Source organism: Microcoleus sp. w1-18aA5, from assembly GCF_036701705.1.
Lineage (GTDB): Bacteria > Cyanobacteriota > Cyanobacteriia > Cyanobacteriales > Microcoleaceae > Microcoleus.
Window position 1 is genome coordinate 1 of the sequence record NZ_JAUPTE010000038.1, and the last position, 57,671, is coordinate 57,671.

36 protein-coding genes and 1 CRISPR repeat array (1 of these 37 running past the window's edge) are annotated in these 57,671 nt (G+C 45.9%); of the genes, 11 read left to right on the plus strand and 25 right to left on the minus strand.

The features are described from left to right. Positions 1-69: 69 nt before the first annotated feature. A CRISPR array of direct repeats spans positions 70-8,927; the repeat unit is 37 nt; unit sequence GTTTCAATCCCTGATAGGGAGTTTGGTTAATTGCGGC. Between the two features lie 279 nt (positions 8,928-9,206). The 5 genes from Q5691_RS15395 to Q5691_RS15415 all read right to left on the minus strand — a co-directional run bounded on the left by Q5691_RS15395 (position 9,207) and on the right by Q5691_RS15415 (position 16,263). Beyond that, positions 9,207-11,324, minus strand: coding sequence for a DNA-binding protein (locus Q5691_RS15395; protein ID WP_333345508.1), 2,118 nt, complete (start codon positions 11,322-11,324; stop codon positions 9,207-9,209). Between the two features lie 264 nt (positions 11,325-11,588). Further along, complete coding sequence (locus Q5691_RS15400) at positions 11,589-13,358, minus strand: NACHT C-terminal helical domain 2-containing protein (protein ID WP_333209345.1); 1,770 nt, start codon at positions 13,356-13,358, stop codon at positions 11,589-11,591. A 349-nt stretch (positions 13,359-13,707) separates the two neighbouring features. After that, positions 13,708-14,400: a hypothetical protein gene (locus Q5691_RS15405; protein ID WP_333345510.1), complete on the minus strand. Its 693-nt coding sequence runs from the start codon at positions 14,398-14,400 to the stop codon at positions 13,708-13,710. Positions 14,401-14,603: 203 nt separating this feature from the next. Continuing rightward, positions 14,604-15,389 carry a PP2C family serine/threonine-protein phosphatase gene (locus Q5691_RS15410; RefSeq protein ID WP_333209349.1) on the minus strand — a complete coding sequence of 262 codons (786 nt, stop codon included), beginning with the start codon at positions 15,387-15,389 and terminating at the stop codon, positions 14,604-14,606. A gap of 211 nt (positions 15,390-15,600) precedes the next feature. Next, on the minus strand, positions 15,601-16,263 hold the full coding sequence (locus Q5691_RS15415) for a VWA domain-containing protein (RefSeq protein ID WP_333080292.1): 663 nt from the start codon (positions 16,261-16,263) through the stop codon (positions 15,601-15,603). Between the two features lie 244 nt (positions 16,264-16,507). Between Q5691_RS15415 and Q5691_RS15420 the strand changes: the two genes are divergently transcribed. Next, a complete protein-coding gene (locus Q5691_RS15420; RefSeq protein ID WP_333209351.1) occupies positions 16,508-17,110 on the plus strand; it encodes a Uma2 family endonuclease in 603 nt (200 codons plus the stop codon). 52 nt (positions 17,111-17,162) lie between these two features. Then, positions 17,163-17,417: a DUF6737 family protein gene (locus tag Q5691_RS15425; RefSeq protein ID WP_333345512.1), complete on the plus strand. Its 255-nt coding sequence runs from the start codon at positions 17,163-17,165 to the stop codon at positions 17,415-17,417. A gap of 182 nt (positions 17,418-17,599) precedes the next feature. Here the strand turns inward: Q5691_RS15425 and carB are convergent, their stop codons facing one another. Then, the gene (gene carB / locus Q5691_RS15430; RefSeq protein ID WP_333345545.1) at positions 17,600-20,911 is read right to left on the minus strand and encodes a carbamoyl-phosphate synthase large subunit; all 3,312 of its coding nucleotides are present in this window, start codon (positions 20,909-20,911) and stop codon (positions 17,600-17,602) included. Between the two features lie 593 nt (positions 20,912-21,504). Continuing rightward, complete coding sequence (locus Q5691_RS15435) at positions 21,505-21,744, minus strand: hypothetical protein (RefSeq protein WP_333345514.1); 240 nt, start codon at positions 21,742-21,744, stop codon at positions 21,505-21,507. Between the two features lie 586 nt (positions 21,745-22,330). On the opposite strand from Q5691_RS15435, the gene Q5691_RS15440 reads away from it, so the two are divergent. From Q5691_RS15440 to Q5691_RS15455, 4 genes are all read left to right on the plus strand, one after another. Continuing rightward, complete coding sequence (locus Q5691_RS15440; protein WP_172192361.1) at positions 22,331-22,588, plus strand: hypothetical protein; 258 nt, start codon at positions 22,331-22,333, stop codon at positions 22,586-22,588. Further along, entirely contained in the window at positions 22,581-23,804 is a 1,224-nt protein-coding gene (locus Q5691_RS15445) for a murein transglycosylase A (RefSeq protein WP_333345516.1), read from the plus strand. The genes Q5691_RS15440 and Q5691_RS15445 overlap by 8 nt, the downstream gene beginning before the upstream one ends. 166 nt (positions 23,805-23,970) lie before the next feature. Further along, positions 23,971-24,678 (plus strand): tetratricopeptide repeat protein, encoded by a 708-nt coding sequence (locus Q5691_RS15450; protein WP_333345518.1) that lies wholly within the window; start codon positions 23,971-23,973, stop codon positions 24,676-24,678. Positions 24,679-24,903: 225 nt separating this feature from the next. Then, entirely contained in the window at positions 24,904-25,791 is an 888-nt protein-coding gene (locus tag Q5691_RS15455; RefSeq protein ID WP_333209361.1) for an ROK family protein, read from the plus strand. A 183-nt stretch (positions 25,792-25,974) separates the two neighbouring features. Here the strand turns inward: Q5691_RS15455 and Q5691_RS15460 are convergent, their stop codons facing one another. The 4 genes from Q5691_RS15460 to Q5691_RS15475 form a co-directional block, all read right to left on the minus strand. Beyond that, a complete protein-coding gene (locus tag Q5691_RS15460; RefSeq protein WP_333080303.1) occupies positions 25,975-26,397 on the minus strand; it encodes a hypothetical protein in 423 nt (140 codons plus the stop codon). A gap of 477 nt (positions 26,398-26,874) precedes the next feature. Further along, the gene (locus Q5691_RS15465; RefSeq protein ID WP_333209364.1) at positions 26,875-28,533 is read right to left on the minus strand and encodes a CTP synthase; all 1,659 of its coding nucleotides are present in this window, start codon (positions 28,531-28,533) and stop codon (positions 26,875-26,877) included. A 107-nt stretch (positions 28,534-28,640) separates the two neighbouring features. After that, positions 28,641-29,597 carry an Rpn family recombination-promoting nuclease/putative transposase gene (locus tag Q5691_RS15470; protein ID WP_333209366.1) on the minus strand — a complete coding sequence of 319 codons (957 nt, stop codon included), beginning with the start codon at positions 29,595-29,597 and terminating at the stop codon, positions 28,641-28,643. Positions 29,598-29,647: 50 nt separating this feature from the next. After that, positions 29,648-29,785, minus strand: coding sequence for a hypothetical protein (locus Q5691_RS15475; RefSeq protein WP_333209367.1), 138 nt, complete (start codon positions 29,783-29,785; stop codon positions 29,648-29,650). A 111-nt stretch (positions 29,786-29,896) separates the two neighbouring features. Between Q5691_RS15475 and Q5691_RS15480 the strand changes: the two genes are divergently transcribed. From Q5691_RS15480 to cutA, 3 genes are all read left to right on the plus strand, one after another. Beyond that, entirely contained in the window at positions 29,897-32,422 is a 2,526-nt protein-coding gene (locus Q5691_RS15480; protein WP_333345519.1) for a VIT domain-containing protein, read from the plus strand. A gap of 253 nt (positions 32,423-32,675) precedes the next feature. Beyond that, positions 32,676-33,572, plus strand: a complete 897-nt coding sequence (locus Q5691_RS15485) for a pentapeptide repeat-containing protein (RefSeq protein ID WP_333209371.1) — start codon at positions 32,676-32,678, stop codon at positions 33,570-33,572. Between the two features lie 194 nt (positions 33,573-33,766). Then, complete coding sequence (gene cutA / locus Q5691_RS15490) at positions 33,767-34,087, plus strand: divalent-cation tolerance protein CutA (protein ID WP_333209447.1); 321 nt, start codon at positions 33,767-33,769, stop codon at positions 34,085-34,087. Between the two features lie 67 nt (positions 34,088-34,154). Here the strand turns inward: cutA and Q5691_RS15495 are convergent, their stop codons facing one another. Together Q5691_RS15495 and Q5691_RS15500 are read right to left on the minus strand one after the other, a co-directional pair. Then, positions 34,155-34,694: a DUF2231 domain-containing protein gene (locus tag Q5691_RS15495; protein WP_333054314.1), complete on the minus strand. Its 540-nt coding sequence runs from the start codon at positions 34,692-34,694 to the stop codon at positions 34,155-34,157. 51 nt (positions 34,695-34,745) lie between these two features. Then, a complete protein-coding gene (locus tag Q5691_RS15500; protein WP_333209373.1) occupies positions 34,746-35,024 on the minus strand; it encodes a hypothetical protein in 279 nt (92 codons plus the stop codon). A 210-nt stretch (positions 35,025-35,234) separates the two neighbouring features. On the opposite strand from Q5691_RS15500, the gene Q5691_RS15505 reads away from it, so the two are divergent. Further along, positions 35,235-36,482 (plus strand): FAD-binding oxidoreductase, encoded by a 1,248-nt coding sequence (locus tag Q5691_RS15505; RefSeq protein ID WP_333209375.1) that lies wholly within the window; start codon positions 35,235-35,237, stop codon positions 36,480-36,482. A 14-nt stretch (positions 36,483-36,496) separates the two neighbouring features. Here the strand turns inward: Q5691_RS15505 and Q5691_RS15510 are convergent, their stop codons facing one another. The 7 genes from Q5691_RS15510 to Q5691_RS15540 form a co-directional block, all read right to left on the minus strand. Then, entirely contained in the window at positions 36,497-37,615 is a 1,119-nt protein-coding gene (locus Q5691_RS15510) for an ATP-binding protein (protein WP_333345521.1), read from the minus strand. A gap of 4 nt (positions 37,616-37,619) precedes the next feature. Then, complete coding sequence (locus tag Q5691_RS15515) at positions 37,620-41,327, minus strand: PAS domain S-box protein (RefSeq protein ID WP_333345523.1); 3,708 nt, start codon at positions 41,325-41,327, stop codon at positions 37,620-37,622. A gap of 83 nt (positions 41,328-41,410) precedes the next feature. Further along, positions 41,411-44,197 carry an adenylate/guanylate cyclase domain-containing protein gene (locus Q5691_RS15520; protein ID WP_333345525.1) on the minus strand — a complete coding sequence of 929 codons (2,787 nt, stop codon included), beginning with the start codon at positions 44,195-44,197 and terminating at the stop codon, positions 41,411-41,413. Between the two features lie 57 nt (positions 44,198-44,254). Beyond that, the gene (locus tag Q5691_RS15525) at positions 44,255-45,811 is read right to left on the minus strand and encodes a PAS domain-containing sensor histidine kinase (protein WP_333345526.1); all 1,557 of its coding nucleotides are present in this window, start codon (positions 45,809-45,811) and stop codon (positions 44,255-44,257) included. After that, a complete protein-coding gene (locus Q5691_RS15530; RefSeq protein ID WP_333209385.1) occupies positions 45,808-46,344 on the minus strand; it encodes a Rab family GTPase in 537 nt (178 codons plus the stop codon). The genes Q5691_RS15525 and Q5691_RS15530 overlap by 4 nt, the downstream gene beginning before the upstream one ends. A gap of 2 nt (positions 46,345-46,346) precedes the next feature. Continuing rightward, positions 46,347-49,046: an OmpA family protein gene (locus Q5691_RS15535; protein WP_333345528.1), complete on the minus strand. Its 2,700-nt coding sequence runs from the start codon at positions 49,044-49,046 to the stop codon at positions 46,347-46,349. Between the two features lie 6 nt (positions 49,047-49,052). Further along, on the minus strand, positions 49,053-49,661 hold the full coding sequence (locus tag Q5691_RS15540; protein ID WP_333345530.1) for a hypothetical protein: 609 nt from the start codon (positions 49,659-49,661) through the stop codon (positions 49,053-49,055). A 1,124-nt stretch (positions 49,662-50,785) separates the two neighbouring features. Between Q5691_RS15540 and alaS the strand changes: the two genes are divergently transcribed. After that, entirely contained in the window at positions 50,786-53,437 is a 2,652-nt protein-coding gene (gene alaS / locus Q5691_RS15545) for an alanine--tRNA ligase (protein ID WP_333345532.1), read from the plus strand. A 145-nt stretch (positions 53,438-53,582) separates the two neighbouring features. Here the strand turns inward: alaS and moeB are convergent, their stop codons facing one another. The 5 genes from moeB to Q5691_RS15570 all read right to left on the minus strand — a co-directional run. Continuing rightward, positions 53,583-54,755, minus strand: a complete 1,173-nt coding sequence (gene moeB, locus Q5691_RS15550) for a molybdopterin-synthase adenylyltransferase MoeB (protein WP_333209392.1) — start codon at positions 54,753-54,755, stop codon at positions 53,583-53,585. Positions 54,756-54,834: 79 nt separating this feature from the next. Next, positions 54,835-55,314 carry a M67 family metallopeptidase gene (locus Q5691_RS15555; protein WP_333345534.1) on the minus strand — a complete coding sequence of 160 codons (480 nt, stop codon included), beginning with the start codon at positions 55,312-55,314 and terminating at the stop codon, positions 54,835-54,837. Positions 55,315-55,449: 135 nt separating this feature from the next. Then, on the minus strand, positions 55,450-56,061 hold the full coding sequence (locus tag Q5691_RS15560) for a Uma2 family endonuclease (RefSeq protein ID WP_333345536.1): 612 nt from the start codon (positions 56,059-56,061) through the stop codon (positions 55,450-55,452). Positions 56,062-56,242: 181 nt separating this feature from the next. Beyond that, positions 56,243-56,470, minus strand: coding sequence for a ferredoxin family protein (locus Q5691_RS15565; RefSeq protein WP_333164293.1), 228 nt, complete (start codon positions 56,468-56,470; stop codon positions 56,243-56,245). Between the two features lie 144 nt (positions 56,471-56,614). Next, on the minus strand, positions 56,615-57,671 hold the 3' portion of the coding sequence (locus Q5691_RS15570; protein WP_333345538.1) for an ATP phosphoribosyltransferase regulatory subunit. 179 nt of this gene lie beyond the right edge of the window; only the last 1,057 of its 1,236 coding nucleotides appear in the window; its start codon lies off the right edge, out of view; it ends in the stop codon at positions 56,615-56,617.

Sequence of the window (57,671 nt, forward strand, 5' to 3'; positions counted from 1 at the left end):
TCTGACCAGTTTTTTTTCAACAATTCTCTAAAAGCCTCTTGACAAAAGACTTACAGTCTTAACTTGTCACCAATGATCCCTGATAGGGAGTTTGGTTAATTGCGGCGTTAAATACTTGAGTGGGGACTGAAGAAAGAAAGTTTCAATCCCTGATAGGGAGTTTGGTTAATTGCGGCCGGGCGCCAATTCTGAGTCGTTCGGTGTTAGTTGTTCGTTTCAATCCCTGATAGGGAGTTTGGTTAATTGCGGCCCGATCGCTGCGATTTGTTCGGTAGTTAATTCGGTGTTTCAATCCCTGATAGGGAGTTTGGTTAATTGCGGCTCTTTATTGTGGGGTTCTAGTTTTCCAGTCCTGGTGTCGTTTCAATCCCTGATAGGGAGTTTGGTTAATTGCGGCTTGATAAAATCTCTGGGTTTCCCGGTGCTGGTGGTTTCAATCCCTGATAGGGAGTTTGGTTAATTGCGGCTAGCGGCATTCGGTTTGCCGTTGCTAGCTTCATCTGTCCGTTTCAATCCCTGATAGGGAGTTTGGTTAATTGCGGCAATTCCTCCCTCAACTCCCTCAAACCCACCTAAGTTTCAATCCCTGATAGGGAGTTTGGTTAATTGCGGCAATTGAGTACAATACCAAGATAACATACTTTTTCAAAAGTGTTTCAATCCCTGATAGGGAGTTTGGTTAATTGCGGCCCCTAGTTGTGAGCTTCTTTTTATGGCAATATATGGTTTCAATCCCTGATAGGGAGTTTGGTTAATTGCGGCGTAATTTGCTGTTGCCCTGGAGCCATTAAAATGTTTCAATCCCTGATAGGGAGTTTGGTTAATTGCGGCTAAAAAAGCTGCAAGAGGGTGAACTTGCAGCAAGTTTCAATCCCTGATAGGGAGTTTGGTTAATTGCGGCACCACGAACGATTAGGTTCAGGAGGTGGAATAACAGTTTCAATCCCTGATAGGGAGTTTGGTTAATTGCGGCAAAAATGGACTTCCTCTGCCATTTTGCAGATTGGAGTTTCAATCCCTGATAGGGAGTTTGGTTAATTGCGGCAGGCGGCGCAAACCCAAACACGAGAACCGGCAAACCAGGTTTCAATCCCTGATAGGGAGTTTGGTTAATTGCGGCATTATAAAGGGCCGCCCTTTAGTACCCGATACGTGCGTTTCAATCCCTGATAGGGAGTTTGGTTAATTGCGGCTCGACAGCTATCCTCAATTCCATGTCGCTGTAAAGCATTCCGTTTCAATCCCTGATAGGGAGTTTGGTTAATTGCGGCGTAACGTTGATTTGCTTGCAAATCCTTTACTTCGGTTTCAATCCCTGATAGGGAGTTTGGTTAATTGCGGCTCTTGGGTCGGTTGCTCCGAGTCGCTTGCCATCGTTTCAATCCCTGATAGGGAGTTTGGTTAATTGCGGCATGATGGTTTGGCTCAGCACAATACTTGGAGCAAGTTTCAATCCCTGATAGGGAGTTTGGTTAATTGCGGCTATCGTACCAATCTAAAAACTCAGAATAGGTACGTTTCAATCCCTGATAGGGAGTTTGGTTAATTGCGGCTAAAGATCGAGCAAGAATCGGGTTCGATCGCCCAATGTTTCAATCCCTGATAGGGAGTTTGGTTAATTGCGGCAAATTATGTTGTCGTTTGAGGGTCAGCAATGAAAATGTTTCAATCCCTGATAGGGAGTTTGGTTAATTGCGGCCGAACCGAGAATCCGGTTTTCCGAACTCAGAATTCGTTTCAATCCCTGATAGGGAGTTTGGTTAATTGCGGCAGTGCCAGAACCCGCACCGCAGAAAGCACGGGAAGTTTCAATCCCTGATAGGGAGTTTGGTTAATTGCGGCTTAGCTCGATGTTTGGAAGCGCGGGCAAATTGTTTCAATCCCTGATAGGGAGTTTGGTTAATTGCGGCGATAGATGCGCTCAGTGATATATCTGCCGAATATGGCGTTTCAATCCCTGATAGGGAGTTTGGTTAATTGCGGCTCGCGGATACTCGCGCCACAGTCCGCAAGGTTTGAGTTTCAATCCCTGATAGGGAGTTTGGTTAATTGCGGCAACGGCACAAATTCCGTTTCAATTAGACTTGTCAAGTTTCAATCCCTGATAGGGAGTTTGGTTAATTGCGGCTTGGCCATTTGTTTTTTATGGTGAGGTTGAAAGTACCGTTTCAATCCCTGATAGGGAGTTTGGTTAATTGCGGCACAGGAGCTTGCCTATTACGAACAATTCAAAGCAGTTTCAATCCCTGATAGGGAGTTTGGTTAATTGCGGCATTGTTGATATCATTTTTAGCTTGATCAGCTTCGTTTCAATCCCTGATAGGGAGTTTGGTTAATTGCGGCAAAAATTGAGATTGCCCAGCAGCTCTTGCTCGTAAAAGTTTCAATCCCTGATAGGGAGTTTGGTTAATTGCGGCCTTGGCTAATTATTGGCCCCCGACAGGGTGAACAAGTTTCAATCCCTGATAGGGAGTTTGGTTAATTGCGGCGTTACCGGGGCTGCTATTGGAGATGTTTGTCTGGTGTTTCAATCCCTGATAGGGAGTTTGGTTAATTGCGGCTCCAGTAGCCAAAGGAATTGTCGAAACTGGGGGCCCGTTTCAATCCCTGATAGGGAGTTTGGTTAATTGCGGCTACGGGAAGCTACATCAGCAGGCGTTTTTTTCATCGTTTCAATCCCTGATAGGGAGTTTGGTTAATTGCGGCACCTGTAGCTGATGGTTGGCATTGAATGTTAAATTTCTGTTTCAATCCCTGATAGGGAGTTTGGTTAATTGCGGCTTACCAGACGGGCCCGATCGAGTTGTTAGAATGTTTCAATCCCTGATAGGGAGTTTGGTTAATTGCGGCTGGCGATGGCTAATCAGATGAAGGGTGCACCCTAATTCGTTTCAATCCCTGATAGGGAGTTTGGTTAATTGCGGCCAATTCGGTATTATACGCAGCCATTCCAGCAAGCTGTTTCAATCCCTGATAGGGAGTTTGGTTAATTGCGGCCATCTTGTCCCTAAAACCAGGACAAGATACATTAGTTTCAATCCCTGATAGGGAGTTTGGTTAATTGCGGCCTTTTGTAAAAAACGCCTTTAACTATCAAGTCTGTGTTTCAATCCCTGATAGGGAGTTTGGTTAATTGCGGCACAGCCGTCAGACTCAAATAATATCTCTCCAGATACAGTTTCAATCCCTGATAGGGAGTTTGGTTAATTGCGGCCGGCTGAACAAAACCGCCAACAAAACCTAAACCAGTTTCAATCCCTGATAGGGAGTTTGGTTAATTGCGGCGTCGAAAAAATTCATCGGGGGGGAGGTTTCCTGATGGGTTTCAATCCCTGATAGGGAGTTTGGTTAATTGCGGCAACTCCTTTTTTTCACTCACAAGCTATTTCTCACTTGTTTCAATCCCTGATAGGGAGTTTGGTTAATTGCGGCTTGCGTCGTAGATAGGGTCAAGAATGCAGTCGGGGTTTCAATCCCTGATAGGGAGTTTGGTTAATTGCGGCAAAAGCCTTTGCGGTGGTTGTCTGTGTAGGCTACGTTTCAATCCCTGATAGGGAGTTTGGTTAATTGCGGCTCGGTCAAGTCGGGGGAATTAAAGATTTGGGTACACTCGTTTCAATCCCTGATAGGGAGTTTGGTTAATTGCGGCCCAAACCAATATCACCAACTCGCCCCGCCGACATCGTTTCAATCCCTGATAGGGAGTTTGGTTAATTGCGGCAAAAAGGGGCTGGCTAAAATCGGCAACTGGTTGGTTTCAATCCCTGATAGGGAGTTTGGTTAATTGCGGCTTCCTTTGGCTCTTTGTCCCTCGGCGAATTGTAGGTTTCAATCCCTGATAGGGAGTTTGGTTAATTGCGGCTGCTTCTTGATTCCTTCGGATTTAGTAGCGTTGCCCGTTTCAATCCCTGATAGGGAGTTTGGTTAATTGCGGCAGGGTTTCAGCCTGCGGTTTTGATGCTACTTTTTGTTTCAATCCCTGATAGGGAGTTTGGTTAATTGCGGCTGAATCACTGGGATTGAGGAGCGGTATCTTAGAAGTTTCAATCCCTGATAGGGAGTTTGGTTAATTGCGGCCACTAGATGTTGCGCGTAGGATTGAGGAAGCTAAGTTTCAATCCCTGATAGGGAGTTTGGTTAATTGCGGCGGGAAGAACAAATGAGGCAATTACTCTCAGAGCTTGCCGTTTCAATCCCTGATAGGGAGTTTGGTTAATTGCGGCAATTCCATCGGTAATCCAAGGGACGATCGAGACAGAGGTTTCAATCCCTGATAGGGAGTTTGGTTAATTGCGGCCAATCATGGCGGTAACTACTCCCAGCGAGCGGAAATACGTTTCAATCCCTGATAGGGAGTTTGGTTAATTGCGGCTCTGCCTGAGTCGTCGTATTGGTAGCCATTAATCAGTTTCAATCCCTGATAGGGAGTTTGGTTAATTGCGGCCTTTGTTGATTATCTCGATTATCAGCGGGAAGAGTTTCAATCCCTGATAGGGAGTTTGGTTAATTGCGGCTCGCAAACAGTGCGGCAAAAGTTGGATCGGTTGCAGTTTCAATCCCTGATAGGGAGTTTGGTTAATTGCGGCGAGCCTCCTTCTTAAGTTGCCAGTGCTCAACCACTGTTTCAATCCCTGATAGGGAGTTTGGTTAATTGCGGCTAACGTGACCGGGCATCCACACGCTAATCGACTTGTTTCAATCCCTGATAGGGAGTTTGGTTAATTGCGGCATGCCCAAACGTTGGAATCACTGAAACACTCTTTCAGTTTCAATCCCTGATAGGGAGTTTGGTTAATTGCGGCCTGGATAATATAAGACTGATGCAAGGTAATAGCGCGTTTCAATCCCTGATAGGGAGTTTGGTTAATTGCGGCGATATTGAGCTTGCTCTTGAATTTTACCAAATGAGTTTCAATCCCTGATAGGGAGTTTGGTTAATTGCGGCTTGATCCCGCCTATGTCCTCAAGGTATACAGCATGTTTCAATCCCTGATAGGGAGTTTGGTTAATTGCGGCGCACGTAGCAGCGCGTCCCTAGAGTGATATTAATATGTTTCAATCCCTGATAGGGAGTTTGGTTAATTGCGGCAAGCCACCTAAAAAACCTTTGCCATTGCCACCGTTTCAATCCCTGATAGGGAGTTTGGTTAATTGCGGCGTTACATGGCCAGGCATCCAGACTGAGATGCTCTTGTTTCAATCCCTGATAGGGAGTTTGGTTAATTGCGGCTTCGATGAAATTTACTCCATTGTGCCGGATGCGATCGCGTTTCAATCCCTGATAGGGAGTTTGGTTAATTGCGGCATTTTGATTATAGCTTTTGTCTGCTTGATTGAAGTTTCAATCCCTGATAGGGAGTTTGGTTAATTGCGGCTTGTGAGGTTGGAGTTTTCCAGTCCGGGTATCAGTTTCAATCCCTGATAGGGAGTTTGGTTAATTGCGGCGGTGAGTAAGTTTGAGTAAGTTTGGCTACTTCTTGTTTCAATCCCTGATAGGGAGTTTGGTTAATTGCGGCTAGTAGAAAGAAATTCACCTGCTAATCGAACTTCTTGTTTCAATCCCTGATAGGGAGTTTGGTTAATTGCGGCTTGCCAGCCCAGCATTGTCTTTATGCCCCTTCCAGCAGTTTCAATCCCTGATAGGGAGTTTGGTTAATTGCGGCACTACCAAACCCAGTGCCATAAGGATGTTTTCTGTGAGTTTCAATCCCTGATAGGGAGTTTGGTTAATTGCGGCCGTAGAAGATTACTGGTTTTTTGCCTGTTTGTCCTTAGTTTCAATCCCTGATAGGGAGTTTGGTTAATTGCGGCTTAATTTGCGGATTACCCATGCTTGCTCCTCATAGTTTCAATCCCTGATAGGGAGTTTGGTTAATTGCGGCTCATAAACTTTGTTTGGCTCTAACCCCACAGATTGTTTCAATCCCTGATAGGGAGTTTGGTTAATTGCGGCATCATGCGATCACCCTCTGCGTGAGTGGATGCAAAGTTTCAATCCCTGATAGGGAGTTTGGTTAATTGCGGCTTTTGCTGTTTTCATAGTTGCCCTCGTTTTTGGTGTGTTTCAATCCCTGATAGGGAGTTTGGTTAATTGCGGCTTATCTGCAATCATGCCCGGTCTAGGAAAAATGATCGAGTTTCAATCCCTGATAGGGAGTTTGGTTAATTGCGGCTTTTATATCTATTTAATCTAATTAGTAAATGGCAAGGTTTCAATCCCTGATAGGGAGTTTGGTTAATTGCGGCTTGAGGAGGGTAGTTATTACACGATGAGTGACTTGTTTCAATCCCTGATAGGGAGTTTGGTTAATTGCGGCGTGATTGTCTGTACGCTTTCAAGAAATTAGCTCTAACTATTGTTTCAATCCCTGATAGGGAGTTTGGTTAATTGCGGCCTGGCGCTAGCTACTGGAATCAAGTTTGGTTTGTGTTTCAATCCCTGATAGGGAGTTTGGTTAATTGCGGCTTTCTTCAGTTTTCATCGTTCAGTTAGTTGGAAGTTTCAATCCCTGATAGGGAGTTTGGTTAATTGCGGCGTAAATTTTCGTCGATTTCTTTCTCAGGAAGTGTCATTGTTTCAATCCCTGATAGGGAGTTTGGTTAATTGCGGCTTTTGATAACTGGCTCCTCTCTCCGGTTGTCCAGCCGTTTCAATCCCTGATAGGGAGTTTGGTTAATTGCGGCCCGAATCATATCCCCTACCCCAGTCCGGCAATTACCCCGTTTCAATCCCTGATAGGGAGTTTGGTTAATTGCGGCTATTGATTCGATGTTGGTTGCAATCAATAAAGCGGTTTCAATCCCTGATAGGGAGTTTGGTTAATTGCGGCCGGGTATAGTAGAAGTGGCTGACGAATGGTTGGTGTTTCAATCCCTGATAGGGAGTTTGGTTAATTGCGGCAGACTGAAAATAACTAAGGGCTGACCTGATTCAGTGTTTCAATCCCTGATAGGGAGTTTGGTTAATTGCGGCTCAGACAGCCTTTCATTTGAGCAGGTTACAGCAGTTTCAATCCCTGATAGGGAGTTTGGTTAATTGCGGCACGGAAAGCATTACTTGTTAGCCGGACATCACCGTTTCAATCCCTGATAGGGAGTTTGGTTAATTGCGGCAAGTATTCGTAGATTGCATGGACTAATAGCGAAGTTTCAATCCCTGATAGGGAGTTTGGTTAATTGCGGCATACACGGTCAGGGAAAAGTTGTACTTCTACGGGTTTCAATCCCTGATAGGGAGTTTGGTTAATTGCGGCTCTAGAAAAGCTTACTACTCATCCCGACGTTAAAGTTTCAATCCCTGATAGGGAGTTTGGTTAATTGCGGCCCCGCGCCTCAACCCATTGCCCCCTGCGAATTGCTTGTTTCAATCCCTGATAGGGAGTTTGGTTAATTGCGGCGCAACATTACTAACAATTAATCCACATCCTCAAGTTTCAATCCCTGATAGGGAGTTTGGTTAATTGCGGCTAGCCAGCAAATTGATTGTCCTTTCAATTTTCCGTTTCAATCCCTGATAGGGAGTTTGGTTAATTGCGGCCACAATTGTTACGGCTGCGAGCTATCTTATTGGCGTGTTTCAATCCCTGATAGGGAGTTTGGTTAATTGCGGCTGTATTTCCTCAAAGGTGCGTCTCTGCTTGCTCCCAATTCTAGGTTTCAATCCCTGATAGGGAGTTTGGTTAATTGCGGCCGGAATCTGAATTCGGCAAAATGTTGCTCGTTAATGTTTCAATCCCTGATAGGGAGTTTGGTTAATTGCGGCTTCTCGGCCGATCGCTCCTACTCCTCCTAAGCCTTTAGCGTTTCAATCCCTGATAGGGAGTTTGGTTAATTGCGGCGCTTTCTGAAGACTAGAATAAAATACTGTAATCCATTGTTTCAATCCCTGATAGGGAGTTTGGTTAATTGCGGCCTTTAAGCACGGGAGCACTAAGAGTTGATGGCGGTCTGTTTCAATCCCTGATAGGGAGTTTGGTTAATTGCGGCAGAATTGATCAACATACCGTGAATTGCGTTGAATGTGTTTCAATCCCTGATAGGGAGTTTGGTTAATTGCGGCATTACAAAGGTTCAAGTCGTGTAGCTTATTTTAGAGTTTCAATCCCTGATAGGGAGTTTGGTTAATTGCGGCATGATGTTGTCTGGTGAAAGCCCTAAAGCTATCCTTGTTTCAATCCCTGATAGGGAGTTTGGTTAATTGCGGCGAACAGATTGACCCCCAAAACGTGCCACGAATTGTTTCAATCCCTGATAGGGAGTTTGGTTAATTGCGGCCTCACAGGCTGCAATCAGCAAGGGTAGTGATTCGCGTTTCAATCCCTGATAGGGAGTTTGGTTAATTGCGGCCTAGTTGCTCTTTAGCTCCTTCAAGTTTTAAGTTCAGTTTCAATCCCTGATAGGGAGTTTGGTTAATTGCGGCTTTGATAGCATCCAAGGTTCGAGATATGGCACCCGTTTCAATCCCTGATAGGGAGTTTGGTTAATTGCGGCCGCAGGTACTTCAGCATCTCTATCGTCAAATGTGGTTTCAATCCCTGATAGGGAGTTTGGTTAATTGCGGCTCAGCAACCACCATATCAAGTGTGTGGCTTTGTGCAGTTTCAATCCCTGATAGGGAGTTTGGTTAATTGCGGCCCAATGTCTCCAAGGGTTCATGTAATAGTGCTTGTTTCAATCCCTGATAGGGAGTTTGGTTAATTGCGGCTTGAGATTAGTGAAGAACAAGCCGCAAACATTTCGGGTTTCAATCCCTGATAGGGAGTTTGGTTAATTGCGGCCTGAACCAACCAGATGACAATGCTTTAGCTGTAGAAGAGGAGTTTCAATCCCTGATAGGGAGTTTGGTTAATTGCGGCAGGACATAGCGTGTTTTGGAATGGTTCATGCACAAGTTTCAATCCCTGATAGGGAGTTTGGTTAATTGCGGCAGCCCGTTCCAGAAGCTTTGCTGTATTTGGTTTTCAAGGTTCATTTGCGTCTGCATAAAACAAAAGTACCATTTCAGCCTTCGACGTGTCAATACCCAACTTTTCATACAGCCATCAAACCCTTGTCCTGCATAGATTCCAGCGATTGCGTCTACCATTGTTAAGCTTGAAGTGCCTCTAACCCTTAGAGCATATACATTATAGCCCCAAAATTTAACACCTCGATTTTTACACCTAGGCATAGACGCATTTTCCACCCAAAAACAGACATCAAGCGAATCACCACTTACCTAAAGCCCCCCAAACAGTACCCGAAACCACCCCCCAAATCGCCCCCAAACCAGCCCCCACGATCGCCCCCGCCACAGGCCCCAACTCCACCGGCACCCCAGCGTTAACAGCCGGAAACATCGCAGACACCCCCGCCCCCAACACAGTACCCGCAAAAGTCCCCAAAAAACTGCCCCAAATCGCCCCCAAACTCCCACCATTGACACCCGAAGGCTGAAACGAAATCGGCAACTTCGGCGCAAACCCGCAAAAACCCAACAAACCCCCAGAAACCACACCCCCAACAGAACCCACACCAGCCGCCACGATCGCCACACCCAGCAACAAACCAGCAAACTCATTCACCGGCCGCATCTGGACACCGTATTGCTGCCAAACCACCAGCCCAGCCCCCAAAAAAACACCAGCCAGAGTCCCCACAAACGAGCCCCAGACGGCCCCCAAATACCCTCCCCGCCGGCCCCACACCCTCCCCATCGGCAGCGCCAGAGGAGGCTGAAAAGTTGCCCAAACACAGCCCCAGAGGGCACCAACCCCCGCCCCAGCCAAAATCCTCTCCCCGATTCCCGGAGTGCTATTAATCGCCCCAAACACCGCACCGCCGATCGCCGCCAATAAAAAAGCCCCCCAAGACGCCCCCACCAAAACTCCGCCCCACTTCCGCCAAATCTGATTCGGCGGCAAAGTGAAAACCCCCCACATCACCCCAAAAAAACAGCCCCAGATCGAACCAACAAAAATCGCCCCCAAAATAGCACTGCCGCCCTCAGCTATTGCCGAATAAATCCCCCCGATCGCCGCCAAACACAAACTACCCCAAACACCACCCCAAGCAGCATCCTGAAAAATGCGCTCAAACTTGCCCACCGGAAGCTGAGGCGCAGGAGTCCGACTCCGAGAAGACATCCGCATCGGTAGCAACGGCACTGCGTACTGGCCGAGGGGGCGCGACAGCCCCGTGGAGGGCTGTTGCCGACGCACTGCGGGCTGGGGTACGACGGGCGGTGGTTGGGGCTTTTTACGCTTGGTTTTCGCGGGCTGCAAGTGCAATCCGTGGCTGATTGCTTGCCGCGAAGGAAACGGATCGCGCCCTTTCAGGAGTTTTGCCCGATCGCACCAAGGGCACCGACTGAGATGATTTCCGTATTTATGCTGACTATTTCTGCTGCAAGTTACTAAAGCATCTTCGGCTTCCCGAATCGCATTCACCCAAGTTTTCGCATCCGGGCGCGCCGCAGGATTGCTGTGCCCTTCCTCAAAACAGCGGATAAACAGTTGCCGCAGCCGGGGATGCAGCATCTCGAAAGGAGGCGCAGCGGGCATCGGGCGGTAGGGAATCCGTTTCGTACCTGTAGGGAAATGACCCGATCGAATTCTCGCTTCCAAAGACGGTGGTTCATCGCTACCGAGATAAACTCCCGAAAACGGATGCGTACCTTCCATCAGCAATTGAAAAATTAATACCGCTAAACCGAACAAATCGTGCTCTGGAGATCGATCAATATCGCGGAAAGTCTGCCCCTGCAACTCCGGCGGCGTAAACTCGGGTTTCCCCACGGGACACCGATAAACGTAACCCGTATAAGGATCGCGGACTTGAAACGAATCCGTGTCTACCAGCGTTACCAACGCCGTATCCGTGACGAGAATGTTCGACTCGTTTACGTCACCGATGACGTAACCCCTGACGTGGAGGGCATTTACAGCCGAGGCGAGATTTCTGGCGGTACGGTGGAGGTAAAGATAGCTAAATAGCGGTTTTTGTTCGCGCCTGGTTTTGGGAGTGTAGAAAGTGTGTACCGGCATCACTTTGTTGACGCGCGGCATCACAAAACCGACGATTTTTTCTCGCCCGCCGACAGTATGCAGCAAATCGATCGGCCAAGCAATGGAAGCGTGTCCCGGTTCCGCGATCGGTGCATCCGGCGGCATACTGAACATGACTGTGAGTTTGTCGCCGTCTTCGTCTGTCGGTTTGTGGTAGATTTTTGCTACAAGGGACGAGTCTTGGGCGATCGGGTAGATGCGACCTTCACCCCCACTGGCGATCGCGGTTTTGGTGTCGATCGCAATCAGTTGTCCGCTAAATTGGCGCTGCAACTGCATAGAATTCCGTTATGGGATACAGGATTTGGAAGCCATCACTTAATAAATTTGACTTGCCCATTAAATCTTACCCTTCTTATGACTTAGGCACGGGTGAGGAGAGACCGAGTTTTTCACCAAAAGACGCATTGCAGCCCGCAGATTCGGTAAAAAACCCGATTTCTTGGGTGGGAGTGGGTAAGCCCTGTTGCTGTTAGTGGGATGGGCGTCCCGCCCGTCCATCCATTAGTGGGATGGGCGTCCCGCCCGTCCGCGCTATCCAAATTAAATATGAACCAGCTTCAAATCCACCGATAATAACAACATTTTATCCTCAATTTTTTGTCTGACGGCCGGTGTCACCTGACAATTATCGCTGTTGAGGCATTCCACCAGCAAGTTGTGGGCATAATAATACTGTTGCAGCAAAGTTTTCTGTTGGGGGCCCAAATATAAATTGTAGCCGATCGCAGTTTTGAATTTTGCCAGCCAAGTGCAACCGCACTCTTTGCGCCACTTTTTCCAGTTTTGCAAATCTGGCATCTCAGTCTGAAATTGTGCCAGCAATTGTTTAAGTTCTGGTTCAATATCCAGCGCCCAAATGCCAACCAAGATACACGCCACATCCTCATTATCAAAAGCCAATTTCAGAGACTCGTTAGCATCTGCAAATTCTACATTTTTGCCAGCCTTTGCCAAACAACTTCGCAACTTACAAACTTTCGATCTATCAAACTTCAGACTCGGATCGAGGACGCGAGTCAAAGCCAAATCAAGTACGCAAACTAAGGCTACATAAAAAGCGCGAATTTCGACTGGTTTAAAATTCCTTTGCACTAACTGAGACTTGTGATTTGCCCAGATTAGCAACTGCTGCAAAGTTTCATCTTTAGCCACCATACTGTCTAATTTTTGTTGCATCAGCAGCAAAAGTTCGTCAGCAGGTTGCAAAATGCTGACAACTCTCACAAATTCATTTTTCCACTTTTTGTCTGTAATCCGGCTGACCAATTCTGGCAGCGATTCCGGGTTCGCACTGTCAATCACATATTCTGGTTGAGTTTCGCTTTCCTCTAGCAGTTCGTCAACTGCGGTTTTGATAAAGTTATCCACCAACCAGTCGCGGGTACGCGAGAAATTGCTTTCCAACTCTAGGTAATGACCGCCTAATTTGGCCTTAAACTCTTTGGGAAAAATCTCTTTGGCCACTAACATATTTTTCCAGCGAGTTAGCTGGCTGGCGTTGCGTTCGGGAAAGCGGTTGTACAAATAGTCGATCGCGATCGCATCTAGAATATCCGCCCCCAGGATTTCCCGCCGTTTCACCTCGTTTTCGGACCCTATTTGTCGCCCCTGAGTGAGATCCAGATGCTGGCTAACGTTTGGTTCAATCAAGTGCTGAATCAGCCAGTTTCCCCCACGGAAAAAATCGCGATCAAACTCCAAGTAAATCGCGCCAAACAAAGCTTCACCAGTCTCAGAAAAAACTCTATTGTACTCGCTTTCTTCTGTTTCTTTCCCATTCCATACGCCCCAACTGAGTTCGTTTAATTTTAATTTTTGTGCAAAATCCGCAAGTTTTTTAGGTTCTGCTAAACGAGCTTTTAAGGTTGAGATAGCATCGGGATCGAGTTCTGGATATTCGCGGTAGAGGTAATCGCTAACAACAGCAGCGAAAATCGCTCTCCCTAAGAGTGACAGCCGTTTGTACTTAACCTCTTGCCAAGCGGGAGACTCCTCTGGGCGATCGGAGTAATAGCTGGTAGAATAACGGCAATTTAAGGCAATTTCCAGTAGTTTTGTCTGCTGAAAGCTGGGAATGTCGATCGCTGCTTTGACTGCTTCAATATCTACCTTTTTATTTTTTATTAGCTCTAATTCTTCTTCACATTTACCCCACTTTTCCAACCAATCACCGCCCGCATCTTCCACATACAAATCTACAAAATCTACCCCGTAATTCATCCATTCATCCTGCATTTTTCTGGCTGCTTCCAGTTCTTCCCAGACTTTTTGCAAGTTATTTTCAACGGTATGTGTACCTTGTACTGTCATAGTATTTGATTTTGATGTAATTAGATTTTATTTCCAACAATTTCACCGCAATTAAATCAAATCTCAATTCAATTTAGGCCGAGTTGCTAGTTATTTCACCCGATTGATTGCTGCGGTAAATGTTCCCATTGCTTAGCCTTCGTATCAAGCACCTCTTGCCAGTGTCTGGCAAACCCCTCCCGGAGACAGAAAAGGAGAGGAAAAAGCTTGGTCTGTTTTCCCTTTTCCAGAAGCAGTCTGGGGGTTAGGTTTTTGGCTTTGTCGAAAATTGTGCAATAGGTGAGTTAGTCAAATTTTTTTCACCAAGTTTTTAGCAGTCGAACTATTCTCAGCAGCAGATATGCTTGATTTACGGGAACTTGAGGTAACGACCTGCGGGCAAATTATCACTATTATATAATGCAATGTTAACTAACTGATTCAGGAAATTTGCATCGTTTTTATCATAACTTAAAAATAATCCTCTGTCAATCCCCCAATCTTGAAGAGTTTGTTGCCAATTCTGATATTTTTGTTCAGAGAATTCATCGGAAAGAGTTGTGACTTGAATGCAGAGGGGCTGCTGTTGGCGGCTGCTAACGATCGAATCGGTTGCCATAGAAAGATCTGCAACATATCGATACAAAACAGTGCCTTGGCGATCGACAATTCGGGCTGCGATCGCACGAATCACGATATCATCACCCGGATCGAATTTGCCGGCCTTGAGTTTTTGTTTCCAGATATAAAATTTGCGATCGTTTTCGCTCAGCCATTTAGGAAATAGATAGCTATACCAATACCTTTCCCCCGGCGTCATTAACTCAAACGCGGCTTGCTGTTCTCTTTCCGAAGGTAGAGATTGAACTGCCAGCCAAACCTGAGAATCTCGGATAAGCTGCAGCAAAAAAGCCATCACAAATTTTTTAGCCGTTAGCGAACCGGGTTTAATATCTTTCACCCAGCGATTGATTTCATCCAATCTTCTCGCCAAACTCGGATCTATTAGATCTGCGTCGCTAATTAGGGAGTTGAGCTGATCCTTAATCTCTTGTGCTTGCAAATGACGACCTACTGTACAAACTAAAGCAGAATTGTTGACACCTCGATTTTATTATAGAACCGCGCCAAATTTTCACCGCTGATGAGGTTGAACGCATTAGACTTGTTGCAAAATTCAGAATCGGAAATTTTTAATCGCAAATCAACGCCAATCCACGCAGAGGGGTGTTGGCTTTGGCAAAATGTCTATCAAAATGTCTATTTTTAATTTTCCTGTGCCTCCGAACTCGAAAAAGTTGCTAACAATAATGTTAAGTCATCATCGGTGCGTTCGGAAACACGGGGCGATCGCAAAAATGACTCTAACTGCTGTTTCGCATCTTCTTCTTCTTTCCACTCGCCAGAAAACCGAAACAAAGGCGCAAAAAACGGCCCATGTGGCGTGCCTTCTGGGATTTTGAGGGCTAGCATTTGCAAGCCGTCGGAAAAAACGGCCAAGTGTCGCAGTTTTTCCCGCAGTACCTGAAATTGCGCTGTTTCTATCGCATTCGGCGAAATCAAAAAGATAGTTTCGTTGATGTATTCGCCGCAGGGAGGTACAGTCAGGGCGATCGCATTTCCTGCACTATCACCTGCTACCGCCGCACCGTCGCCGATTTGAGCAACTGCGATTAATTCCGGCGTAGCAACAACCGCAATTAAAGTGCAGGCTAAATCTCTCGCCGCCACTTCCCGCACTGCCGCTTCAGCTTCCACCTGTGCCCGCGCAACTTGCAGTGATGCTGTCAAGAATACCTGCCATTCATCGTCATTTTCAGGCAGCCTTTCCTGTTGCTGGCAAATCGTTTCAACAACCGCTTCCACAGCAATTTTTGCCCCAACTTCTGCGAGTGCTGCGGAACCCGCACCATCGGCAACCGCTGCCGCTAAAACACCGTTTGGCAAGAGACGCCAGCAGTGGGCATCTTGACAAGGCTGCGATCTTTTTTCGTGGCTCGTACCTATCACCGATGCCGCTACAACTTGCCAATTAAAGGATGAATTCTGCATTAATAACTCTTTAACTCAAAACTTCGTAAATTCACAACTCTGCAAAGTCTGAACGGGTTTATTTATCCCTAATTACAGCACTTTTCTGGGTTCGTAGGTACTAGCCATTCTAGGGACACGACAGTGCCGTAGGGACACGGCACTCTTACTAATGACCAATGACTAATGACTAATGACCAATGACCAATGACTAAGGACTAATGACTAATACCTAAACAGTTCCCCATCCGGGTGGTGGCAGTGCTACTTGTTCATCAATTTTTGAGTGAGAAACCCTCTGCATACTAGCCGAAAGCCAGATGAACATCTCTCTAAAGTCTAGTCCTCTCAACTTTACAGGCGTGCGCTCGACAATTTGCGCCAGACGGGTGATATTAGCACCTTCCACTCCGACTGCAAAAAATGCCACGCGCTTATTAATTTCTTCCTCTTTAATCCGCTGTGCTGCTATTTCCACAACATCGTCTGATTCACCTTGAGGTTCGCCGTCGGTAATCATAAATACCCACGGGCGGTAGTAGGTAATGCCGTTGTTGCGGTATTCGGATTTGCGGGCCGCAATGGTATCTAATGCTAGCTGAATCCCTGCGCCCATGTGGGTTTGTCCTTGAGCTGTCAGCAGTGGCGTCTCGAACTGGTCGGCGGTCACGAAGTCTTGCACGACCTTGATATGATTGTCAAATGAAATAATCGCGACTTCGACTCGCTTTTTAGCTAGTTCGTCTTTAATTAGGTCATTCCTAAAAATTTCCAGCCCCTCATTCAAGGCATCTATGGGTGCGCCTTGCATGGAGCCGGAGGTGTCCAGCAGGAGGACGCAGGGACAGCGCGGCTCTGGGTTTTCGGCAAATTCTACGGCTTCGTCTAGTCTCATGGTTCGGGGTTGACCTGGGAGTGGCTCGATTTCTAGGTTTGTTACTTTACTGTATCAAGTCAGTAACAAATTTAAGTGCAAATTGCTAGGGCGATCGCATTTTACCACTTACCTGAATCGATTTTTGATTTTTGATTGTATATTTTAGATTTGAGAATTGGATGTCTGCCGTCACAAAAACAAATTTCTTCCTGCCTGTGGTAATATAGACTAATAGTATTACTGCAAAATAAGGATAAATCTTATGATTGCAACAGTCACGCAAAAATTAACCTTTGACCAATTCCTTGTAGAATGTCCAGAAGATGGACTCTATGAACTGGTAAATGGAGAAATTGTAGAGATGAATTCCACAAGAAATCATGAGGATGTTGCTGATTTTACCTCTGACTCATTTAAAGATGAAATTAAACGGCTAAGTTTAAATTATGTAGTCAAAAATACCGCCGTTATCAGAACTGTAAGTAAAACCGGCATCGAACAAGGGCGGAGGCCGGATGTCAGCGTCATCGATCGCGATTTGTGGCGATCGAACCGTTCTGCTTATGCTGCATTGCGGGAACCAATTCAATTGGCAGTGGAAGTGACATCAACAAATTGGGAGGACGATTATATAGACAAATTGGACGAGTATCGGCGCCTCCGAGTTCCTGAGTATTGGATTGTCGATTATTTAGCAATTGGCAGCAGGGAATTTCTGGGAAATCCCAAAGTTCCAACTGTATTTGTTCACCTTTTGGATGCAGATGGCAACTATCAAAGAAGCGCGTTTAAAGGCAGCGAACGAATTGTGTCGCGGACTTTTCCCGAATTAACGTTGACAGCAGAAGAGGTGATGAATGTTTAACTTCCGTTAATCCAGCTAGTCAGACTATTCTCCATAAACAATCACTAAAAATATGAAATCTATTTCTGATAAAAAACTTTCTAATCAAAAAGCTATGAGTGCTTGGAGTTACAAACCTTGGTGGTGCCAGCCTTGGTCGATTCTTTTAACTGGTACTAGCCTGATTAGCGGTAGTTGGTTTTTAATAAAAACTGTTTGGATAACTGTTTTAGTCGCGATTCCTTTATTAGCTTGGATGGGTTTTTTCTTGTTAGTTTGGCCGAGGTTGATGCTGTCTGGCGAAGTTTTGGATTCCGATGCAGATTAGGTTTTAGTGGCGCGCACCCTATGTTTACCGCTTAACCCCACACTCCGGCAGGGATTTAAACCCCTGCCGGAGTGTGGGTGTTGCCTTAAGTTGAGACCAATGGTTTGGGCGGTGCGCGGTACACACCCTACGTTGTAAGTAAGGTGTACACTGCACGCCCTAAACATAGGGTGTTTCGCAGTCTAATTTTGCGGGTAATAGTCTTGAATTGCTTTTACTTCCATCGGGTGGGATTTGAGCGATCGAATTCCCGCTGCTGTCGCTTTGGCACCGGCTATTGTGGTAATAATCGGGATTTTGTAAGTCAAAGCTGTGCGGCGGATAAAGATGCCGTCGGATCGAGATTCTTCGCCGGAAGGTGTGGTGATAATTAGTTGAATTTTCTCATTCTTGATCGAATCCAACAAATTCGGCCGCCCTTCGTGCAGTTTCAATTCCAAATCTACCTCTAAACCTTGCTCTCGCAAAACTTTGCGTGTTCCGTGAGTTGCGACTACTCTGAAACCCAATTCTAAGAATTCCTTGACAACGGGTACAACTGCTAGTTTGTCCCGATCGCGCATCGAAACCAACACAGTTCCCAACAGCGGCATCATTTGTCCAGCACCTAATTGAGCTTTGGCAAAGGCTTTGCCAAAATCGGTGTCAATTCCCATGACTTCGCCGGTCGATCGCATTTCTGGCCCTAACAAGGTATCAGTTCCCGGAAACTTAGCAAAGGGCAATACAGCTTCTTTTACCGAAACATGAGTGGGTATAATCTCTTCAGTAAAACCCAAAGCTTCTAGAGTTTTGCCAGACATGACTCGCGAGGCCATTTTTGCTAAGGGAACTCCGATCGCCTTGGAGACAAAAGGCACTGTTCGAGAAGCGCGCGGGTTAGCTTCCAAAATGAAAACTTCTTCCCCTTGAACAGCAAATTGAATATTCATCAACCCGATTACTTTCAGGGATTTTGCTAATTCTACAGTCCAGCGGCGGATTGTTGCCAAAGCTGCATCAGAAAGCGTTTGGTAAGGGATAGAACAAGCAGAGTCGCCGGAGTGGATTCCCGCTTCCTCAATGTGCTCCATAATACCGCCGATCGTCACATTGCCAGTAACATCGGCGATCGCATCGACATCCACCTCGATCGCATTCTCCAAAAACTTATCAATTAAAATCGGATGATCTGGTTCTACTAGCACGGCATAGGTCATGTAACGTTCCAATTCCGTATCGGAATAAACAATTTCCATTGCTCGCCCGCCTAACACGTAACTCGGTCGCACCACTACCGGATAACCGATCCGTTGAGCTACTATTAAAGCATCCTCAAAACTACGGGCTAAACCGTTAGCAGCTTGCTGAATATCCAATTCCCGCAGAATCTTTTCAAATCGCTCCCTGTCTTCAGCAGTATCAATGGAATCCGGCGAAGTTCCCCAGATTTTTGTTTGTACATCGGGGTGATTTTCGAGGGCTTTTTGTAAAGGAAGCGCTAATTTCAGCGGGGTTTGTCCGCCAAACTGAATAATTATTCCTTCCGGATTTTCGGCTTCGATGATGTTGAGAACATCTTCTTTTGTTAGCGGTTCAAAATACAGGCGATCGCTCGTATCGTAATCCGTCGAAACCGTTTCCGGGTTCGAGTTGACCATAATTGTCTCAAAGCCGTCTTCTCCTAGGGAATAGGAAGCGTGACAGCAGCAGTAATCAAACTCAATTCCCTGTCCGATCCGGTTCGGGCCGCCACCTAAAATCATCACTTTTCGTTTGCTAGAAGGCAAAACTTCCGACTCCGGCGCGAGACTGTGGCCTACAGGCGAAATCTTCTTTTCTTCATCGCCCAATTCCCAAATTGCCGCTCCCGCCTCGTAGGTGGAATAATAATACGGTGTAAACGCTTCAAATTCAGCGGCACAAGTATCGACTGTTTTGTAAATCGGAATTACGCCTAACTGTTTACGGTAAGCGCGGACTTGATCTTCCGATGTTTTGGTGGCGTAAGCAATTTGGCGATCGCTAAAACCCAACTGCTTTACTTCAAACATTGTCTCTTTTGTCAACTGTTCCAACCGCGTTCGTTTCAAGAACTTCTCAGTTTCCAGCAATTCCTGCATTTTATCCAAAAACCAAGGGTCGATTGCTGTGAACTCGAAGATATCTTCCACGGACATTCCCATCATCATCGCGTGGCGAACTGTAAAAATGCGATCGGGATTTGGCGTCCGCAATCCGGCGCGAATTTGTTCCAAACTCGGCAACTTTTCCGGTTTGTCGCACCCGAAACCTGCGCGGCCGGTTTCCAATCCCCGCAGGGCTTTTTGGAAGGATTCGTTGAAGCTGCGCCCGATCGCCATTACCTCCCCAACAGACTTCATTTGCGTTGTCAGAGTCGGTTCGGAACCGGGGAACTTTTCAAAAGCAAATCGGGGAATCTTCGTCACCACGTAGTCAATTGTCGGCTCAAAAGACGCCGGAGTTTTCTTGGTGATATCGTTGGAAATTTCGTCTAGGGTGTAACCTACCGCTAATTTTGCCGCCATTTTGGCAATAGGGAAACCAGTTGCTTTCGAGGCCAAGGCGGAGGAACGGGAAACCCGAGGGTTCATTTCAATAACGATGAAATCTCCGTTGACAGGATTGACGGCAAATTGAATATTGGAACCGCCGGTTTCAACTCCGATCTCGCGAATAATTTTCACCGAAGCATCTCGCAGGCGCTGATATTCTTTGTCTGTGAGAGTTTGCGCCGGGGCGACGGTGATAGAATCGCCGGTGTGGACGCCCATCGGGTCGAGATTCTCGATCGAACAAATAATCACTACATTATCTGCCAAATCCCGCATTACTTCCAGTTCGTACTCTTTCCAACCAATCAAAGATTGTTCGATCAAAATTTGCGATACTGGACTGGCATCAATCCCGCCTTGTGCCATTTCTTCAAACTCTTCTTGATTGTAAGAAATGCCGCCTCCCGTGCCGCCCATTGTAAAAGCAGGACGAATAATTAACGGATAACTGCCGATTTGGTGACCAATTGCTTTGGCTTCGTCGAGAGTGTTGGCAATTCCAGAAGGGCAAACAGCGACCCCAATTCGCGCCATCGCTTCCTTAAATAATAGCCGATCTTCTGCCATTTCAATTGCTGGCAACTTAGCCCCAATCAACTCGACGTTGTATTTTTCTAAAACGCCATTTTTAGCCACGGCAACTGCTAGATTTAGCGCGGTTTGGCCGCCCATAGTCGGTAAAATTGCTTGAGGTCTTTCTTTAGCGATAATTTGTTCGAGGATGACCGGCGTTAGAGGTTCGATGTAAATGCGATCGGCAGTTTCCGGATCGGTCATAATCGTTGCTGGGTTGGAATTAACCAACACTACTTCAAAACCTTCTTCTCGCAAAGCTTTGCAAGCTTGGGTTCCTGAATAGTCAAATTCGCACGCTTGACCGATAACAATTGGGCCGGAACCAATAAGAAGAATCTTTTTTAAGTCTTGACGACGGGGCATAGGTTCGTAATTAGTAATTGGACAAGGTGGAGGATTAATTTGATATTTTGCATCAGTCTTAGAAACAGGCTTTCTAAGCTGTTCCCCCCAAAGCTTACTCAAAATAGTGCAAGTTTTGTTGTTAATTTGAAATTGTGCACCATTCTCAGCATTTTGGAAGCAGAACCTCGCAACTCCGGCCCACAGACACCCCCAGCTAACCAGAAATATTGATGAGAAAAGGGTGCAGTCGATCGGTAAATCAAGACTATTTTAAGTGTTGCGGTCAAATCGTGTTCTAAAATACACAATCCCTGTATTCCGCCTAATTAATGATTGTAGGGACACTCCAAGAACCCTTCTTCGTGTCAACTTAACGTCTAACCCAATCACAGACTGTTGTTTGAGTATTAAATCTAGAGCCCCCCTAGCCAAGGGCGGGCACGGGGGCACCGCCCCTACGAAGGGGGGGACAAGAGTCTTCTCAAAGTCCCCCAACAACCAGGGGGATTTAGGGGGATCTAGAATTAGCTAAAAGCGAGACTTATCAGTGGTTTCAGGCGATTGTTGACACGACAAAAGGCACGGTTTCCCTACCGTATTTAATCCAATTTTTAGGCTTTGCGCGATCGGCGAATGAGTACGCTAATCACTTGTCCCGTCTGTGCACATCGCTGTGGCGGGCTCCAATCCCCGACGGCGGCAAATCCCAGTCGGTACAAGGTATGGATGGTTTCTAACACAGCGGCGCGGGAACCGACAACCGTGATCCGCACGACTTCCTGTTCCGATAATGCTGAGGCGTCATTTGGACGCGCGGACAAGTTATCGTCAGGTACGAATTCCTGTGACATAATATGGTCTCCTGGCTTTTGGTTTTCTAGGAAAACCCAAAAACCCAGCCGCCCCGCACGTTAACACAGAGCAGGGCGGCTACAGAGAATGTTAAAATTCTCAACTAGCCTCCAGACTGGTTAGCTCAGTTTGGCGGTTAGCTGTCCATTGCTGTTGGTAGCAGCTTTGGGCAGTGCAACTAGATTTTTGAGCGACGCGGGCTGCTTTCTCTTCGAGCAAAGCAGCCTTAATTTCACAGCGTAGCCGCAGATGGGGGCCGCCGTCAATCGATTTTAGATTTTAGATTTTAGATTTTAGATTGAGATTTTCCTGCAACAACTCTCCGGTCTGTCCCACCCTCCGCTTCTCCCACTCTCCCCCTCTCCCGTCTCTCCCTCTCCCTCAATCCAACCTACTAGATGAGGGAATGCGCCGAGGAAGAGGTAAAATATGGAATCGTTCCAAAAGCTTAAAATCAAAAATCTGAAATACAGATATGCCTAGAACTCAAGTGCGAATATTCCGTGCACCTGCTGCTTGAGGGCAACCACATCAATTTTAGATTTTAGATTTCACATTGTCCTCCAACAACTCTCTCCATCTCCTATGCCTAGAACACCCAGCGAATATTCCGTGCACCTGCTGCTTGAAGGCGGCCATCGCGAAGAAGTGCGTTTCGCAACGCTGCAAGATTTTCAAAAGTGGTACAGCAGTACGCTGGTGCCGAAACAAGATTCAAGAGAATTTCTTAACGTCCCGATTAAAAATATTCAAGGCGAATACATGGTAGTTCGGCCTACCAGCGTTCTCGCAATTCGCGTAGAACCGATATTTACTTCTAGCGTCGAACGATACGATGAATAAGGAAAATAATCAATTAAGTAGGGAAGATTGGAAATTGAGCAAGATTTTTCGCTATCAGCTATTAGCGATCGCCTGTTGCGTTTTGGCGATCGCTTTTTCGGTGCCCGCCGTTGCAGCCCCGCCACTGCAACCAATTAGTATAAATCAATTGCAAGCGGGTGAATTGGAGTCGATCGCCTTTGACGCTCAAATCTGGGGCGCAAATGGCAAACCGGGCGATAAAGAATTGCTGTTAAGGTCGATCGACCACAGCCTCCGCTATCTCAATACATCGGCCGCCGCCACTGCTTACAGCCGCTATCCAGTAGCAGGAGTTACGCGCGATCGAGTCCGCCGTTCCCTCGATCGATTCCGCCAATTAGTTGTCAGTTCCACAACCCCAGCACAACTTCAGGAATCGGTCAAGCGCGAATTTGTCTTTTATAAATCCACGGGTAAAGATGGCAAAGGAACAGTCGCGTTTACAGGTTATTTCGAGCCGACTTACGCAGCATCTCGGACGCCGAATTCCGAATACCGTTATCCCCTGTACCGGATGCCGCCAAACATGGCATCTTGGCCGAAACCTCACCCGACAAGATTGCAATTAGAAGGCGAAGATGCTTTGCAGGCAAGTAAAGGATTGCTGCGAGGATTAGAATTAGTTTGGTTGCGCGATCGCTTCCAAGCATTTCTCGTGCACGTCCAAGGTTCTGCGAGATTGCAACTAACAGATGGTAGCGAGATGACCGTCGGTTTTGCAGGCAAAACCAATCACAGTTATACAGGAGTTGGACGAGAATTAGTTAAAGACGGAAAGTTTACTTTAGAAGAGTTAAATTTGCCGAAACTAAGGGAATATTTCACCAACTTTCCCGCAGATATGAACAAATATTTGCCTAAAAATGAAAGCTTTGTATTCTTCCGGGATACTAATGGAGTTCCAGCCACAGGAAGCATTGGAGTGCCAGTAACTGCCGAAAGGTCGATCGCCACCGACAAAGCTTTAATGCCCCCCGGTGCACTAGCATTAATTAGTACAAAACTCCCTTACCCGAATGCGGCGGGACAACTCGAACAAAATGCCGTGAATCGGTACGTTTTGGATCAAGATACGGGCGGTGCAATCAAAGGCGCGGGGAGAGTTGACGTATTTATGGGAACGGGGGATTTAGCGGGCGATCGGGCCGGTTATATCAACTCAACAGGAGAACTGTATTATCCGCTTTTAAAGTAGATTAATTCTAATTGATTAATTCTACTTCATGTGATTGTTCGCGGTGCATCGCAATCCCGGACACGGCATTGCCGTGTCCCTACAGATATCGCGGACAATCTATATGTAATCCAAGTTTTGATAATTGCTATAAAATAGAAAATACCCCACCCTCTCAACCTCACAAATGCTCAACAAAATTCTGCAATTCTTCAAACGACTAATTCAGCGGCTGTTCGGAACCCCAACCCCACCCACCCCACCGCCGGGAAATACCCCCATCCGCCCAACCGTAACTGACGCGGAATACGAGTCGAAATTCATGGAAATCCTGGAAGGGGTGAATGCTGGCTGGAGTCGAGGCGATGTAGCGGGATTCTTAATCGCAAAACGCCTTAAAGATGGTGAATTGGCTGCTTGGCTGCGACGGTTTGGGGAAAGATTGTTAGAGGGAGAACATGATGATACCGCTGCTACGGATGCGGTGGCATCGCTTCAGGAATTAGCGCAGCGGCTGGTATTGTTAGGTAGAATTGGCAGCGGGGAATTGTCAGAGGTGGCGAGGCAAATTGGGCGGGAGATATTGACACGGTTTCCGCTGCCGGAGGTTGAGGAGGAGGATACAAAGGGGAGGGTGATTGAGGCGGTGTTTGTTGGGGATGGTTTGGGTTTTTCTGGGGAATTGAACCGCAGAGGCGCTGAGGCTGCGGGGGAAGAATTGGAAGTTAATGTAGAGGCTGAGGCGTGGTGCGATCGAGGGAATGAGCAGTATAATTTAGGAAGATTTGAAGATGCGATCGCATCTTATAATCAGGCAATTGTTCTCCAACCAGACTATCACGATGCTTTGCACAACCGAGAGGTAGCGCAACGTAAGTTAGGCGAAATTCAATAGGCGAACTCCCTGGTATCCATAATTTTTGCTAGGTATTGCGAGCCGTATGATTCTATTAAGAATTAAGCGCAGTTTCCGTCGCTAATTATCATACATTGAAAATAGGAGTTTGAGGACTGAAGTCCTCACTAGAAACTTAATTGATAAGAGGTGCATGGCGCACCCTACAATAGGTTTATACTATTAGGATTAATCCCAGATCCTTGCATCCCAAACCCAAATCGAATGACACAAGTAATCGGCATTGACTTAGGCGGAACCGCAATTAAACTCGGCAGATTTAGCGAAGACGGCATTTGCCACCAATCCTTAACTGTCCCAACCCCTCAACCGGCAACGCCAGAAGCAGTTTTAGCTACAATGACCGATGCTATTTTACAACTGAATCCGACCGAAAATGCTGTAAGTGCGATCGGCATCGGCACTCCAGGCCCCGCAGATGCCACCGGCCGCATAGCCAGAGTAGCAATTAACCTCAAAAACTGGCATAACGTCCCCCTCGCTGACTGGTTAGAAGCTAAAACCGGACTGCCGACAATATTAGCAAATGATGCCAACTGTGCCGGATTGGGAGAAGCTTGGTTGGGTGCAGGAAGGCACTTTAAAAATCTAATTTTACTAACTTTAGGTACAGGAGTCGGCGGTGCAGTTATCTTAGACGATAAACTATTTGTAGGTCATCAAGGCGCGGCCGGAGAACTAGGATTGATTACTATAAATCCCGACGGCCCGGAGTGCAACAGCGGCAATCGCGGTTCTTTAGAACAGTATGTTTCGGTGCAAGCCATTCGCCGGGAAACGGGTTTGGAACCTATAGAATTAGCAAATTTAGCTAAGTCTGGAGATGCCCAAGCTTTAGAATTTTGGCAAAATTACGGGAGCTATCTGGGTATCGGTTTGGCAAGTCTCATTTATATTTTGACGCCGGAAGCTATTATTATCGGCGGTGGAATTAGTGCAGGTGCAGAATTTTTCTTGCCGAAGGTTCGAGAAGAAATTGAGCAACGTGTACTGCCGAGTTCTCGCGAAGATTTACAGTTATTGGTGGCTGAATTGGGCAATCAAGCAGGCATGGTAGGGGCAGCAAAATTAGCTTGGCAGCTTGTTCAATAGTTAAAATTTAAAAAAGCAGCGCATTTTACTGCGCTTTTTTAATATCTAAAACTAGGGTGCCACCTAAGCACTTTAGCTAAAAAAAATAAAATGAATGTGAGGAGTTACTAAACATAGCCTCCGTTCATCCTTCATTGTTCATGCTTCTAACTAATGACTAATGACTAATGACTAATTACTGCTTCATGGCAGAGATTGTCCAGTCGTATTTTTAATGTATTCCTGAATTTCTTGATAAGTTTCCGGGTTGTTTTGGCGGAGGATAATAATATTAGTTGCGCTGTCAGGCAGGCAAAAGCTTAGCCGACCGTTCTGTTCGCAAGCAAAAGAGCTAATTCGACTCATATCGATCGCAAATTCTTTGCGGTCATAATGAATTTTAATCCACGAACCTCTCGAATTGCGATCAATGGTTTTTTTGAGGTAATCGAGAACTTGCTTGTAAGCCTCATAATTGCCTTGGGGATTGAGGATAATCGGCTGACTGCTATTAGGCAGCCAAAAGGTGAGACGCTTGTTATCCAGTTCGCTAGAAAAAGCACTAATAGTGTCAAGGTCAATTATGTATGTACTTTTCTCATAAGTAATTTTGCTCCAATAAGCCACAAAGCCTCCTCAAACCTGTGTTTCCTGGTATTTTAGGATAGTTTGACAACTCCTACCATTTTAGATTTTAGATTGTAGATTTTAGATTGGGCATGACTGATGACTATCTGGGCTGGGAAGTTGCCTAAAGTTGCATTTTTTTGGGAAACTGGTATCACCCTTGAAATCCGTAAAAAGTTAAGTAAAAATATCAAATTTTTACCTTCTGCTTTCTGCCTTCCGCCTTCTGCCTTCTGCCTTCTGCCTTGCGGTACTAGCCCCCCAGCCCTAGTATAGGGGTTGGGGGGTGAGGTCTTTCACTCGTTGAGAATGCTGCCCGATATCTAGTCCGATAAGTGCGACCCCTATCAAATCCTATTGGTCTGTTGGGCGGGTTTTGTAATGTCCATTGTCGGGGCGATTTGAATATTGTCTACTCTGAACCGCCCCTACAGACATCTAATATATCAGAACTAATCGATCGCACATGATATGAGATCAGTTTGCGACAACTTTCCCAGCCACCAAGTCGCGACCCTCATCTTCTAAAACATCCTGCTTTCCCTGGATGCTAGCGGCCTGGATAAACCCTTGAAACAAGGGGTGGGGGGTGCTAGGTCGAGATTGGAATTCGGGGTGAAATTGGCAGGCTATGAAAAAGGGATGGTTGGGAAATTCGATCATTTCTACTAATCGGCCGTCTGGAGATGTACCGGAGACTGCATAACCTGATTCTAAGAAAAGATTGCGGTAGGCGTTGTTAAATTCGTACCGATGGCGGTGCCGCTCGTAAATCACTTCTTTCTGATAAAGTTTGAAAGCTAGCGTGTCTGGGTTGACACGGCACGGATACAAACCCAGTCGCATTGTACCGCCCAAATCGACTACATCTTGCTGTTCTGGCAATAAATTAATTACCGGATTTGATGTATCCGGGTCAAATTCAGCGCTGTTGGCATCCTCTAGTTGTGCGATGTGGCGCGCCCATTCAATCACAGCACACTGCATCCCCAAACACAATCCTAAAAAGGGTATTTTATGGTGTTTGGCATATTCGATCGCCGCTATTTTGCCGTCCACTCCCCGAACCCCAAAACCTCCCGGTACAAGAATGCCGTTGATATCTTTGAGATAATTATCGAGGTTTCCCGATTCTAAATCTTCTGAGTTAATCCAGTGCAAATTTAGGTCGCAGCCGATCGCAATTGCCGCGTGTCGCAAAGCTTCGACTACCGAAAGATAAGCATCGTTCAACCGCACGTATTTGCCAACTAAAGCAATATCAATTTTGTGATTGGGACTGTAAAGCCTGTTGACTAAAGTTTGCCACTGATGCAAATCTGGCTGGCGATGTTCCATTTGTAGTAAATTGAGCGTTTGTTGGGCCAAACCTTCCTGTTCCATCATCAGGGGTACTTCGTAGATACTTTTAGCATCTTGAGATGTGATGACGCATTCTTCCGGGACGTTGCAGAATTCCGACAATTTCTGTTTCATGCCCAAAGACAGGGGGCGATCGCACCGACAGACTAAAATATCTGGTTGAATGCCGATCGACCGCAATTCCTTCACCGAATGCTGAGTCGGTTTAGTTTTCATCTCCCCAGCCGAAGGAATCCAAGGTATCAGCGTCACGTGCATATACACAACATTTTGCCGGCCGACATCCTTGCGAAACTGGCGAATTGCCTCCAAAAATGGCAAAGATTCAATATCTCCCACTGTTCCGCCGATTTCCGTAATCACGATATCGGGATTAGTATTTTTGGCTACTCGGTGAATTCGCTCTTTAATCTCATTAGTGATGTGCGGAATCACCTGCACCGTACTCCCCTGATACTCGCCGCGGCGTTCTTTGTTGATCACCGCTTGATAAATGGAACCCGTGGTGACGCTATTGAGGCGAGACATGGAAGTATCGGTAAAACGCTCGTAGTGCCCCAAATCCAGGTCAGTTTCCGCACCGTCTTCCGTCACGAAAACTTCTCCGTGCTGAAACGGGCTGAGAGTGCCGGGGTCAACGTTAATATAGGGGTCTAGCTTCAAAATCGAGACAGAATAGTCCCGCGACTTCAATAGGCGGCCCAAGGAAGCACCGACAATACCCTTGCCGATGCTGGAAACCACGCCGCCAGTCACAAACACAAATTTGCTCATAGGATTTTCGACTTTAGATGTTTCAATGTCAGGTCAGACTCAAATGTGACATAGGTAATCCATAAGGGCAACCACGGGGGATTGCCCCCTACACCCATTTGACCAAATTATTGACGATTGTTATGTGCTTGCAACCAAGTTGTCAAATCTGACACACTGGCAAAGTCTAATAGCGCCTCTCCTAAACTCTGTAATTGCTGAGCGGATAACTGAGCGATGCGAGTTTGAATCTCCGGCGACAGCACGCCGACACTGTGCTCCAACTGACGAACAATTAATGTCACATTTCCTTGTTTAATGCCTTGTTCGATGCCTTGTTCGATGCCTTGTCTGATTCCTTGTTCTATCCCGATTCTGGTAGCTTTGGTAATTGCCCCGCGCTGGTCTTGAATAAAAATTTCTCGCCTTTCTAAATCTTCCAATTCATCCGGATCGAGATTCGCTTCATTGGCAATTGCAAAAGCTTTGCGGAGTTCCGGTACATTTCCCAACTCTTCCGGCACAGACCTTAAAGTCCGAGCGGTTTTCATGAAATATATCCACTTGTCAGTCAGAGTCTCTAATTCTGCTAAAGTCTTGTCAAATTTGGGCAACTCAACAAATACAAATTCTAATTCATCCGCCAAATACTCGACCCGATTGTTTTTTTCTTTGATACAAAACCGCGAAATCACTGTTTCCAGATGCTCAAACATTTGGAAATCTGTAATCGTCAAGGCAATCACGGGATTTAATAGATTGTAGTTTTCTCCGCTTTTCAATTGCACTGAGTAAGCTTTGGTAGCATTGTATAAAATCCGCTTTTCAAAGGATTCTACATTCAATACCTGCATTTCAATTATCACTGTTTTGCTGCCACCAATTTTAGCTTTAACATCCAAGTAAGTATCTTTGACTCCTTTGATTTTGGGAGCTAAATAAGGGTCAAGAATTTCTAAATCTTCGATAACTGGCTGCGCTTCGTAGAGGATGGCATTTAAGAAGCTAATCAAAATGTCTTTGCTGTCAGCAGAGCCGAATATTTTTTTAAATGCAAAGTCGGTTTTGGGGTTAATAAAATTCATGGCTTTTTCAATTTATTAGAGATTGAGAGGTTGAGGTTAGAGTTATTTAATTATTTAACTATCATACAATCTTCTAGGTTGGGTTCGCCGACGATCGCCCCAACCGACCTCACCCCAATACGGATGGAAGCCCACAGCAGTCTAGACAAAAGTTCCAGTCCCCGATTAGCGCCTGTGGAGTCAATCAAAAATCAGCCCTACGCGCTCAGTCATTTTTCCCAAAAAGCTAACTCAGGAACGTTTTGCAAAGGGTAAAGTCATGGTAAACAAAGCACCTCAAGTCTGCTAAAAAAACAGCTATGAAGTTTGTCTGCGTTCTATCCCCTCAACGGTTGCTTTGTACTGGTATGGCATTGCTCGCTGCGATCCTCTTCGAGGGCTTCGCTAACGAGTGTAGCGCGTGGCTCGCTCCCAATGCAGCGCGAGCAAAAGATCCTGGAAAAAATTATTCGTCTGTGTCGCCGAAAATCATCGCTAGTAACGATGTTAATTGCAATGGCGGACGATCGCCCAAAACTAGCTGTCGAGTCGGCGGTTTGTTCGTCAAAACTCCCAATACTACTCCAGAACAAGTCTTTCCTCTCAAGCAGACTGAAGTTAAAGCCAAAATAGCTGGCAATATCTCCCGCGTCGAAGTTGTTCAGAAGTTTGAAAATCCTTTTCCTGAATCTATAGAAGCTGTTTATGTATTTCCTTTGCCCGACGAAGCGGCGGTGGATGATATGGAAATTAAAATAGGCTCACGAATTATTAAAGCTGATATCAAACGCCGCGAGGAAGCTTTGGAAATTTACGAACAAGCCAGAAAGCAAGGCAGGACTGCTGGTTTGTTGGAACAAGAACGCGACAATATTTTTACTCAGTCTCTCGTTAATATCAAACCAGGAGAAAAAATTGAAGTTACGATTCGCTACACGGAAAGTCTCAAGTTTGCCGGTGGCGATTACGAATTTGTGTTTCCAATGGTGGTTGGGCCGCGTTATATTTCGGGAAATCTGACCCCCCCCTTAGCAAGGGGAGGCTATAGTTCTGCTGCCGATCGCATTAACCCGCCTGTTTTGCCTCCGGGAACGCGATCTGGTCACAATATTGCTGTGTCGGTAGAAATAGATGCCGGAGTTGCGATCGGCGATGTCCGCTCTACTTCCCATCAAATTACAACTGACCGCAGCGGCAATATTGTGCAAGTCCAATTAGCCAATTCAGACACAATTCCCAATAAAGATTTAATTCTGCGCTATCGAGTCGCGGGCGAAAATACTCGGGCAACTATTTTGACTCAATCGGACAAGCGGGGCGGTCATTTTGCTACTTATCTAATTCCGGCATTAAACTACAAAACTAATGAAATTGTACCTAAAGATGTCGTGTTTCTAATGGATACTTCCGGTTCTCAACAGGGCGAACCGCTGGCAAAATCTAAGGAGTTGATGCGCCGCTTCATTCAAGGACTCAATCCCAACGATACTTTTACTATTATTGATTTTGCAAACACTGCTAAAGCGCTTTCAACAACTCCTTTAGCAAATACTCCAGAAAATCGACAAAAAGCAATTAATTATATCGACAAATTGCAGGCTAACGGTGGCAGTGAATTGTTTAACGGCCTTCAAACAGTGATGAATTTTCCGGCGGCGGCAACGGGAAGGCTGCGGAGTATTGTATTAATTACTGACGGTTACATTGGCAATGAAAATGAAGTGCTGGCTCTGGTTCAGCAGAGTCTGAAACCTGGAAATCGACTTTATAGTTTTGGTGTTGGCGGTTCGGTGAATCGGTTTTTGCTCAACCGTTTGGCGGAAGTGGGAAGAGGCACGTCTCAGGTAATTCGTCAAGATGAACCGTCGGCAGAAGCAGCAGAAAAGTTTTTTCGGGAAATTAATAGTCCGGTATTGACTAATATTCAAATTAGTTGGGAAGGAATGGGGGAAAAACCGCAGATTTATCCGATCGCACCTCCAGACTTGTTTGCGAGTGGGCCACTGGTTTTGTTTGGCAAAAAGACCGATCGAACTAACGGCCAACTTCGCATCCGCGGCACTCTTGCGGGCGGCAAAACTTACGAGCAAGTTTTACCTGTTAATTTTGCTCCATCCGGCGGCGGGCGGCAGCGGGAGTCAACATCAGTCGCAGCAACCGCTACGGATTTTGGCAATTCGGGGGTAGCTCAGCTTTGGGGTCGATCGCGAATTAAAGATTTAATGAATCAAATGTTTGGTGGCGAGACTCAATCTCTGGTGGAATCTGTGACTAATACTGCTCTGACTTATCGGTTGCTTTCGGAATACACGGCTTTTGTGGCTGTGAGCGAAGAAGTGCGAGTCGAACCAGATGGATCTCGTCGCCGCGTGCAAGTGCCTGTGGAATTGCCGCAGGGTGTCAGCTATGAAGGTATTTTCGAGTCGGAGGGGGCAGAGCAAACTAGGGGTGGCACTCGCAGCGTTACCTTGACTCCCCGCCCGGCACCGGTGAGTCCAGCTCCTGCTATGCCGCGGCAGCCCGGTTACGGTGAGTCGCAACGCCCGAAGTCTTTGGTCTCTCGCCTCCAAGTAGTTAGCGCCGAAGGGTTGGATGCCGGGGCAATCGCCGCTTTGACTCAATACCTGCAATCGGTTAATCTCCCGGCGGGGGTTAGCGGTGAAACGGTGTGGGAGTTATTGGTACAAGACGGTCGCGTTGCCCGAGTGGCGATAGATACTCAAACCTCGACGCTGCAAGCAACAGACGCCGTAGAAGCTCTCAAGAGGGCCTTGAGTTCCTGGCAACCTCCTGCAGGATTCAAGGGCACGCTGCGCCTGAAGTTGCGAATTACGGTTGAGCCTTAAGGAATGACTTTCTATGTCAAGAAACATTAACTTTTAATTCAAAAATACCGAAAGCGCGATCGCTACCGCGTGGAAGATATAAAATCTTTATTAAGAGATTGCCTTTAAACAGAAAGTGATGTTAATGAAATTTATACCGTTTGAGGCAAACGCTAAAACAGTTTCCTTTCTGAAACAGTTTCCTTTCTGAAACAACCTTAACAGTAAAGATTTCTGGATCGAAACCCCCCAATCATAGAAGGTATGATGCCCTATGGAAGTTAGTGAACTGCTCAACAATTACGAAAAAGGAGAAAGAGACTTTACTGGAGCCGACCTCAGCGGGAAAGACCTCAGCGGAGCAATCTTAATCGGAGTCAACCTTTCGCGAGCTAATCTTTCCGGGGCGAACCTCAGCAGAGCGTTTCTCACCAAAGCAACACTCAAAGATGCACAGATGCAAAGAACAAATCTGACTTTTGCCAAAATGGGCGAAACCCAACTTTCGGGTGCAGATTTGACAAAAGCTAACTTGAGTGGAGCTTTTTTGGTAAAAGCAAAATTGCCCAGAGTAAAGTTAAGCGGCGCAACTTTAACTAGCGCCAACCTGCGGGGTGCTGTGTTGTGGAATGCCAATTTGTGCAGCGCCGACTTGCAATTAGTTAACTTACTGGGCGCGAATTTGACGGGCGCTAATTTTAAGTGGGCAAACCTTTACGGTGCAAGGCTCAATAGTGCAAAACTTTTTGGAGCTCAATTAACCGGAGTCAGTCTGCGGCGAGCGCAGTTGACAGGGGTAAATCTCTGCGGTGTAGATTTGAGCGGCGTTAACGTGAGCGAAGCTAAACTCATGGGAGCTAATTTGGAAGGCTCGAATTTGGCGGGGGCGAATTTCAGCGCGGCCCAGTTGCGTGGGGTGAAGTTGGCGGGTGCAAACTTAACCGGGGCTAAGTTGAGGGGAAGTTGTTTGAGAGGGGCAAATCTGAATTGGGCAAAGTTGTGTCAAGCAGATTTGATGGCGGCAGATTTGAGCGAGGCGACGTTAATAGGAGCTAATTTAGATAATGCTTTGTTGACGGGAGCTATTTTGCCAGAATCTACTAGGCGCTATTTTTCCTTAGCTGGGGCTGGCAAAGTCAATTCTTGGGAAGTTAATGAGATTAACGGTTGATTGTTGACTGTTGACTGTTGACTGTTGACTGTTGACCGAAAGCATCCAGGATACAAGCCCCCGGATTCATCTGTGGAGAAAGAAAAAACCTGTATCCGATAAAGGAGCCCCCGAATTTATCTCGTGCAAGTCAATGCTTAAATCTAAAATCTAAAATCTAAAATCTAAAATCGATTGACTGTTCACTGATGACTATGACAATTAATTTTGGGGTGGTGCTGGTAACTGCGGCATCGGAGGTGGAGGCGGAGAATCTGGCAAAATCTCTAGTTGAAAACAAGCTGGCTGCTTGTGTGAGTTTGTCACCAATTCGCTCGATTTATAGTTGGCAAGGCGAGATTCATTCCGAGTCAAAGTGGCAGTTGGTGATTAAAACTGATTTGGCTAAATTTGAGGCTTTAAAAACAAAAGTTCAGGAACTCCATTCCTATGAAGTTCCCGAAATTATTGCTATTCCTATTATCGCTGGCAGCGATGCTTATCTCAATTGGCTGGGACAATCTTTAAGTTTGTAGTCAAGATTTTTGTCCTAAATTATCCAATGAAGAGGGACGGAATTCTCTACTAAAAATGGTCAGAAACCTAGGAATTATGACTGGTAGGGCCGATGACGCCGATTTTGTGGCGAAAACTTAGTTCGCCGCCGAACCAGCCTGTAATGCCCAGCAAGGTTGCCACGACGATCGATATAGCTAAACCTGTGTATACGATCGGCTCAGCCGGATTTCCTTGTCGCAACAGCAAGTTAATCAGGGTAAGTACCATAACCGCCACATTGCCGCCCATGTGCAACCAACCGGCACTGCGATCGCGCACTCTTTTAACTTTGAAAAAATCTAAAAAGCCCGTGATTGCTGCCAAAATCCCCGCAGCAAAACCGACACCCATCAGCCAAACCGAAGCTCTGGCCCAAAACGGATCGCTTGTGAGCCAATAACCGATGTCCGTGCCCGCGGCTCCTACTAAAAAGGCTACCGGAAAGATGACGATGATGGGGTGGATGGGATGGCCTGCAACTGAAAGCGTACTCGTAATGCCGGCGTCGCGATACTCTCTGTCGTCACTTTCTAGAATCGGCGGAATATTGGGATAAGGGGTACTATTTCTTTGATTTGTTTCCATGATTTCTAGCGATAAATTTTGTACAACAAAGCCGTTTTTATTGGATTGAACTTAATCCCAAATCCGTTCGCCATTTTCGTCAACGCGGGCCTGCCGAATTACGTCAGAAATTTCGTCGGCGTCTTTGACGTGGTGCAAAGCTTTCTTTTCCCCATCGGGTTCTTCGACGATCACATAAGTTGGAACTGTAACAACATCTCCCACGATGTCGGGTACGTGGTCTACCGCCAGTTGCTGTGCTTTTTCTTCAATGGTTTGCGGTTCGTCGGAAATACGATCGCCCGGATTGACCGTGCGCTCCATATCTTTGCCTGGTTTGTCGATACTCATAAAAACCTCTCTGGTATTTCTAATTTTTTGCTGACTCTAATTCCTACTATTGAACGAAAAATATCCCTGCACAAACATCTCCCGACGGGTGGAAGTTTCAGTTAGGGCGATCGCAGGCAGCCTCTTCCTGTAGGTAGAGGTTTTTCGATTTGTTCGGAAAAAACTAAGCTAAAATCTAAGCATGATATTTTCCTTCCCTTTGAGTTGCCCATGAAAAGTTACGATTGGATTGTTGTCGGCGGCGGCATTACTGGTGTGGCACTGAGTTACGAACTGGCAAAAAAAGGTTTTGCTGTGCTGCTTTTGGAACGAGATGCTACCATGCAAAATGCTACTCGTTTTAGTTATGGCGGCTTGGCTTATTGGTCGGGAACGACTGATTTAACTCGGCAATTGTGTCGGGAAGGTATCGAACGCCACCGCCATTTATCTGCCCAATTAGAAGCTGATACTGAGTTTCGCGAGTTAGATTTGTTGCTGACAATTGATGCGGGCAATGATACCGAAAAAGTGGCGTCTAATTACGCGCATTTTGCGATTGTTCCGCAGCTTTTGAGCGTTGCAGAAGCTGGCGAGTTGGAACCTTTGCTGAATAAAAGTGCGATCGCCGGAGCTCTGACGGTGCGTCACGGTCACATTTCGCCGACTGCCACAAATAAAGCTTATTGTCAAGGGTTTCTGCGGTTGGGAGGAACTATAGAATTTGCTGAAGTAATTGGGTTTATAGAAGAGGGCAATCGGATTTCGGGAGTCAAAACGGCACAGGAAAGTTATACCTGCCAAAATACGGTTATTTGTGCTGGAGGTGGGAGTCGGAGTTTGCTGAAAGCTGCGGGTGTTTCTGTGGGAGTTTATTTTACTCGCACGGAGATTTTGGAAACTGCACCTGTGGATTTGAAACTCAGGACTTTGGTGATGCCTGCGGTATTAAAACGTTTTGAATTGGAAGCTAAATCTAGTAAAAATGAGGTGGATTTTCTTTGGGATGAACCTGGTAAAGAGTTACAGCCACCGATTTTAGATTCGGGTGCAATTCAATTTAATGATGGGAGTTTGCGGATCGGGCAATTGTCGCGCACTTTGAGCGATTTGAATGCTAAAGTCGATCGCGAAACCAGCGAAACGGCAATTCGTGCAGGAATCAGCAAGGTTTTGCCTGATTTGGCAGGTTTACCGGCAAGTTGGCACGAGTGTAGTGTGGCATTCAGCGCGGATAATTTGCCTGTAGTGGGGCCGATCGCCGATCGCCCTGGATTGCACGTTTTTTCTGGTCTCAGCAATCCTTTGACTATTGTACCTGCTTTGGCTGAGCGATTTGCGAAGGCGGCGGGGGGAGAAGAAGATAGGGCGATCGCACTTTTGTCTCCCCATCGATTTATGGCAGAAGGAAGTTCGGCAACGCATTCTGTAACGGATGTCAGGAAGAAGGAAGAAGGAAGAAGGAAGAAGGATAGATGACTAATCACTAATGACTAATCACTAATGACTAAAAAAGGCAGCGCGACAATAAATGTAGTACCTTTGTCGATCGCACTTTCCACACTTATTGTACCGCCGTGCAGGTCAACGATGTGTTTGACAATGCAGAGTCCCAAACCCGATCCTTTAATCTTGCCTACATTAGCACCCCGTTCAAACTGCTGAAATAGTTTTCCTTGATATTCCGGTGTCATCCCAATTCCTTCATCTCGAACGCACAAAATTATTTGTTGGTTTTCGCAGCTTAAGTCTAAACTGACCTTCCCACCGTTGGGAGAATATTTAATAGCGTTTGAAAGCAAATTAGTCAGAAGGTGGTGCAGTAGTTTGGCATCGAGATTGGCGTGCAGCGGATTTGTGTGACTGCGGAAATGTAGTAGGTGTTTGTCGGTGACGATAGGTTGCAGTTCTTCTAAAATAGAATTGCATAAATCCGTCGCATTGATCGGATTTAAGTTTAAGGAAATTTTCCCGGATTCTGCTTTGCTAAGCATTAAAATATCTTCCAGCAGCCCACTCATATTACTGACGGCTTTTTTAATTCGGTCAACATTTTTATTGCTAGTTCCGGGGTTTCTCTGCAAGTCGCTATCTTCTAACATTTCAGCCGATAACTGTATGGTAGTTAAAGGAGTGTTTAAATCGTGGTAAGCCATTGAAATAAAGCGCGATCTATTTTCGCTTTTTTCTGCTGCCAACGCCATTAATTTTTTCAACCTGACTGCTTCTTGATGTTTGCTCAATGCTATCTTGATAGTGGCGTGCATTTCTCTTTCTTTAAAAGGTTTGAGTAGGTAGCCGTAAGAACCAGTATTTTCGGCTCGCTGCAAAGTTTCGTCGTCAGCATAGGCAGTTGTATAGATAATTGGTATATCTAATTCTTGATTAATTATTTCTGCTGTTTCTATGCCGTCAATGTCGCCTTTGATAACTATATCCATTAAAATTAAATCAGGTCTTAGTTCGTGGGCGCGCTGGATTGCATCCGCTCCTGAAGAAACTATATCGGCGATTTGATATCCCAATTTCTCTAGTTTTGGGGATAAATTTTTAGCAATTAACAGTTCGTCTTCGACAATCAAAATCTTAATTAGTTTTTCCTCAAAACTCATATTGTTACAATCTTTGAAAGTAGTTTAATTCGTTAAATTTTAAGTGAAAGGATGTACCAAATTCTCGGGATATTTCGATAGTTCCTTCTAACTGCTCGGTTAAAGTGCAGACAACTTGAAACCCCATCGAGTGAGTTTTCCGAAAATCTAACTTTTGAGGAAAGCCAATGCCGTTGTCCTTAACTAAGAGGTTGATTTCTCGATCGCCCGTTTGATAACATTCTACACTAACTGTACCAGTTGTGCCATCAGGAAAAGCGTGTTTCAGCGTATTTGAAACCAATTCATTGGCAATTAAACCGCAGGGAGTAGCGGTTTCAAGATTTAGGGAAATTGGCTCAGCTAATACCTGCAACTGAATTTGGTTGTTGCTAATATTGTAAGAGTGAAACAAATTACTTACCAAATCTTCGAGATATTCACCAAAATTAATTTGCGCTAAATTAGTCGAACGGTACAGTTTTTCGTGAATCAGAGCCATAGAATAAAGGCGATTCTGACTTTCTTCAAACATTTTGCTTACTTGCGGATCTGCAACTGTATTCGATTGCAATTCTAACAGGCTAGCAACTACGCAGAGGTTGTTTTTGACGCGGTGGTGAATTTCTTTGAGCAAAATTTCTTTTTCTCTGAGGGAGTTTTTCAAATTTGCTTCCGCTTGTTTGCGATCGCTCAGTTCAGCTTGCAGTTGCTGGTAAAGTAGAGATTGCTGAATGGCGATCGCCAATTGATTCACCAACTGCTGAAATAAATTGATTTCCCATTCTTTCCAATCACGAGGTCGATCGCATTGATGGGCAATCAGCAATCCCCAAAGTTTGCTGTGCTGAATAATCGGCACTACTAACTTTGCCTTAACTTGAATTTGTTTCATAAACTCCATCACACAAGGTGTAATGCTGGGAGAATCCAGTTCGGAAATTGCAGAAATTCGCCCTTGCAAATAAAGCTGATAACTGTCAGGGGGAAAAACCTCTTCGCCAAAACATCTATCTATGAGTTGGCTGCATCCTTCTGCCACGGCTTCAGCAATGACTCGCCCGCCGCTTTTGGGTAAAAGTTGATAAACCAAAACTCGATCGGCTAATAATACTTGCTGGAGTTCGGCAACCGTGGTGTTAAGAATTTCCTCTAATTGCAAAGACTGGCGGACACGACGGGCGATCGCCTCCACAAGCCGTTCTTGCTCGAACTGCTGCCCTCTAGCGAGTTCGGCGTATTTAGAATTGCTAATATCAGCGGCATAACCAATAATTTCGATCGGAATGCCCATGCTGTCAACCAATAATTTTAGTTCCGTCCTTAGCCAGCGGTAACTTCCGTCTTGGTGTAGAAAACGATACTCGCAAATGCAATTTCTTTCCTCGGACAAATCCAAAAAATTTACTAGAAATTGTGGCCTATCTTCAGGGTGAATCCGGCTCGACCAAAATTTACAATCTGCTAACAATTCTTGGGGATAGTAGCCAACGATTGTCTGAACGTTGTCGCTGATGTAAGTAGTACAAAAGTCCCCCGTCGGTGCGGCGGTAAAAATTACCGCCGGATTAGAACCCAGCAAAAATTGCAGGCGTTCTTTTAACTGCTGAAATTCCATTTCTGCTCGCTTACGATAACTGATATCTTCGATCGCCCCCATACTGTAGAGAGGAATGCCCTCGCGATCGCGGATCAGCGTCACCGTTAAGTTTGCCCACATCAGCTCGCCATTCTTCTTAATCAAGCGTTTTTCCCTTTGGAAGCGAGAAATCTTGCCGCAGATCAACTGCTTGACTTCCTCTACATCTGCGTGTACATCTTCTGGATGCGTGAGTTCACTAAAAGTCATGCTAGCCAACTCCGAATCGCTGTAGCCCAACATCTGGCGGTGAGCTTCATTAACTTTGATCGTGCGGTAGTCGCGCACGGTTGCCAAACCAAGCGCGATCGGAGCATCGTCAAATAAGTTGCGAAACTTTTCCTCACTCTTTTGCAATGCAGCTTCTGCGTGTTTGCGAGCGGTAATGTCTCGGGCTACCCACATCACCCGATCACAATCCAGTGGCGAAATACTGGCATCAAACCAAAATAATTTGCAGCCAATTTCCATGCTGTATTCAACTCTGTGGGTTTCCCCAGATGCTAATGTTTGGCGAATGTGGGCGAGGGCAAAATTAGCTTCCGCTTCTGGGAAGATTTCGGCGAGGGTTTTGCCCAGCACTTCCGGAGCAGGTTTGTACAGCAGTTCGGGAGCCGTGGGGGCGATTTTGAGGTAGCGACCGCTTGCATCGAAAACCAGCACGATATCCGTCATGGCGTTAAACAGCGCCAGCAGTTCGGCTTCGGAGTTTTGAAGTTTTTCTTCGGTCAATTTGCGATCGGTAATGTCGGTGTCAGTGCCAGTCAGGCGTAATGCCTTGCCAGAAGGCGATCGGATCGCGCTGCCGCGGGCAAGTATCCAGCAGGTGCTGCCGTCTTTACGCACCATCCGGTGTTCTACTTCATAAATTTCTGTCACACCCTCTAGATAAGCATTTACTGCTTCGGCGACGGCAACTTGATCGTCGGGATGAACGTGAGACGCCCAATTTTCCATGCGGTTAGGAATCTCTGCGTCCTGATAGCCCAACAAAGCTTTCAAAGACGGAGCAATGTAGATTTCGTCGGTTTCCAAATTCCAGTCCCAAACCCCCACTTTGCCGGCCGATACTGCCATTTCATACCATTGTGTCCGCTGCTGCACTCTCCGTTCTAACTCTGTATTGAGCTGCTGCAAAGCGATTTCTGCTTGTTTGCGATCAGTGACATCCCGGCCTGCTGCTTGATACTCGACGATTTGTCCGCTCTCGTTGAATATAGCCCGATCGATCCACTGCTGCCAGCGAATTTCCCCGCTCGGCAAAATTACTCGATGTTCGCAGGTAAAAATAGGGTTTTCGGGAGACACAGAAGTATATTGCTGTTGAAAAATTTCTCGGTCTCCTTCTGGCAGCAGCGACATGAAGCATTTGCCGAGTAAGTCGAACTGCTGCAGGCCGAAATAACGGCAGTAAGCTTGATTGACAAAAGTTATTTTACCGTTGGGGAGGTAGCGGCAAATCAGTTCGGTTTGGTCTTCCACAATCGCCAGGTAGCGCGCCTCGCTCTGCCGCATGGCATTTTCGGCATTTTGGCGATCGCTGACTTTTTCTAGTTCACAATTACCCTCTAACAGTTCGCATTGTTCCTGGAGTTTTGCCACTTCTTGATGCAGTGCCTCTATCCAGCTATACATTGCTGGGCGAATACTTTTTTCACTGATTAAACCTACGAGCTGGCCCCGTTCATCTACAATTGGCAAGCAATCGATCGAGTATTGACAAAATAGCTTGAATGCGGTAGTAATATCTGTAAATTCTGATTCTTGTAAGACAATTAAATTCCGCGTCATTGCCTCGGCAACTTTCATGCCTTGCCATCCGTATTCGGCCGCGGCTAAGTTCAGCACATCTTCCGGGCTTAGCAGTCCGACTAGCTGATTTTCATCGACAACTAAGACGCAACTAATCGATGCTTTTAAAGTTTCGTTTGAGTCGGGAAGTGCAGGGGCATTAGGCAGTGGGCAAGGGTCGATCGCCCGACGCATCAGGGCGATCGCCTCTGGGAGCGAAGTTGAGGGATCAACCGTCACAGGGTGGCGATCGACAGCTTCGTCGGGCGATCGTAAATTGGCCGACAAATTAGCAAGTTCCATTAGTCTTGGTCAAAAAGTATTGCTAATTAACTTTAGCAACACTTTTCGTCATCAGCCAGATGACTGAGGAATGATGAGCTGCCTTATTTTATGCCAAGGAGAATATAAGTTTTCATTCCCCCTTTGCCCTTAACTTCAATAGTTCCCCGCTCCTGAAATACATATTTGTGTTCCAATAACTTATAAGTAGTTTCGCTGACTTGAATCCGCCAAGGCAAACCGTGAGATTCCATGCGAGAAGCAATATTTACTGTGTCGCCCCACAAATCGTAAATAAACTTTTTTATGCCAATTACTCCGGCAACAACCGGGCCGCTATGAATCCCGATGCGGATGCTAAAATATTTATTATGGCTAGCATTAAATCGGGCTATTTCTGCTTGCATATCTAGGGCCATTTGGGCGATCGCCTCTGCGTGGTCTGCCCTGGGTTCAGGGAGCCCTCCCACCGCCATGTATGCGTCGCCGATGGTCTTGATTTTCTCTAGGCCGTGCTGTTCGCACAAAAGGTCAAATCCTGAGAAAATCTTATTTAGGATCTCCACAAGGTCGATCGGATTCATGACGGCCGACAAAGTAGTAAACCCCACAATGTCTGCGAACAAAACAGTCACTTCAGGAAAGTATTCGGCAATAGTAGTTTCGTTTTGCTTGAGGCGTTCTGCTATTGCCTTGGGCAAGATATTTAACAGCAGCTTTTCTGATTTTTCTTGTTCTTCCCGCAGGGCATCTTCTGCTTGCTTGCGTTCCGTAATGTCGTGGTAACTCCAGACTCTCCCGATAATTGTATCTCCCAGCCGCTGCGGTTGCGAATAGCGTTCAAAAAACCTGCCGTCTTGAAATTCCAACAAGTCGTAACTTTCGGCTTCTGGCTGATCGTAAAGCGATTCTATTCTCTCTTGGAATGCTTGGGGCTCTTTGAGTTGGTTCAGGACAAAGGCGATCGTTGTGGCGTCGTCTCGCAGTGCCATCACTTCATCGGGTATGCCCCACATTTCCACAAATTGTCGATTGAAAGTGACAATTTTTCCACTCCTGTCAATCGCTAAAATACCGTCCGCAGTAGAATCAAAAGTTGCTAGCAGTAGGGACACAGATTTTGCTAGAGCGTCTTCGGCCATTTTTCGAGCAGTAATATCTCGCAAAATAGCGCGAATTGCTACTAGGGAACCTGCCGCAAATTTACAGCTTATGCTACCTTCTAGCAAAATCTTTTCACGATGTTTAGTGACAAATATTAGTTCAATCGAATCTGGATATAATGTATTTTCATTAACTGTTTTTTGAGTGATAGCTTGATATAATATATCCAGATATTCGGGGGAACTGTTCGGATGAATGATATCAAAAACAGTCATTTGATCAATTTCTGCTTCGCTGTAGCCCAGAGTTTCTCGCCAAGCCCGATTTACATACAAAAAATGACCGTCCTCTCCAATACTTTGAATCAAATCAGTAGCATTTTCAAATAAGTCTCGCAGTTGTTCTTCGCTTTCCCGCAAAGCTATTTCCGCTTGCTTACGCTTAATAAATTGACCTAGTTGGGAGCCGATAGTTGCCATTATCTGGAGCAATTCTTCATCAAAACACTGCACTTCGCGGCTGAATAAAATCATCACCCCCAACACAGACTTTGCAGAATTTTCAGGGTCATAGTCGCCCCAAATTGGGAAACCAAAAGCTCCGTGTAGTCCTTCTTCAGCAGCGATTTCGCGGCGCATACAACTGTCGCTTTTTGTGACATCGGCAATCCACTGAGAGGAACCGCTGGCCCAAACAAAACCGGGTAATCCTTCGCCAAACGCACAAGTCATTTGTTCGGTAAATTCGGCAAACTTGGGGATAGAAACTGAGCGTTTTGTCCAACTGGCGACGCACCGAAGCAAATTGGGATCGGAAACCGCAGTTATTCTCTTAGTTTCTGACAGCAGTTTTTCCCCAGATTCGGGCATCCAAAGTTCGGCCGTATCCCATCCCAAGCTGTCGCAAATTACGGGGAGAATTGCTGCTATAGCTTTTTTGATGGTTTCGGATGCCGACAGGATGCGAGTGGCGACGTACTGAGTTATTTGTCGCTGGCGGGCGCGCTGTCTATCTGTGACATCGCGGCCGATGTACACGAAATCTTGAAGGGCGGGTAAAGAGCCAGAAATACCTTTAATGTCAGTCGAAATCGCCGTACAGGAAAACGAAACTGTTAGCTTTTCTCCGGTTTTTGCCGTGCAAATTACTTCCGCGTGAGTTGGCGATTGTTGAGGCTCATCTTGGCTAACTGCTTGCAAAGAGGAGCCAAAAGCAGCAAGAGCGTCTATTTGCTGACCTACTAATTCTGATTCACTGTAACCGAACAAATCTTGAGCAGCTTGATTGACTTTTTTAATTTTTCCCGATGCTGTTGTTACCAACAAAACTTCGGCCATTGAACTAATAATTTTTTCAACATAATTATTAGTAGCCGCTAAGGTACTCAATAAAATATCCATTTCATTGGTAGCTTGGACGAGAGTTTGTTCTAAAGCCATCCTGTCGCTTACGTCTTGAAAAAATATAATTAATCTATGATGATTTTCCTCATTGGTGAACTCGACAATATACATATCAAAATAAAGCCGCGAACCATTCTCCAATAGTCGCGTGATCGCTTTTAATTCAAAATTTGGCAACCGTTTTTCAAAAATATCGATTAAAATTTCTTCAGTTCCCACTAATTCTGGAAAGGGAATGCGAACATCGTTGCCGGCGACTACTTCTTCGGGACAGTCTGCAAACCGCTGCACTTGCAGAGAGATTTCTTGGATTAAAAAGTTTTTATCCAGTGCTAGGTACTCCAAGTGGTGTGGAACTAACAGTTTTTTTAACAAGGTTTTCATGTGAGATTTTTAGTGTTGAATGCGCCCTCTGGATCTAATTATCGAAAGTGAATCTATTTATCTCTGTTTCTCAAAGGGAATTCTGACTAAAAAGGTAGTGCCTAACCCTATCTTGCTGGAAAATTCGATTTGACCTCCGTGCAAATCTACACACTGCTTGACTATCGATAAACCCAGTCCTGTACCCGGTATTTTTCCGACATTTTTGGCTCGATAATAAGATTCAAAGAGTTGTTCTTGGTCTTCTAGAGGAATGCCAATGCCTGCATCTTTAATTTTAAATTTAGCTTCTTCATTATTCTGACAATTTAATTCAAAATAAATATGGCTGTCGAGGGGCGAATATTTGACCGCATTTGACAGCAAATTTGTCAAGATGTGCCGCAACAATTTGGGATCTAGTGCGGGCAACTGTTGCGTTTCCTGCGAGTCGATATCATTTTGTGTCGCGGGCGTAACTAATTCTTGATAAATAAAATTAATTGTATGATTTTTTCCATAACTAATTTTAATTGATTCTACTAACTCGCTGCAAAATTTTTTTAAGTTGACTGGTGCGGGATAGAATTCGAGTTTTCCTGCTTCGGCGCTGCTGAGCAACCGCACGTCATCTAATAGCTGAACCATTTGTTGAGATGCTGATTTAACGTGTTGCAGGTATTGTTGTTTTTCCGCGTGGGTGAGGTCGTCGCCGTAGTCTTGGAGAATTTTAGTAGCAAACAATACTGTACTTAAAGGATTGCCGAATTCGTGAGCAATCATCGAGAAAAAACGAGATTTTACCTGTCTGAGTTCTTGCTCTTTTGCCAAAGACCGGCGAATTTCTATTTCTTGTTGTTTGCGTTCTGTGATGTCCCTACCTATATAAATGAAATCGTAAAGTCCCTCTAATTCTGTCTGAATTGCCGAACAGGAAAATTCTACCCAAATTTCTTCTCCTGCTTTAGTAGTGCAGACTATTTCTAGTTCTCTACGCAGCTCTTTTTGAGACAAAATATAGCTATGGCGAGCTTGGTAAATTAATTTTTCTTCTGCTAGTATTAAAGACAGGGGTTTGCCAATGAATTCTGCTTCGCTATACCCAAATAACCATTGTGCCGATTGATTGATTGTTTTGATAGTTCCTAATGTAGTTGTCACCAACAAAGCATCGCCCATCGAACGAATAACTTTATCTATATAATCTTTAGAAGCGGCTAAGGCACTAACCAAAAGATTAGCTTCATTCGCCCTCTGAATCAACGATTGCTTCATTACCATCTTTTCGGTGGTATCTTCAATCAAAATTAGCAATTTACTTGGCAAATCTTCTTGTTCCTCTTCATATTTGATAGCCAACATATCAAAGTATAAAGGGCGGTTCTGGTCGGCAAACCGAGCGATACCTTTGACTTCAAAACCGGGCAGCCGTCCCATAATGATAGACATGAGGATATTTTCAATGCCAATCAGTTCGGGAAAACTCAGGCGAGCATCTGCACCGGGTATCGCGTCGCCCGGAGTATCGGCATAATGCTGCACTTCGGCGGAGGTTTCCTGAATGATGAAATGGTGATTTACTAGAAAATACTGTGTTTGTCGCGGGCCCAACAGCTTTCTTAACAGGGGGTTCATACTTGTTCTACCATTGTGTAAGCTAGTTTGTAGAAAATTTCGTCAACGTCTTTGCCTGTTTTAGCAGATGTTGTGCAAACTGCTATTACTTTGTCTTGACCTATCGAATGGGACATTTCCACTAGCAGCGCCAATTTTTCCTCGTCAACCAAGTCTACTTTGTTCAAAGCGACGATAATTGACCCTTTAGGGTTGACCGAAGAATAAAGCTGAATGTGTTCGGAGATTCGCTCAACGGTTTCGGAGCGGCTGACATCGGCAACTATTAAAACGCCGCTAGCTCCCTGTAAGTAAGTCGGTGCTATTCCTTTGAATTTTGTATGTCCTTCTAAGTCCCAAATCAGCAACTTTGCAGTCACGTTTTCCCGCTGTTTTACCCCTTCTAATTCTACGATTTTGCTAGAAATTTTTACTCCCACAGTGGAGAGGTATTGGTCGCTGAATTGCCGATCGACAAAACGGCGGATTAGGCTAGTTTTACCCACGCCAAAATCGCCGATCATACACATTTTTTTAGATATAGTAACTGACATAATTATTTACTGTTTATGGTCTTAGTTATTGGTTCAAATACCACGCATCTGCTTAAAAGTCGTGGTTGATTGGGTTCCACGTCGGCAGGAGGATGGGGGATGCCAACCGTTTGGAGACGCTTCGGGTCAGCACCTTGCCGCACCAAAACATCTCGCACTGCTGTGGCACGCCTGATGGACAACTGTTGATTTGTAGCAATTTCCCCAGTTCGATCGCTGTGCCCAATTATCTTAATCTGTTTTTGAGGATATTGATCCATGAAATTTTTGACACTGGCGATCATTTCTTCGTATGTTGAGTCTAATGTTGCCGTTCCTTGCTGGAAGTAGATGCGGGTTGTAATTTTCAGCGGCTCTAATTTAACTGTGCTAATCACCGATTGAACACCGGGAATTTGCTTCAGGGACTGAGCTATTTTCTGTCCGTCTGCACCCTCTCTAACTGTCCCCTCGACAGTCACTTTACGATCGCTATACCGCGTCGAAATAGAAACGCCTTCTTTCTGATTCAAAACAGCGGTAATCCGCTGCACCTCAGCCGCCGTCAAAACTGGATCAGGGGGAACATCTACAGCTATAATTTTATTATCTAATTGCAATTTCGGTGCAGTTGATGCGGCTATTTTTGCAGCTTGTTCCCGCAATTCTTGATTGGGCAACTTTCCGGTTAACTTTAATGTTTTGCCATCAACTGCAACATCTAAGCGGTAAACTGCTAATTCGGGAGTTGATGCTAAAGCTGCGATGGCATTGGCTTCGAGGCGGCGCTCAACGCTGCTGCGGTACTGATAAATTCCCCAAGGTACTAAGATTAAGCTCAAGGCGGCTAAACTGATAGCAGCTAGGGCGATCGGGGGTTTTGTTGATTTTTCCGTTTGTAGCGGATCGAATAAAGTTTTTATACACGGGTGCAGCGACTCCGGTATAGTACCGGGGTCGCCGTTAAACTCGTGAATTACTTCAGCATAATTAAGAATGAGATTACTAACGGTTTGTCGTATTTTTTGGATGAACAAGTTTGGCGGTTCTCCTTTAATCACGACGGCCATGTAGCAATATCCCGCTACTTCGAGGATAATTTTTGAGTCGCCGTATTCAATTTGATTTAGTTCGGAAGATTCCCCCGGCTGCACGATACACTCGTTAACAAAGCTGCGAATAGCTGTGAGCATTCCTGCTACCATTTCGGATTCTAACTGGTAGCTTTCTGTGTTTTGAACTTCGGAAATTATCAAGCCTGATGCTTTGTGAATTAAGAAGGCTGCTTGGACGGTAAAGGGTACTGATTCTTTGAGGATTAATTCAGCTTCGGAGACTCCTTGTACTTTGGAGCGAATTTTTCTCTGGAATCCTTCGACGCTGATGGCATTTGACACTTTTTCATTGATTGTCTTGATAGCTTCTGCCATGTATCGGGAAATTGTACTGCCAATTACGGGATAGAGGGCATCCACCATAGAGTCGCGTTCGAGTTTTATTTGGGCTGTAATCGCTTTGCCCATTTCCGGGGCGAGGGCTTGGGCGATCGACTCTTGGTCAAGGCGAATTTGCTCTTTAATTGCCATACCGATTTCTGGGGCGATCGCCTTAGCAATATCCGCTGGGGAATTCACTATTTGTTGAGCAAGCGCGTCGGGAAGGAGCTCAGCTATTGCCGCACTCATTGCTGACTTGTTTTCCTGAGTTTTTGCCCTAATCACTTCGTCAATAATTGGCCCGATCGCCTTAACAACTTCTTCTCTCGAATCAGCAATTTTGCGGCTGAGAATTTCTGCGATCCAAGGCAACATCAACTCAATCAACTCTTGGGGCTCGTAGATTTGGTGCTCCAATTTCCCTAATTTATCGTCGATTGTTGCCATCAGGTGGCGCACCCCCGGCAAATCGTTTTCTGCCAGCAGATTTTTGACTTGCTCGATATCCGAGATTTTTGAGCCGAAAATCAGATTTTGCAGCGTTTCCATGGCGCTGTCGGCTTGATTTAAGTCCTGTTTAATTTGGTCTAATATTTCTGTCGGCTGTTCTAGTAAGTTTGGGATTTCTAGAGCCGAAGCCATCGCAGCATCTAAATATCCAGTTTCTAGTGGATTGGAGACTGTGGAAACTATGGGATTATCGGGAATTTCCGAGGATTTTGACTCAGTTTCGGAAGCGGAAACATCCTGTAAATGCCGATCGAACCCGTGGGATTTTTCACCCTGTACTTCCTGTAAATAATCTTTCGTTGTCAAGTTAGACAATTCTGCGACAGGCTGTGATTCCTCCTCCAAATCCGGCTGGGCGATCGCGGAAACATCTATAGTTTTAGCTGAGGAATAGTCTTTTTCCAGTTCTGAAGTGTTGAGTTTGTGAGTAGCGAATAGCAAACTTTTGAACTCGTCTGCAACAGACGGGGCATCGCTAGACTCGGGTTGGCTAGATCCAGTTTCGGGTACACTCGCTGCAACTTCCTCTGGCGCTTGCTCAGAAATACCTAACAAATCCATCAACCCGCCGAGGGCCCCAGCTTGATTATTTTCGTCACTGCTGTCATCTTCGGGATCTGCATTTTGCTGCTTGGAAGCCGCAAAGATTTTGAGATCTACTAACAGATTCAGCAAGGGTTCTAGCTGGGTTGCTGCATCAGCAGCAGACTCGTCAGGTTGAGAAACAAAACCCTCTAACTCATTTTCGTCAGCCGGATTTTCTTTCGGTAAAGCCATGCGTTATTATCCGTGATGGTGGCGCTCCGGCAACAGAAATTCGTTATTTAACTTATTATCCGCAACGCCTTTAAGTTCGGGCACAAATTCTGTTCCTTTGAGCCTCATACCGAGTTCAAACAGAATTTCTGCCATGTCGTCTCTGGAAACTTTAACATCTCTGAGCATAGAAAAGCGACGATCGAGCTCTTCAAAAACCTGTGTTTTCAAAGTGCGGGTTTCTTCAGATAGTCGCTCTCTGGTTTGGGAGAGTTCGTCGCGAAGCGAACTGGTTTGATTGTCTATAGCCTCGTCGAGGGCTTCCATGCTGCTGGAAAATTTGCGGTTAACGCGATCGACTTGCTGACGGATGTCTGCGCTTTCTTCTTGGGTGTTTGATGTGAGCGATTTAACTTTTTTTTCTAACGAATCAACTGCAGCCCTCATTTCTCCTGAAAGAACTGTTTTTACTTGTTCGATGCGAGTTTGCATATCTTGCTGCATCATCGACAAGTCGGAATCTATTTTATCGAAGCGATTGTCGTATTCTCTAAGCTGCGATCCAAAAATTATATCCCGGATCTGGTCGATATTTCCCAGCCGTTCGCGCATTTCTTCTTTAGTTATTTCGGCCATAATACCTGGAATCTCCGGAAATTGTGAGTTTAAGAACTGTGCTAGTGATTTACTACCGTTGTTGGTGGCACTAGCTTTTTTGAGTGGGGGGGGCTTTGATTTTTTGAACTCTCACCCCTGCGTCGGGGATGGGATTTTTTAGAGTCTTGACTCTAAATATCCTGAGATTCAAATTTTTGAGCCTGGTCTTGTCACCAAAAATGGCGGTTGGCTATCCTTGGCTTGCAGCAAGCTCCTAGAAGCGTAGATTTTGCTGCTATACAGCACAGCGGGGTAGGTTTTAATGTCTTGTACTGACATCCTCAATGATATCGCATCTTGACAGTGCCTCATACCACAGCGCTTGAGTCCCGGCAAAAAGCGGGCGGGCTTGCTCCACGTCCCATTATATATAATATATAACTCAAAAGCTGCACAGATCGCTCGCCGATCGACTCCGAGGGATGTTGCCTTTGAGCAGAAAGCACTTATACAGCCGAACTCGGCCCATCTCTCCCCCTCGAAGCCTCTTCTCCTGCGATCGCCCTATAAAAATTCATAGGGCCCGATCGACAGCGATCAGACCCAATAATATGAGAACTTTGTTTTTTCTAACAAACGAGATGTGTTTCCGGTTGAGAACTGTTACTTACTAGGGTTTACAACTTCTGCAGCTTTACTTTTAATCCGCAACTACAACTATGTCTGACTCGACTGCGGTTTGGCTTGACTGCTCGATCGGCAGTTCGCCACTATTCCAAGTTGTGTTCGGTTAATTTCTGCTGCGCCTGGGAATCTAGACCGGAGACACCATGTCTATATCCTCGAACTTTCTTTCTAAATATAGCGACCTCCTTTCTCTTTCTGTCCGGGTGTCTATTATTAAGTTAGCATGAGCTTTCCGAGGAGTAAAGCACAATTTGCAAAACTTGATAGGTCTTTACATTACTAAGTATAATGATATAAATATCCACATAGATGTAAGTTAGCACTCACGCACTCCGAACAAAGAAACCGGGTTTTTTCACCGAGATTGAGGATTTTAAGCAAGTATTTTGGTTAAAAAACCCGGTTCCTGGACACCCGTGCGTAAGTCCTATAAATTCTATTGTTGCTACATCTTTACATTCTTAACAGTTCTTGTCATGACTATTTCTCCTAAGTTTCTCACTGGCAGCCAAATCCGCCAAACATTCCTCGACTTTTATGCCCAGCGGGGACATAAAATCTTGCCGAGTGCTTCTTTGGTGCCCGAAGATCCGACAGTGTTGCTGACGATCGCCGGAATGCTACAATTCAAGCCGATATTTCTCGGACAGCGCGCCGCCGAATCACCGCGCGCCACCACTTCTCAAAAGTGCATCCGCACCAACGACATCGAAAACGTCGGCCGCACCGCCCGCCACCACACATTTTTTGAGATGTTGGGTAACTTCAGTTTCGGGGATTATTTCAAGAAACAGGCGATCGCCTGGGCGTGGGAACTTTCCACGGAAGTTTTCGGTTTACCAGCGTCGAATTTGGTTGTTAGCGTTTTCCGAGAAGATGACGAAGCTTTTGCAATTTGGCGCGATGAAATTGGCATTCCGGGCGATCGAATTCAGCGCATGGGAGAAGATGACAATTTCTGGCAATCCGGCCCGACTGGCCCCTGCGGCCCGTGTTCGGAGATTTACTATGATTTCCACCCAGAAAGAGGCGACAATATTGACCTCGAAGATGATAGCAGGTTTATTGAATTCTACAACCTGGTTTTCATGCAGTACAATAAAGATGCAGAGGGCAATTTAACACCGCTGCAAAATCAAAATATTGATACTGGCATGGGACTGGAACGGATGGCGCAAATCCTCCAGAAAGTCCCCAATAATTACGAAACAGATTTGATTTTTCCGATTATTCAATCGGCGGCGGAAATTGCCGGGATTGATTACCACAATAGCGATGAAAAAGTCAAGGTTTCGCTGAAAGTAATTGGCGACCATATTCGGGCTGTGGTGCACATGATTGCGGACGAAATTCGCGCGTCGAATGTTGGTCGGGGTTACATTTTGCGCCGGTTGATTCGCCGTGTGGTGCGTCACGGGCGACTGATTGGAATTCAGGGCGAATTTACGGTGCGGGTGGCTGAAAGTGCGATCGCCCTTTCGGAAGCTGCTTATCCGAACGTGCGGCGGCGGGAAGCTCAAATTAAGGCGGAATTGGCAAGGGAAGAAGCGCAGTTTCTCAAGACTTTGGAACGCGGAGAGAAGCTGCTGGAGGAAATTGTCGATCGTACAAAACAGCAAGCAAACCAACAAATCAGCGGTCAAGATGCTTTCACTCTTTACGATACCTACGGTTTCCCCTTAGAACTGACTCAAGAAATTGCTGAGGAACAGGGGATTTCTGTGGATTTGGACGGATTTGAAGCGGCGATGAAGGAACAGCAAACTCGCGCTAAAGATGCTCGCCAAACAATCGATTTGACTGTGCAGGGTTCTTTGGATAAGTTGGCTGAAACAATCCAAGGGACTGAGTTTGTGGGTTATGCTGAATTGTCGAGTTTAGCTGAGGTGGAAGTGATCTTGGTTGACGGCAAATCTGTGGAGGAAGCAGCCGCAGGTACCGAGGTACAAGTTGTTTTGAACCAAACGCCGTTTTATGCTGAATCCGGCGGACAAATTGGGGATAAAGGTTATTTGAAAAGCGGAGATAATGGTGATGGTTTGTTAGTAAGAGTTGATGATGTGAAGAAGGAATCGGATTTCTTCGTGCATTTCGGCTTTGTGGAACGGGGAACGCTGAGAGTTGGCGATAGTATTACGGCGAAAATTGACAATAGCGGTCGCCGCCGAATTCAGGCTAACCACACAGCAACTCACTTATTACAATCAGCTTTGCGAAAAATTGTAGACGATTCGATTTCGCAAGCTGGTTCGCTGGTATCGTCTGAGAGATTGCGGTTTGATTTCAATTCTCCGCGCGCTGTCACAGCAGAAGAGTTGCAGAAAATTGAGGATTTAGTTAATAGTTGGATTGCTGAGGCGCACGCTGCGGTCGTTGCAGAAATGCCGATCGCCCTTGCGAGAGAAAAAGGCGCGACTGCGATGTTTGGCGAGAAGTACGGCGATGTGGTGCGGGTAATCGATTTTCCGGGGGTTTCGATGGAATTGTGCGGCGGAACTCACGTCAGCAATACCGCAGAAATCGGGCTGTTTAAGATTGTTTCCGAAGCGGGGGTAGCGGCGGGAACTCGCAGGATTGAAGCGGTTTCCGGTCAAGCTGTTTTGGACTATTTGAATGTGCGCGATAAGGTGGTACGCGATTTGGGCGATCGATTTAAGGCTAAGCCTGAAGAATTGCCGAACCGGATTACTAATTTGCAGAATGAGTTGAAGGATACTCAGAAACATTTGGCTGCTGTGAAGTCGGAATTGGCGATCGCGAAATCCGACCAGTTGCTGAGTGCGGCGGAGGCGATCGGCGAATTCAAAATCATTGTAGCTCAATTGGGAGATGTGGATACAGAGGCGCTGAAAACTGCGGCGGAAAGATTGCAGCAAAAGTTAGGAAATGCTGCGGTTGTTTTGGCATCAATTCCTGAACCGGATAAGGTAAGTTTGGTGGCAGCTTTTAGTCCAGAAGTCAATAAGAAAGGATTGCAAGCTGGCAAGTTTATCGGGGGAATTGCTCAAATTTGCGGCGGAAAAGGCGGCGGGCGGCCGAATTTGGCGCAAGCTGGGGGACGCGATGCAAGTAAGTTGCAGGAAGCGTTGGAAAGTGCTCGCAATTTGTTAGTTGAAGGATTGGGGTAATCGGCCTTTTGTGTGGGGACACGATTCCGTGCATTAATGTCAACAAACACGTCAAACCCGCAGTCCGACAGGGTTTTAACCCCTGTCGGGCTTTCGGCTTAAATTGACACGACGAAAGGCATAGTGCCGTGTCCTGCTTTGCTACTTAATATTGAGGTACAGACGGGTCTACTTCTTCACTCCAAGCAGTAATTCCGCCCTTAACATTAATCCCCTCAATTCCAGCTTCCTTCAAAATCCCCAAAGCCTTCGCAGAACGTCCGCCCATTTTGCAGTGTGCAATCAAGCGGTGGCCGTTCAACAATTCCTTAACCTTAGCGACACCTGCGCCGTGTTCGATATCCGGCAAAGGAACCAAAACCGACCCAGGAATTTGACAAATTTGATACTCGTTGGGATTGCGAACATCCAACAATACAAAATCCTTCGCACCGCTGTCGATTAACTCCTTAAGTTCTTTGACAGTCATCTCAGGAATTTTCGTTTGCTGGCTTGCTTCCTCCGCTTTTGCTTGAGGAATGCCGCAGAATTGTTCGTAATCGATTAACTTTTCAATTACCGGGCGCACTGGATTAGGCCGCAGTTTCAATTGTCGGAACGTCATATCTAAGGCATTGTAAAGCAACAGTCTGCCGCTCAAAGTAGTGCCTTGACCCAAGATAATTTTGATAGCTTCCGTTGCTTGGATAGAACCGACAACTCCGCACAAAACGCCTAAAACGCCGCCTTCGGCACAAGAAGGAACCATGCCAGGAGGCGGGGGTTCCGGGTACAAATCGCGATAATTCGGGCCGCCTTCGTAGTTGAAAACTGTTGCTTGCCCTTCAAATCGGAAGATGGAACCGTAGACGTTGGGCTTGTTTAAAAGCACGCAAACGTCGTTCATCAAATAGCGAGTCGGGAAATTGTCCGTACCGTCAATAATGATATCGTAAGGAGTGGCAATGTCGATCGCATTTTCCGAACTAACGCGAGTTTCGTACAAATCAACTTGACAAAAAGGATTAATTTCTAAAATCCGATTTTTAGCCGACTCAATCTTCGGTTTCCCAACCCAAGAAGTGCCGTGAATTACTTGGCGCTGCAAATTGGAATGGTCTACAACATCAAAGTCTACAATCCCAATGCGGCCAACACCGGCGGCTGCTAAATACAGCAGCAACGGCGAACCGAGACCTCCCGTACCGATGCAGAGCACGCTGGCAGCTTTGAGACGCTTCTGCCCATCCAATCCAACTTCTGGCAGGATCAGGTGGCGAGAGTAGCGTTCGTATTCTTGTTTGTTGAGCTGGATCTCCTCCAGATTAGGATTTAGCATGATATTGTGTGTAGCGCAGATTTTGAATTACATCCTATCTGAATCTTTCGCATTTTTACGTGTTTGTTATTTTTACTAATTATTTCTTAATCTCAGTCGGTTCCACTAGGCGAATTTCCTCTGCTTGAAAGTTCCCCTCTCCGTCAAGACTCCAACTGCGGAGGTCTTCTGAACAGCCTTGTCGGACTGACACAATGATGTAAGAGTATTGGGCCCAGGCCAATGTTCGATCGCACTCTGAGGGCACTGCGGGACAATCCGTATGGGAATGATATATACCGATAATATCCAGAGTGCGATCGCGCCCATGTTTCATCGCCCGCAACATATCTTCGGGTCTAATAGCATACCTGCGTCTTTCTGTCAAGCCTTTTTCTTCCGGCCAATTCTCCTGGGCCTCAGCACTCCAAGCATTCTCAGTCGGCCAAACTTCTACTATATTTTTAACATCGCCAGTAACTCGACCGAGCAACAAACCGCAGCATTCTTCAGGATAAGCGCTTTGGGCGTGGGTACGCATGGATAAAATATGAGAGTCGGAAAGTGCGATCGGCTGCATAGGATTTTATTGTAGATTTTATTGTAGTTTTTTTTGTAAAGTGCGATTCCCTGCGGGATAGCTACGCTTCACGGGCTTTTTTTTAATTGTGGAACAGGCATCTTGCCTGTTCAATAATGGATTTTCTGGAGATGTCTATTGATTTGACATTCCTGTAGCTGTTTGCAAAATACTTCTATAAGCAATAACAGCTTCTGTTTGGTTAACATATCCTACATATTGACTCAATACAGAAAAGTCTAACTCAGGCAAAAATTCACTGCTGGAAATTAACTCATAACCAGACTCCCGCAAGTGGTAAAGAGAAAATTGATCGTTAGCCCAAAACCAGACTTCAGGAACCTGCAAACCGCGATACACCTCCAGCTTGTCAACACCGCCGCTAGTCAGAGCAATTTCTATCACAATATCCGGGACTTCTGCAAGTAAACCTAAACAGTAACACTCATCTGGTTCCGCACCCCGTCTCACAGCTTCGCGGCGAAATGTAGTATTTCCGTAACCGTTGAGATTAATTAGCCTTTCAAACGCATAAGTTTCTATCAACCGGGCAATAATTGTTTTAAGCCTTTCATGTTCTGGCGAATTTGTCATAATAATTTCTAACGTTCCTTCCAAGTACGTCATTCTGGGAAATTCATCGACAAATATATCGGAAAGCTGCTCGTATTGTTCCCAAGTCACATCATATAGAATGACGCGCTGTTCAGTCGCTGGAGCGAGAGTTTTTGGATCTAAAAGTAGCATAATTAATAACCTGCACTTAAGATATCTCAACGTTAGATTTTTTCGTTCCTTCTCAACTTCTTCTCTGTGTCCTCTGCGGCCTCTGCGGTTCGTTAAAAAAGTTCCTATATAAATTTAACGAACCGCGAAGACGCTTATGACACAAAGGAAGAGAAGAGAAGGGGAAAAAGAGTTAATTCAATCAAGTCGGAGTTTGCTGCAACTCAGGCCGCTCATCTGGAACGATCGCACCTTCGACAGGACACACCTGCAAACAAATACCGCAGTCAATACAGGTATCAAAATCAATCCAAAACCAATCAGTCCCCTTGACATTTTTGCCGGGGCCGGGATGAATACAAGCAACCGGACAAGCGCCAACGCAATCAGCAACTCCCTCGCAAATATTCGTAACAATAGTGTGTGCCATAGTGTTCTCTCTAAAGATTTTAGGTAGATAGGGAATTAGCAATTAGTAATTGGCAAAACCTTCTCTGAATCAGCAGGATACATAATATCATATCGGGTGATTTTTAACCAATTACCAACTACTAATTACCAATTACCAATTAGCCTAATTTACCGTTTCAATTGTTGGCAATCCTTCGACATTTACCCAAGCAATTTGAGCAATTCGTCGATCGCGCGCGTATTCCCGCGCCCCCTCCTCCGTCTCCCGACTCTCCAAATCTATTTCCACCCGAACTAGGTGAGTAGACTCTCGGAGTTTGCGAGCGTAAGCAAACGCGGCGGCACTAGCTTCAGGAGTTTGAGCCACAACCAACCAGTCGCTAGCTGGCGTCTGGCTGGGCAATTGCCCCTCTGTCAGCAAAACTTGGTGCAACTCTTCAATATTTAGACAAAACCCAATGCCGGGGGAATTTTGCCCTTGCGGGTCGAACAGTCCCAACAGTTGGTCGTAGCGTCCCCCTTGTCCTAAAACTCGCTGTCCTGTCTTGCTGCTGCTGACAACTTCAAACACAATTCCAGTGTAGTAGTCAAATGTTTGAATTAAACTCAAATCGAGGTGAATGTGAGATTTGAGATTGGGAATTTTTGACTGACATTGGTGCAGCAATTCGATCGCTGATTTGAGATTATTTAACGCGGCTTGCTGCGGCACATCTAAATCCAGCTTGGCAACAATTGGCAACACTTCTTCTGGCCGGCCGCGCAAGTCAAACAACAGCAGAGCTCTTTCTCGCAATTCCGTTGACAGCGGCAAAGTTTCCAAAGCAATTCGATCGAGATTGGCGATCGCCCCCCGAACTTTTTGGCGCACGTTTGGCGGAAACGGTTCCAGCAATCTTGCAGTCAAGCCCGCTTCTCCCAAAACCAAATGCCACTCATCAATTTCCAAGCTCTGCAAGCACTCAGACAGCAGCAGCAGCACTTCCGCATCCGCAACCGTCCCCCCCGCGCCAAGCAGCTCTACGCCAGCTTGATAGAACTCCTGTTGCCCGCCTGAGCCAGTATCTGGGCCTTTGCGGAACACGTTAGCGTTGTAGTAGAGGCGCTGAGGCTGCCAGCGAGTCCCTGCCATCCGCATTGCAGCCGCGCGCGCGATGGATGCTGTCAATTCCGGCCGCAAACCAAGTTCTCCATCCTCGGCGTCTTGCAATTGAATTAAG

Coding starts and splice junctions, on each gene's coding strand:
- Q5691_RS15440 (WP_172192361.1), top strand. CDS start 22,331: ATGCCTAGAACACCCAGCGAATATTCCGTGCACCTGCTGCTTGAAGGC.
- Q5691_RS15410 (WP_333209349.1), bottom strand. CDS start 15,389: ATGCAGAATTCATCCTTTAATTGGCAAGTTGTAGCGGCATCGGTGATA.
- Q5691_RS15555 (WP_333345534.1), bottom strand. CDS start 55,314: ATGCAGCCGATCGCACTTTCCGACTCTCATATTTTATCCATGCGTACC.
- Q5691_RS15445 (WP_333345516.1), top strand. CDS start 22,581: ATGAATAAGGAAAATAATCAATTAAGTAGGGAAGATTGGAAATTGAGC.
- Q5691_RS15480 (WP_333345519.1), top strand. CDS start 29,897: ATGAAGTTTGTCTGCGTTCTATCCCCTCAACGGTTGCTTTGTACTGGT.
- Q5691_RS15450 (WP_333345518.1), top strand. CDS start 23,971: ATGCTCAACAAAATTCTGCAATTCTTCAAACGACTAATTCAGCGGCTG.
- Q5691_RS15510 (WP_333345521.1), bottom strand. CDS start 37,615: ATGAGTTTTGAGGAAAAACTAATTAAGATTTTGATTGTCGAAGACGAA.
- carB (WP_333345545.1), bottom strand. CDS start 20,911: ATGCCCCGTCGTCAAGACTTAAAAAAGATTCTTCTTATTGGTTCCGGC.
- Q5691_RS15415 (WP_333080292.1), bottom strand. CDS start 16,263: ATGAGACTAGACGAAGCCGTAGAATTTGCCGAAAACCCAGAGCCGCGC.
- Q5691_RS15435 (WP_333345514.1), bottom strand. CDS start 21,744: ATGTCACAGGAATTCGTACCTGACGATAACTTGTCCGCGCGTCCAAAT.
- Q5691_RS15485 (WP_333209371.1), top strand. CDS start 32,676: ATGGAAGTTAGTGAACTGCTCAACAATTACGAAAAAGGAGAAAGAGAC.
- Q5691_RS15455 (WP_333209361.1), top strand. CDS start 24,904: ATGACACAAGTAATCGGCATTGACTTAGGCGGAACCGCAATTAAACTC.
- Q5691_RS15470 (WP_333209366.1), bottom strand. CDS start 29,597: ATGAATTTTATTAACCCCAAAACCGACTTTGCATTTAAAAAAATATTC.
- Q5691_RS15530 (WP_333209385.1), bottom strand. CDS start 46,344: ATGTCAGTTACTATATCTAAAAAAATGTGTATGATCGGCGATTTTGGC.
- Q5691_RS15500 (WP_333209373.1), bottom strand. CDS start 35,024: ATGAGTATCGACAAACCAGGCAAAGATATGGAGCGCACGGTCAATCCG.
- Q5691_RS15420 (WP_333209351.1), top strand. CDS start 16,508: ATGATTGCAACAGTCACGCAAAAATTAACCTTTGACCAATTCCTTGTA.
- Q5691_RS15400 (WP_333209345.1), bottom strand. CDS start 13,358: ATGACAGTACAAGGTACACATACCGTTGAAAATAACTTGCAAAAAGTC.
- Q5691_RS15560 (WP_333345536.1), bottom strand. CDS start 56,061: ATGCTACTTTTAGATCCAAAAACTCTCGCTCCAGCGACTGAACAGCGC.
- cutA (WP_333209447.1), top strand. CDS start 33,767: ATGACAATTAATTTTGGGGTGGTGCTGGTAACTGCGGCATCGGAGGTG.
- Q5691_RS15495 (WP_333054314.1), bottom strand. CDS start 34,694: ATGGAAACAAATCAAAGAAATAGTACCCCTTATCCCAATATTCCGCCG.
- Q5691_RS15515 (WP_333345523.1), bottom strand. CDS start 41,327: ATGGAACTTGCTAATTTGTCGGCCAATTTACGATCGCCCGACGAAGCT.
- Q5691_RS15540 (WP_333345530.1), bottom strand. CDS start 49,661: ATGGCCGAAATAACTAAAGAAGAAATGCGCGAACGGCTGGGAAATATC.
- Q5691_RS15425 (WP_333345512.1), top strand. CDS start 17,163: ATGAAATCTATTTCTGATAAAAAACTTTCTAATCAAAAAGCTATGAGT.
- Q5691_RS15520 (WP_333345525.1), bottom strand. CDS start 44,197: ATGAAAACCTTGTTAAAAAAACTGTTAGTTCCACACCACTTGGAGTAC.
- Q5691_RS15535 (WP_333345528.1), bottom strand. CDS start 49,046: ATGGCTTTACCGAAAGAAAATCCGGCTGACGAAAATGAGTTAGAGGGT.
- Q5691_RS15505 (WP_333209375.1), top strand. CDS start 35,235: ATGAAAAGTTACGATTGGATTGTTGTCGGCGGCGGCATTACTGGTGTG.
- Q5691_RS15465 (WP_333209364.1), bottom strand. CDS start 28,533: ATGAGCAAATTTGTGTTTGTGACTGGCGGCGTGGTTTCCAGCATCGGC.
- Q5691_RS15525 (WP_333345526.1), bottom strand. CDS start 45,811: ATGAACCCCCTGTTAAGAAAGCTGTTGGGCCCGCGACAAACACAGTAT.
- Q5691_RS15565 (WP_333164293.1), bottom strand. CDS start 56,470: ATGGCACACACTATTGTTACGAATATTTGCGAGGGAGTTGCTGATTGC.
- alaS (WP_333345532.1), top strand. CDS start 50,786: ATGACTATTTCTCCTAAGTTTCTCACTGGCAGCCAAATCCGCCAAACA.
- Q5691_RS15395 (WP_333345508.1), bottom strand. CDS start 11,324: ATGCAGTTGCAGCGCCAATTTAGCGGACAACTGATTGCGATCGACACC.
- moeB (WP_333209392.1), bottom strand. CDS start 54,755: ATGCTAAATCCTAATCTGGAGGAGATCCAGCTCAACAAACAAGAATAC.